The 57,671-nt window shown below is 54.9% G+C and carries 49 protein-coding genes; 20 read left to right on the forward strand and 29 right to left on the reverse strand.

Annotated features, from left to right (window positions below):
- Window positions 1-147: 147 nt before the first annotated feature.
- Window positions 148-1,776, reverse strand: a complete 1,629-nt coding sequence (locus J3353_RS06535) for an MFS transporter (protein WP_207684461.1) — start codon at window positions 1,774-1,776, stop codon at window positions 148-150.
- A 428-nt stretch (window positions 1,777-2,204) separates the two neighbouring features.
- Between J3353_RS06535 and J3353_RS06540 the strand changes: the two genes are divergently transcribed.
- Both J3353_RS06540 and J3353_RS06545 read left to right on the forward strand, forming a co-directional pair.
- Window positions 2,205-4,448: a glycoside hydrolase family 3 N-terminal domain-containing protein gene (locus J3353_RS06540; protein WP_156066716.1), complete on the forward strand. Its 2,244-nt coding sequence runs from the start codon at window positions 2,205-2,207 to the stop codon at window positions 4,446-4,448.
- Window positions 4,449-4,492: 44 nt separating this feature from the next.
- Entirely contained in the window at window positions 4,493-5,869 is a 1,377-nt protein-coding gene (locus J3353_RS06545) for an MATE family efflux transporter (protein ID WP_098923903.1), read from the forward strand.
- 91 nt (window positions 5,870-5,960) lie between these two features.
- Here the strand turns inward: J3353_RS06545 and argF are convergent, their stop codons facing one another.
- The 16 genes from argF to J3353_RS06625 form a co-directional block, all read right to left on the reverse strand.
- Complete coding sequence (gene argF / locus J3353_RS06550) at window positions 5,961-6,875, reverse strand: ornithine carbamoyltransferase (RefSeq protein WP_207684462.1); 915 nt, start codon at window positions 6,873-6,875, stop codon at window positions 5,961-5,963.
- Complete coding sequence (locus J3353_RS06555; RefSeq protein ID WP_207684463.1) at window positions 6,872-8,077, reverse strand: acetylornithine/succinylornithine family transaminase; 1,206 nt, start codon at window positions 8,075-8,077, stop codon at window positions 6,872-6,874. The genes argF and J3353_RS06555 overlap by 4 nt, the downstream gene beginning before the upstream one ends.
- Window positions 8,078-8,305: 228 nt before the next feature.
- Window positions 8,306-9,160 (reverse strand): acetylglutamate kinase, encoded by an 855-nt coding sequence (gene argB, locus J3353_RS06560; RefSeq protein WP_097773048.1) that lies wholly within the window; start codon window positions 9,158-9,160, stop codon window positions 8,306-8,308.
- Between the two features lie 176 nt (window positions 9,161-9,336).
- A complete protein-coding gene (argJ, locus tag J3353_RS06565; protein WP_207684464.1) occupies window positions 9,337-10,566 on the reverse strand; it encodes a bifunctional glutamate N-acetyltransferase/amino-acid acetyltransferase ArgJ in 1,230 nt (409 codons plus the stop codon).
- A 156-nt stretch (window positions 10,567-10,722) separates the two neighbouring features.
- Window positions 10,723-11,658, reverse strand: coding sequence for an N-acetyl-gamma-glutamyl-phosphate reductase (argC, locus tag J3353_RS06570; RefSeq protein WP_156066295.1), 936 nt, complete (start codon window positions 11,656-11,658; stop codon window positions 10,723-10,725).
- Window positions 11,655-13,055 carry an argininosuccinate lyase gene (argH, locus tag J3353_RS06575; RefSeq protein WP_207684465.1) on the reverse strand — a complete coding sequence of 467 codons (1,401 nt, stop codon included), beginning with the start codon at window positions 13,053-13,055 and terminating at the stop codon, window positions 11,655-11,657. The genes argC and argH overlap by 4 nt, the downstream gene beginning before the upstream one ends.
- A 353-nt stretch (window positions 13,056-13,408) precedes the next feature.
- The gene (locus J3353_RS06580) at window positions 13,409-14,644 is read right to left on the reverse strand and encodes an argininosuccinate synthase (protein WP_005928879.1); all 1,236 of its coding nucleotides are present in this window, start codon (window positions 14,642-14,644) and stop codon (window positions 13,409-13,411) included.
- 270 nt (window positions 14,645-14,914) lie between these two features.
- Window positions 14,915-15,763, reverse strand: coding sequence for a GNAT family N-acetyltransferase (locus J3353_RS06585; protein ID WP_207684466.1), 849 nt, complete (start codon window positions 15,761-15,763; stop codon window positions 14,915-14,917).
- Window position 15,764: 1 nt separating this feature from the next.
- A complete protein-coding gene (locus J3353_RS06590) occupies window positions 15,765-16,592 on the reverse strand; it encodes an MYG1 family protein (RefSeq protein WP_156066706.1) in 828 nt (275 codons plus the stop codon).
- 160 nt (window positions 16,593-16,752) lie between these two features.
- Window positions 16,753-18,186, reverse strand: coding sequence for a glycoside hydrolase family 1 protein (locus J3353_RS06595; protein ID WP_207684467.1), 1,434 nt, complete (start codon window positions 18,184-18,186; stop codon window positions 16,753-16,755).
- Window positions 18,187-18,220: 34 nt separating this feature from the next.
- Window positions 18,221-19,822, reverse strand: a complete 1,602-nt coding sequence (locus J3353_RS06600) for a PTS transporter subunit EIIC (RefSeq protein WP_242699298.1) — start codon at window positions 19,820-19,822, stop codon at window positions 18,221-18,223.
- A 97-nt stretch (window positions 19,823-19,919) separates the two neighbouring features.
- On the reverse strand, window positions 19,920-20,750 hold the full coding sequence (locus J3353_RS06605; RefSeq protein WP_207684468.1) for a PRD domain-containing protein: 831 nt from the start codon (window positions 20,748-20,750) through the stop codon (window positions 19,920-19,922).
- Window positions 20,751-21,036: 286 nt separating this feature from the next.
- Window positions 21,037-22,386: an acetyl-CoA carboxylase biotin carboxylase subunit family protein gene (locus J3353_RS06610; RefSeq protein ID WP_207684469.1), complete on the reverse strand. Its 1,350-nt coding sequence runs from the start codon at window positions 22,384-22,386 to the stop codon at window positions 21,037-21,039.
- A gap of 179 nt (window positions 22,387-22,565) precedes the next feature.
- Complete coding sequence (locus J3353_RS06615; RefSeq protein ID WP_207684470.1) at window positions 22,566-23,318, reverse strand: esterase family protein; 753 nt, start codon at window positions 23,316-23,318, stop codon at window positions 22,566-22,568.
- An 88-nt stretch (window positions 23,319-23,406) separates the two neighbouring features.
- On the reverse strand, window positions 23,407-24,174 hold the full coding sequence (locus J3353_RS06620; RefSeq protein ID WP_207684471.1) for an alpha/beta hydrolase: 768 nt from the start codon (window positions 24,172-24,174) through the stop codon (window positions 23,407-23,409).
- 162 nt (window positions 24,175-24,336) lie between these two features.
- Window positions 24,337-25,416, reverse strand: a complete 1,080-nt coding sequence (locus tag J3353_RS06625) for a branched-chain amino acid aminotransferase (protein ID WP_005928914.1) — start codon at window positions 25,414-25,416, stop codon at window positions 24,337-24,339.
- A gap of 484 nt (window positions 25,417-25,900) precedes the next feature.
- Between J3353_RS06625 and J3353_RS06630 the strand changes: the two genes are divergently transcribed.
- On the forward strand, window positions 25,901-26,554 hold the full coding sequence (locus tag J3353_RS06630) for an HAD family phosphatase (protein WP_117505625.1): 654 nt from the start codon (window positions 25,901-25,903) through the stop codon (window positions 26,552-26,554).
- A gap of 97 nt (window positions 26,555-26,651) precedes the next feature.
- Window positions 26,652-27,047, forward strand: a complete 396-nt coding sequence (locus tag J3353_RS06635; protein WP_207684472.1) for a NifB/NifX family molybdenum-iron cluster-binding protein — start codon at window positions 26,652-26,654, stop codon at window positions 27,045-27,047.
- Window positions 27,048-27,173: 126 nt separating this feature from the next.
- Here the strand turns inward: J3353_RS06635 and J3353_RS06640 are convergent, their stop codons facing one another.
- From J3353_RS06640 to J3353_RS06655, 4 genes are all read right to left on the reverse strand, one after another.
- Window positions 27,174-28,118 carry a LysR family transcriptional regulator gene (locus tag J3353_RS06640; protein ID WP_207684473.1) on the reverse strand — a complete coding sequence of 315 codons (945 nt, stop codon included), beginning with the start codon at window positions 28,116-28,118 and terminating at the stop codon, window positions 27,174-27,176.
- A 262-nt stretch (window positions 28,119-28,380) separates the two neighbouring features.
- On the reverse strand, window positions 28,381-30,003 hold the full coding sequence (locus J3353_RS06645) for a recombinase family protein (RefSeq protein WP_242700881.1): 1,623 nt from the start codon (window positions 30,001-30,003) through the stop codon (window positions 28,381-28,383).
- A 144-nt stretch (window positions 30,004-30,147) separates the two neighbouring features.
- Complete coding sequence (locus J3353_RS06650; protein ID WP_015536709.1) at window positions 30,148-30,711, reverse strand: chromate transporter; 564 nt, start codon at window positions 30,709-30,711, stop codon at window positions 30,148-30,150.
- Window positions 30,708-31,295 carry a chromate transporter gene (locus J3353_RS06655; RefSeq protein ID WP_005941143.1) on the reverse strand — a complete coding sequence of 196 codons (588 nt, stop codon included), beginning with the start codon at window positions 31,293-31,295 and terminating at the stop codon, window positions 30,708-30,710. Before J3353_RS06655 ends, J3353_RS06650 begins: the two co-directional genes overlap by 4 nt.
- Before the next feature lie 147 nt (window positions 31,296-31,442).
- Here J3353_RS06655 and J3353_RS06660 point away from each other — a divergent pair, with 147 nt between their 5' ends.
- Window positions 31,443-32,552 carry an anaerobic sulfatase maturase gene (locus J3353_RS06660; RefSeq protein ID WP_015536708.1) on the forward strand — a complete coding sequence of 370 codons (1,110 nt, stop codon included), beginning with the start codon at window positions 31,443-31,445 and terminating at the stop codon, window positions 32,550-32,552.
- Window positions 32,553-32,593: 41 nt separating this feature from the next.
- Here the strand turns inward: J3353_RS06660 and J3353_RS06665 are convergent, their stop codons facing one another.
- The 5 genes from J3353_RS06665 to J3353_RS06685 form a co-directional block, all read right to left on the reverse strand.
- Window positions 32,594-33,712: a GntR family transcriptional regulator gene (locus J3353_RS06665; protein ID WP_207684474.1), complete on the reverse strand. Its 1,119-nt coding sequence runs from the start codon at window positions 33,710-33,712 to the stop codon at window positions 32,594-32,596.
- A 16-nt stretch (window positions 33,713-33,728) separates the two neighbouring features.
- Window positions 33,729-35,084 carry a sulfatase-like hydrolase/transferase gene (locus tag J3353_RS06670; protein ID WP_097776425.1) on the reverse strand — a complete coding sequence of 452 codons (1,356 nt, stop codon included), beginning with the start codon at window positions 35,082-35,084 and terminating at the stop codon, window positions 33,729-33,731.
- A gap of 15 nt (window positions 35,085-35,099) precedes the next feature.
- Window positions 35,100-36,608 (reverse strand): tripartite tricarboxylate transporter permease, encoded by a 1,509-nt coding sequence (locus J3353_RS06675; RefSeq protein WP_015536705.1) that lies wholly within the window; start codon window positions 36,606-36,608, stop codon window positions 35,100-35,102.
- 11 nt (window positions 36,609-36,619) lie between these two features.
- Window positions 36,620-37,135, reverse strand: a complete 516-nt coding sequence (locus J3353_RS06680; protein WP_197037036.1) for a tripartite tricarboxylate transporter TctB family protein — start codon at window positions 37,133-37,135, stop codon at window positions 36,620-36,622.
- A 91-nt stretch (window positions 37,136-37,226) separates the two neighbouring features.
- Entirely contained in the window at window positions 37,227-38,192 is a 966-nt protein-coding gene (locus tag J3353_RS06685; protein WP_044953587.1) for a tripartite tricarboxylate transporter substrate-binding protein, read from the reverse strand.
- Window positions 38,193-39,151: 959 nt separating this feature from the next.
- Between J3353_RS06685 and J3353_RS06690 the strand changes: the two genes are divergently transcribed.
- The 6 genes from J3353_RS06690 to J3353_RS06715 all read left to right on the forward strand — a co-directional run bounded on the left by J3353_RS06690 (window position 39,152) and on the right by J3353_RS06715 (window position 44,561).
- On the forward strand, window positions 39,152-39,586 hold the full coding sequence (locus J3353_RS06690; protein ID WP_207684475.1) for a plasmid mobilization relaxosome protein MobC: 435 nt from the start codon (window positions 39,152-39,154) through the stop codon (window positions 39,584-39,586).
- The gene (locus J3353_RS06695; RefSeq protein WP_207684476.1) at window positions 39,558-41,093 is read left to right on the forward strand and encodes a relaxase/mobilization nuclease domain-containing protein; all 1,536 of its coding nucleotides are present in this window, start codon (window positions 39,558-39,560) and stop codon (window positions 41,091-41,093) included. The genes J3353_RS06690 and J3353_RS06695 overlap by 29 nt, the downstream gene beginning before the upstream one ends.
- A 12-nt stretch (window positions 41,094-41,105) precedes the next feature.
- Window positions 41,106-42,071, forward strand: a complete 966-nt coding sequence (locus J3353_RS06700) for a hypothetical protein (protein ID WP_097781462.1) — start codon at window positions 41,106-41,108, stop codon at window positions 42,069-42,071.
- A gap of 138 nt (window positions 42,072-42,209) precedes the next feature.
- Window positions 42,210-42,599 carry a transposase gene (locus J3353_RS16310; RefSeq protein ID WP_370569175.1) on the forward strand — a complete coding sequence of 130 codons (390 nt, stop codon included), beginning with the start codon at window positions 42,210-42,212 and terminating at the stop codon, window positions 42,597-42,599.
- A gap of 173 nt (window positions 42,600-42,772) precedes the next feature.
- Entirely contained in the window at window positions 42,773-43,228 is a 456-nt protein-coding gene (locus tag J3353_RS06710) for a MarR family winged helix-turn-helix transcriptional regulator (RefSeq protein WP_055190626.1), read from the forward strand.
- A complete protein-coding gene (locus J3353_RS06715; protein WP_207684477.1) occupies window positions 43,215-44,561 on the forward strand; it encodes an MATE family efflux transporter in 1,347 nt (448 codons plus the stop codon). Before J3353_RS06710 ends, J3353_RS06715 begins: the two co-directional genes overlap by 14 nt.
- A gap of 163 nt (window positions 44,562-44,724) precedes the next feature.
- On the opposite strand, the gene J3353_RS06720 is transcribed toward J3353_RS06715, so the two are convergent.
- The gene (locus J3353_RS06720) at window positions 44,725-44,991 is read right to left on the reverse strand and encodes a DUF6061 family protein (protein WP_097778407.1); all 267 of its coding nucleotides are present in this window, start codon (window positions 44,989-44,991) and stop codon (window positions 44,725-44,727) included.
- Window positions 44,992-45,630: 639 nt separating this feature from the next.
- Here J3353_RS06720 and J3353_RS06725 point away from each other — a divergent pair.
- Entirely contained in the window at window positions 45,631-45,825 is a 195-nt protein-coding gene (locus J3353_RS06725; protein WP_097793638.1) for a hypothetical protein, read from the forward strand.
- On the opposite strand, the gene J3353_RS06730 is transcribed toward J3353_RS06725, so the two are convergent.
- Window positions 45,822-46,739 (reverse strand): helix-turn-helix transcriptional regulator, encoded by a 918-nt coding sequence (locus tag J3353_RS06730; RefSeq protein ID WP_097793639.1) that lies wholly within the window; start codon window positions 46,737-46,739, stop codon window positions 45,822-45,824. The genes J3353_RS06725 and J3353_RS06730 overlap by 4 nt on opposite strands.
- A 372-nt stretch (window positions 46,740-47,111) precedes the next feature.
- Between J3353_RS06730 and J3353_RS06735 the strand changes: the two genes are divergently transcribed.
- From J3353_RS06735 to J3353_RS06745, 3 genes are read left to right on the forward strand one after another with little or no spacing between them, the layout of a single operon-like run.
- A complete protein-coding gene (locus tag J3353_RS06735) occupies window positions 47,112-48,527 on the forward strand; it encodes a radical SAM protein (protein WP_097793640.1) in 1,416 nt (471 codons plus the stop codon).
- Complete coding sequence (locus J3353_RS06740; protein WP_097778984.1) at window positions 48,496-49,692, forward strand: MFS transporter; 1,197 nt, start codon at window positions 48,496-48,498, stop codon at window positions 49,690-49,692. Before J3353_RS06735 ends, J3353_RS06740 begins: the two co-directional genes overlap by 32 nt.
- 31 nt (window positions 49,693-49,723) lie before the next feature.
- Window positions 49,724-50,608, forward strand: a complete 885-nt coding sequence (locus tag J3353_RS06745; protein ID WP_097778983.1) for a radical SAM protein — start codon at window positions 49,724-49,726, stop codon at window positions 50,606-50,608.
- Between the two features lie 453 nt (window positions 50,609-51,061).
- Here J3353_RS06745 and J3353_RS06750 read toward each other — a convergent pair whose 3' ends face one another.
- Window positions 51,062-51,877 carry a helix-turn-helix domain-containing protein gene (locus J3353_RS06750; RefSeq protein ID WP_117535565.1) on the reverse strand — a complete coding sequence of 272 codons (816 nt, stop codon included), beginning with the start codon at window positions 51,875-51,877 and terminating at the stop codon, window positions 51,062-51,064.
- A 451-nt stretch (window positions 51,878-52,328) separates the two neighbouring features.
- On the opposite strand from J3353_RS06750, the gene J3353_RS06755 reads away from it, so the two are divergent.
- The 5 genes from J3353_RS06755 (at window position 52,329) to xerC (ending at window position 57,208) form a co-directional block, all read left to right on the forward strand.
- Window positions 52,329-52,931, forward strand: coding sequence for a CHC2 zinc finger domain-containing protein (locus J3353_RS06755; RefSeq protein WP_242700883.1), 603 nt, complete (start codon window positions 52,329-52,331; stop codon window positions 52,929-52,931).
- A gap of 73 nt (window positions 52,932-53,004) precedes the next feature.
- Window positions 53,005-54,321 (forward strand): phage/plasmid primase, P4 family, encoded by a 1,317-nt coding sequence (locus J3353_RS06760; protein WP_207684478.1) that lies wholly within the window; start codon window positions 53,005-53,007, stop codon window positions 54,319-54,321.
- A gap of 190 nt (window positions 54,322-54,511) precedes the next feature.
- Window positions 54,512-55,486, forward strand: a complete 975-nt coding sequence (gene mobV, locus J3353_RS06765; RefSeq protein WP_207684479.1) for a MobV family relaxase — start codon at window positions 54,512-54,514, stop codon at window positions 55,484-55,486.
- Between the two features lie 24 nt (window positions 55,487-55,510).
- Entirely contained in the window at window positions 55,511-55,804 is a 294-nt protein-coding gene (locus tag J3353_RS06770) for a helix-turn-helix domain-containing protein (protein WP_207684491.1), read from the forward strand.
- A gap of 15 nt (window positions 55,805-55,819) precedes the next feature.
- Window positions 55,820-57,208, forward strand: coding sequence for a tyrosine recombinase XerC (xerC, locus tag J3353_RS06775; protein ID WP_207684482.1), 1,389 nt, complete (start codon window positions 55,820-55,822; stop codon window positions 57,206-57,208).
- Window positions 57,209-57,671: the final 463 nt, after the last annotated feature.

Below are 57,671 nucleotides of genomic sequence, written 5' to 3' on the forward strand. Positions count from 1 at the left end.
TCTTCTGCCATAGTGGTATTCCTTCCGGGTCTCAGGGTATCAGAAAGTCCTGCGGCAGAGGATGGCCCGCCGCAGGACATTTCCGGTTACGATGCAGGACAGCGGCGCTGTCCCGGATTCAAAATTTCCGCAGGGAGATGGTTGGCATTAAGCCTGCTTTGCAGCAGCCTCAGCCTTGATGCGGCCGATCTCAGCCTGGATCTCTTCCATCTTCTCCTTGGTCAGGGGATAGAAGTGCATGGCAACAACGTTGCACAGCCAGCCAACGATGGGCAGCAGGACGAAGCAGCCGATGGTTGCCCAGAAGATGCCGTCAGAGTACGGAGTCATGGTGTCGGGCAGAGCGTCCTTGAAGCCGACCATGGAGTAGAACAGAGCCACAACGGTAGCAGCCAAAGAGGAGACCAGCTTATCCACGAAGCTGAACAGGGTGCCCATCAGGCCGGGAACGTACTTACCGGTACGGTAGACCTCGTAGTCAGCGCAGTCAGCGGTCATGGTGATAACGATGGAGGAGGACAGTGCCTGCACGCCGGACCATGCGATGACCAGCAGCACGAAGATCAAAGCGGTGGTGGTCCAGCCGGTGAACAGGGTGCCCCAGGTGTCAGGACGGATCAGGCGGAATGCGGGCAGAGAGAACTTGGAAGCATCGCCCTTGGGGTTGAAGAAGAACAGGAACAGGGTGATGGCGATGGAGCCGATGATGCCGCCCCAGGTACCCACCAGCATGGATGCCTTCTGGCCCATCTGACGTGCGATCTTGTTCATCAGCAGGATGGAGATCAGGCAGATGGGGATAGAGGTGATCTGAGAGTAGCTGGAGTATGCGGCATAGTTGCCGAAGATGATGCCGAACAGGCAGATCATAACGGTAGCGTTGCTCTTGGTGGACATGAACAGCTTATCGGTAGATGCGGAGACCACCAGCATCTGGATGGCACGGTTGTGAGCCAGGGTGTCAACGTAATCCTTGATGCCGACCTTCTGGGTGGTGCCCAGACCGAAGTACTTCGGATTGTCCTTACGCCACAGGGCGATGATGGCGCAGACTGCAAAGACAGCGGACAGGCCGCCGAACATCAGCTGCATGGTGGTGAACAGGCCGGGGTTGTAGAAAGCGGACAGGCTGCCGCCGGACTTCTCCACGATGCCTGCCAGAGCAGGGTTCTGTGCCACCAGAGAAGCGATCTCGGCAGCGTTGGCCTCGGCAGTCAGGGTGAACTTGGGCACCAGGACATCGGTGACAATGATGGGGAACATGATGTTCATCAGAACAATGTTATACACAGTATCGCACATTGCGAAGATGGGGCGCTGCTTGGGATCGTTGGTCAGGCAGGTCTGAGCAGACTTGGTGACAACGCACTGGCAGGTGTAGCCAATGATGTAGATCATGTAGATGATGATGAACGCAATAAAGCGGACACCAGTGCCCATCTTGGGGATGAAGTTGAACATCACGAAGGTGGTGGCGAACATGATGATCTGACCGATGGCAATGAACGGACGGTTTTTGCCGAACTTGCCGTTGGTCTTATCGACCATCATACCAACGAACGGGTCGGTGACACCGTCCCAGACACGCATGATGGTAACAATAGAACCGGCCAGCACGGATGCCAGACCGACGATACCGATCAGGAAGTAGCTGATGTAACCGACCACGACCATGTAGGTGTTGGTGGAGGTGTTGTTCAGAGCGTACATCATGATCTCCCACATTTTCGCTCTGTGGATGCCGTTTTCTTCAAGCGGCTGTTTGACCTTTGCCATAGAGAAGCTCTCCTTTCAATTCTGCGGCCGGTGTGCTGCCACTCACTCCGGCCTTTCATTCGGTCCCCCGTGGGCTGCGGCTGCCACATCGCGAACCGGGGGATTTTTATGTATACATTATGAACTATCCATCAAATTTCTGTTAGTAAAATTTTGAGGTAAAACAGGACAATTTTACTCTCCTTGGGCGAAATCAACAGTTTTAAAAAACAGCGTTCGTCATTTTGCACATGATTGCAAGATACTAGTACAGCACATTCCACAAAACAGACTTGTATTCCAACCGCGCGCAAAAAAGAATACAAGGAAAGTGCGGAAATATCCAAAAAATTTTCTAGTTGTTCCGCACGGCGGCCTATTATAATAGGTATAGCATCTGCGGCTCTGTGGCATGGGCCGCTGCGTTCAAAAGAAAAGGAGAAAACACTATGGCAGTGAAAGCATCCGAGCGCGTAAAGCGCTACCAGAACCCCAACGGCCCCACCATCAGCACCGTGGAGCGCAAGGTCATCGAGCAGGACGGCCTGTATTTCAAGGACATCGACGGCACCGGCACCGTCAGCGCAGTCAACGACTGGCGCTTGACCCCGGCTGAGCGCGCCGAGGCCTATGTCAAGGTTCTGACCACCAGCGAGAAGATCGGCCAGATCTTCACCTCCGACTGGCGCATGGGCCCCAAGTATCCTTCCCCCCGTCTGGCAGCCAACGGCCACAAGCCCGTGGCGGACGAAAGCGGCCTGCTGGATGAGGCACCCGTGAACGTCTCCGACAGCATCTTCGGCTCCCAGTCCCTGCCCAGCACCTCTGACATGGTCAAGAAGAGCTTCAACCGCCACGTCATCCTGCGCGAGAGCCCCACGCCCGAGGATCTGGCAGATTACCTGAACCAGCTGCAGTACCTGACCGAGACCTGTGATCACTTTGTTCCCATGCAGGTCATGTCCAACAGCCGCAACGAGAACGGTGAGGTCGTGTTCGGCATGAACGATGCCACCGGCGTGTTTGCCACCTATCCCGGCACCCTGGGCATTGCTGCTGCCGTCAAGGGCACTGCACGCATCGACATCATCGACAAGTTCGCCGACACCATCCGCCGCGAGTGGAATGCCTGCGGCCTGAAGAAGGGCTACATGTACATGGCCGACTGCGTCACCGACCCCCGTTGGCAGCGCACCTTCGGCACCTTTGGCGAGGACCCGGAGCTCATTGAGGAGATCTTCGACCACCTGATCCCCGGCATCCAGGGCGGCAGCAACGGCGTTACCCCCGAGGGTGTTTCCATGACCGTGAAGCACTTCCCCGGCGGCGGTGCCCGTGAGAACGGCTTTGACCCCCACTATGCAGCAGGCCAGTGGAACATCTACGCCACCCCCGGCTCCCTGCAGAAGTACCACATCCCGGCATTCCGCGCAGCCATCCGCCACAATGCCGAGTCCATCATGCCCTACTACTCCAAGCCCAGCGCCGAGAAGAGCGCTCCGCAGGAGGACTTCAACGGCAACCCCATCGAGCTCCAGCCCTACGGCTTTGCCTACAACAAGGTGTTCATCGACGGCCTGCTGCGCGGCCAGATGGGCTTCAAGGGCTACATCAACTCCGACACCGGCATCGTCCACAACATGTGCTGGGGCGTTGACATGCTGGACGAGCCCGAGCGCATCGGCTATGCTGTTACCCAGAGCGGCGTGGACCTGATCTCCGGCCTGCTGGACAACGAGCTGGGCGAGGAGAGCTACGCCCGCGGCACCAACGACTACTACGACACCCACGCGGTGCCCGCCGGCTTCAAGAAGGAAGATCTGGTGCTGACCGATGCCAGCCTGAACCGTGCTGTCAGCCGCACCCTGACCGAGCTGTTCCGTCAGGGCATGTTCGAGGACACCTACGCCGACCCCAGGAAGGCCGCCGAGGTCGTTGCCACCAAGGCCGACTGGGAGGAAGCTTCCCGCGTGCACCGCGAGTCCGTTGTCCTGCTGAAGAACGACGGCACCCTGCCCCTGAAGGACGGCACCAAGGTCTACGCTGAGGCCTTTGGCAAGAGCGCCGAGGCCGGTGAGGCCGCCACCAAGGCCCTGCGGGAGATGCTGGGCAATGTCACTCTGGTGGACACCCCCGATGAGGCCCAGGTGGCCCTGCTGATGGTCAGCCCCCAGTCCGGTGCATACTTCAACGCCACCCCGGGCTACCTGGAGCTGGATATCTGCGAGGACAAGACTGTCTGCAACGTGGATGAGAGCGGCAAGCCCACCACCGAGACCCACAAGGAGACCACTCTGGTGGGCGCAAACCGTCTGGCCGGTATCGCTGCTGCGGTCCACGCCCACGGCGGCAAGGTCGTTTCCAACATCAACTGCCCGCTGGCCTGGGAGGTCGGCAATGTGGAGAAGGTCTCCGACGCTCTGACCGTCGGCTTTGACACCTACCCCTCCGCAACGCTGGATGTGATGTTCGGCCGCTTTGCTCCCGTTGGCAAACTGCCCCTGACCCTGCCCAAGGGCGACGAGGTGCTGGCTGTGAACGCGGACGGTGTCTGCATCAGCCCCAACGACGTGCCCGGCTTTGCAAAGGATGCCTACATGCCCGACAGCATGAAGGACGAGAACGGCAAGGCTTACGCCTACCGTGATGCCGCAGGCAACTACTACGAGATGAACTTCGGCCTGACGTTCTGAGGGCAGCCCTCTCCGTCTCGCTCAAACCAAAGGAGACACTTTCCATGGCACAAACGCAGAAAAAACAGCAGGATATGGGCACGGGTGACGTGAAAAAGCTCCTGCTCCAGCTGATGATCCCCGCCGTTGTGGCGCAGGTGGTCAACCTGCTGTACAACATCGTGGACCGCATCTACATCGGCCACATCTCGGGGATCGGCGCGGCGGCTCTGACCGGCGTGGGCCTGTTTACCCCCATCCTGATGCTCCTGAACGCCTTTGCCATGCTCATCGGCTCCGGCGGCGCGCCCCGCACCGCCATCGCCATGGGCCAGGGCGACAAGAAGCAGGCAGAAAAGATCGTCAGCAACAGCTTTACCATGCTGCTGCTCTTCTCGGTCGTCCTGACCATCGTCTTTTACGCCGCCGCACCCACCCTGCTGCGGCTGTTTGGTGCCAGTGACACCACCCTGCCCTACGCTCTGGCTTACAGCCGCATCTACATTCTGGGCACCATCTGCGTGCTGATCGTGCTTGGCATGAACACCTTCATCACTGCGCAGGGCTTTGCCAAGATCAGTATGCTGACCACCGTTATCGGCGCGGTCATCAACATCGTGCTGGACCCCATCCTCATCTTTGGGCTGGGCATGGGCGTAAAGGGTGCTGCCATTGCCACCGTGCTGAGCCAGGCAGTGGGTGCCATCTGGGTCATCCGCTTTCTCACCGGCCCCAAAACCATCCTCAAGATCCGCAAAGAGGACATGAAGCTGGAAGGGAAGATCATCATGCCCGTGCTGGCACTGGGCATTTCCACCTTCGTCATGCTCTCCACCGAGAGCCTGCTGTCCATCAGCTTCAGCTCCAGCCTGGCCCGCTACGGCGGTGACGTGGCCGTGGGTGCCATGACCGTAATCACCAGCGCCTCCCAGCTGTGCACCATGCCCATCTCGGGCATCTGCCAGGGCGGCCAGCCGGTGATGAGCTTCAACTTCGGCGCAGGCAAGAAAGACCGCGTCAAGCAGGCATTCCGCTTCCAGCTGACCCTCTGCCTGAGCTACACCACCATCTTCTGGCTGCTGATGATGCTGGTTCCCGGTGCAGTGGCTGGCATCTTCACCTCGGATGCCTCCCTGATCGATTACACCACCTGGGCCATGCGCATCTACATGGCGGGCATCTTCTCCACCGGTGTCCAGATCGCCTGCCAGCAGAGCTTTATGGCGCTGGGTCAGGCCAAGGTCAGCCTGCTGCTGGCCTGCCTGCGCAAGCTCATCCTGCTCATCCCTCTCATCTTCATCCTGCCCCATGTGGTCGCAAACCCCGTGTTCGGCGTGTTCCTTGCCGAGCCCGTCAGTGACATCATCGCCGCTGCCGTGACCGCCACCACCTTCTTCCTCCAGTTCAATAAGATCCTGGACAAGGGCGCTGGCAGGGTCTGATGAGGGCCCCGGCCTGAGCCGCAGATCCTGAGAGAAACAATAAGAGCCCTGGGGCTGCAATTTTCTGCAGCCCCAGGGCTCTTTCTCGTTTTTACAGACCAGCCAACAGGATGGCCAGCACGGCTTTCTGCACATGGAGACGGTTCTCGGCCTCGTCAAAGATCTCGTCGGCGTGCTCTTCAAAGACAGCGGTGGAGATCTCCTCGCCCCGGTGCGCAGGCAGGCAGTGGAGGAGCATGGCATCAGGCTTTGCCCCCTCCATCAGCCTGCTGGTCACCTGAAAGCCCGCGAAGTCCCGCAGGCGGCGCTCACTTTCGGGGGTACCGGGGGCCGTATTCCATGCGGCGGTCACCACCACATCGGCATCCTTCACACCCTCGGCGGGGTCGGTGAGCAGGTGAAACTTTTCGCCATACTTGTGGGCGAACATCAGCACGTCGGCGGCAGGGCGGTAGCCCTCTGGGCAGACGCAGGTCACACGCATCCCTGCCAGCAGGCCGCCTACGATGAGGCTGTTTGCCATGCTGCAGCCATCGCCAATAAAGCAGAGCTTCTGGTCCTCCAGCGTGCCCCGGCGCTCCCGGATGGTCATCAGGTCGGCCAGCACCTGGCAGGGATGGGCGTAGTCGGTCAGGCCATTGATCACGGGCACACCGGCCAGCTCGGCAAACTCTTCCAGATCGCACTGACGGTAAGTGCGCCAGACCACACAGTCGTAGTAGCGGCCCAGCACCCGGGCGGTATCTTTGAGGGGCTCGCCCCGGCCGGACTGCAGCTCGGTGGCGGCGTTCATGTAATTGCCAAGGCCCCCCAGCTGGTAGACACCCACCTCAAAGCTGGTGCGGGTGCGGGTGGAATTTTTGGAGAACATCAGCGCCACGCTCCTGCCCTTGAGCAGCGCCGGGGTCGTCCCGGCCTTCTGCTCTGCCTTGAGCTTCTCCGCCACATCAAGGATGTGGTGGAGCTCAGCGGGGGAGAGGTCGCTCATTTTCAGCAGATGTTTCATGCCTGCTCCTTTGGAGCCTTCTGCTCCATCTCGGTCAGCACCTCGTTCAGGATGCCCAGAGCCTTTTCCACATCGTGGGCGGTCAGGGTCAGCGGGGGCAGCAGGCGCAGGCGGCTCTTGGCCGTAAGCACCAGCAGGCCCTTTTCGCGGCAGGCGGCCAGCACATCCGCGGCCTGGATGCCGCCAAAGAACTCAATGCCCACCATCAGGCCAATGCCGGAAAGGTTCTTGACCATGGGCAGTTTGGCCAGACCGGCACGCAGCTGGACGGCCCGCTCGCTGACATTGGCCAGGAAGCTCTGATCCATCCGATCCACCACCACATTGGCACCGGCGCAGACCACCGGGTTGCCGCCAAAGGTGGACCCGTGGCTGCCGGGGCCCATGCCCTCGGCGGTCTTTTCGTTCAGCAGCACGGCACCGATGGGCAGGCCGCCGCCCAGGCCCTTGGCCAGCGTGACGATATCGGGCTTGAGGTTGTAGTGCTCACAGCACAGGAAGGTGCCGGTGCGGCCCACGCCGGTCTGCACCTCGTCCACAATGAGGACAAGGTCCTTTTCATCACAGAGGGCGCGCACAGCCTGCACATACTCAGGGTCCAGCGCCATCACGCCGCCCTCGCCCTGGATCAGCTCCAGCATAATGGCGCAGGTATGGCGGTCCACCAGTTCCCGGAGGCCTTCGATGTCACCGGCGGTGGTATAGACAAAGCCCTCGTTGAAGGGGCCAAAGTAGTTGTGGAACACCTCCTGACCGGTGGCGGTCAGGGTAGCAATGGTGCGGCCATGGAAGCTGTTGACCAGCGTGATCACAACATCGCGGCCCTTGCCGTAGTGGTCAAAGCTGTACTTGCGGGCGGCCTTGATGGCACCCTCGTTGGCCTCGGCACCGGAATTTCCAAAGAACACCTTGTTCATGCCGGTGCGCTTGCACAGCTTTTTGGCCAGCTTGCCGCAGGGGGCAGTGTAATAGAGGTTGGAGGTGTGCTGCAGCTTGTGGGCCTGCTCGGAGACGGCCTCGGCCCAGGTCAGGTCGCAGTAGCCCAGGCTGTTCACGCCGATGCCGCTGGTGAAATCCAGATACTTCTGGCCCTCGGGGCCTTCGGCATACAGGCCGTGGCCCTTTTCCAGTGCAATGGGGTTGCGGTTATAGGTGTGCAGGACATATTCGCTGTCCCGCTTGATGACTTTTTCGGAATCCATAGATATACCCTCCTTGGTTAGCGTCCTCGCCCTCTCAGTCTCGCATTCGCTCGCCAGCCCAGGTTGTGGCTCCCAGCAGCTGCTTCGTGCAATTGCACTCGCACCTTGCTGGCCACTGCCCCAACAACTCCTCCCTCAATCCGCCACTGGCGGCGGTCGTCGTCGTTGCCCCCAAAGGGGGAGCCTATTCATCTTTATTATATCGCCCGATATAATTTTCAGCAAGCCTTATTCCTGATGGCTGCGGCGGTAGAACCGGGTGCCGGAACCGCGGTTGGAGAACAGCTCCAGCAGGATGGAGTGGGGCACGCGGCCATCGATGATGACCGCCTCGTGGACTCCCTGATAGATGGCATCGGCCATGCCGCCGATCTTGGGGATCATGCCGCCCGCAATGATGCCGGCAGCCTTGTAGCCCTCGATCTCGCTGACCTCCACCTCGGGGATAAGGGTGGTCTCATCGTCCTTATCCCGCAGCAGGCCGGCGATATCGGTCATGGAAACCAGCTTCTCGGCCTTGAGGGCAATGGCGATCTGTGCGGCGGCGGTGTCGGCGTTGACATTATAGGCCTGGCCCAAATCGTCCATGCCCACCGTTGCGATCACAGGGATATAGCCGCCGTCCAGCAGGGTAGAGATCAGGGTGGGGTCCACATGGATGATCTCGCCCACATGGCCCAGCGCGGGGTCCAGCTCGGTGCAGCGGAGCATCTGGCCGTCCATGCCGCACAGGCCCACGCCGCGGCCGCGCAGCTTTGCCACAAGGTCCTTGTTCACCTTACCGGCCAGCACCTGCTGAACGATCTCCATGGTAGCGTCATCGGTCACACGCAGACCGTTGTTGAAATGGCTCTCCACGCCGACTTTTTTCAGCATCTCGTTGATGGCCGGGCCGCCGCCGTGCACCAGCACCACCCGCACCCCCAGCAGGGTCAGGGTGACAAGGTCGTTCATCACGGCGTTTTTCAGCGTCTCGTTAATCATGGCGTTGCCGCCGTATTTGATGACCATGGTCTTGCCATGGTATTTCTGGATGTAAGGGGTCGCCTCCGAAAACAGGAGGGCCATTTCTTCGTTTTTCATATCTTTCCTCTGAACCCTCTCAGTCAATGCCTTGCGGCATTGCCAGCTCCCCCGAAAGGGGGAGCTTTTGTCGAATGGGTCACTTGCTCCATAAAATTAAAATCTGCTGCTTGTCGTTCGTTCCTAAAGCTCCCCCTTCGGGGGGGCTGTCGCCGCAGGCGACTGGAGGAGTTCCATTAAGTTCTATAATCCCCGTTGATCTTCACATAATCATAAGTCAGATCACAGCCCCATGCCTTGGCGCTGGCATCGCCGGTACCCATATCCACCTTGACAAGGATATCATGCTCCGCCAGAACTTTGGCAGCCTCGTCCTCGCTGTAGGGGTGGTAGGCGGCGTTCTCGCAGACATAGACCTCACCTGCGGCACTGCTCAGCCAGACACAGACCTTGTCGATGGAGAAATCGCCGGGGGTGTAGCCGATGGCGCAGAGGATGCGGCCCCAGTTGGCATCGCGGCCAAAGACAGCAGCCTTGAACAGGTTGGAGCAGACCACGCTGCGGCTGACGGCACGGGCCGTTTTCAGGTCGGGGGCGTGGGTCACCTCGCAGGTGATGAGGTGGGTGGCACCCTCGCCGTCACCGGCGTGCTCGGCGCACATGTGCTCAGCAATGGCGGTCAGGGCCGCCACAAAGGCATCGTAGTCGGCGTTCTCTTCGCGGATCTCGGGGTTTCCGGCCAGACCGGAAGCCATGATGATCAGGGTATCGTTGGTGGAGGTATCCAGATCCACACTCATCTGGTTGTAGGTGCCGGGCACCACGGTCTTGAGGGCCTTTTCCAGCAGAGCGGGGGAAACGGCGGCATCGGTGGTGTAGAAGGCCAGCATGGTGGCCATGTTGGGGGCGATCATGCCGCTGCCCTTGCCAATGGCACCCACGGTGCAGGTCTTGCCGCCCAGCTCAAACTGGATGGCGTACTCCTTTTTGTGGGTATCGGTGGTCATAATGGCAGTGGCAGCATCGGTGCTGCCCTGCGCAGTGGCTGCCAGCTTTGCGGCGGCGGCGGGGATTCCCCGGGCAAAGGGGTCAATGACCATGGGCTGGCCAATGACACCAGTGGAGGCAGGCAGCACATCCTCTGCGGGGATGTGCAGCGCCTCGCCCACCAGCGCACAGCACTCCTCGGCCAGAGCCACGCCGTTGGCGGCGCAGGTGTTGGCGTTGCCGCTGTTCACAAGGATGGCCTGTGCACAGCCGTCCTTCAGGTGGGCACGGTCCACCTTGATGGGCGCGCCGCAGACCTTATTGGTGGTGTAGACACCGGCGGCGGCACAGCGCACCTCCGCCTTGATGAGTGCCAGATCGTATTTTTCATTATGATTTGCGCGGATGCCGCAATGCACGCCAGCCGCTGCAAAGCCCTTGGGGGCACAAATGCCGCCCGCAACTTCTTGATACTGCATAACGATTTTCCTTTCCCACAAAGAAATACTCCCTCAGTCACGGCATTCGCCGTGCCAGCTCCCTCATAGAGGGAGCCTTTGCGTAACCGTCAGCTGCAAAAGCCTCCCTCTTCGAGGGAGGTGGATGCGAACACCGTGAGCAGACGAAGGGAGTTTTTATTCCAACCCCTGGGTCTCCGGCAGCCCCAGCATCAGATTCATACACTGGACTGCCGCGCCGGACGAGCCCTTGCCCAGATTATCAAACAGGGAGACCAGCATCATCTGATCCCCGGCGGCGTTCACGGTGCTGTACAACTCCATGCGGTCGGTACCGGCCATGGCGTTGGAATACAGGCCGTTCTCGGGCAGCGGCTCGTTCAGGGCGTGTACCTTGATGGTGGCGGCATCCCTGTAATACTCCGCCAGCCCTGCGGCCACCTTTTCGGCACCGCCCCAGACCGGCTGGAAGGGCACCAGCACCTGCATCCCGCTGTAATAATCGCAGACCACAGGCACAAAGGCGGGCGGGTTTGCCAGCCCGCTGATCTTCTGCATCTCGGGCAGATGCTTATGGGCAAGGCTCAGACCGTAGCTCTTGGGTGCATCCAGCTTGCTGTGGGCCGGACGGTCGGGGCTTTCGTAGTCCGCGATCATCTTTTTTCCGCCGCCGGAATAGCCGGAAATACCGGTGCAGCTGTAAAAATCACCCGCTCCGGCAAGGCCCAGCTCCACCAGAGGCCGCATGATGCTGATAAACCCGCTGGCATAGCAGCCGGGCACCGCCACGCGGCAGGCGTTTTTGATCTTTTCCTTCTGGCCCCTGAGTTCCGGGAAGCCGTAGACCCAGTTGGGATCCGTGCGGAAAGCCGTGGAAGTATCCAGCACCTTGACATCCGGACGGAGCAGGGGCATGACCTCTCTGGAAGCGGCATCCGGCAGGCAGAGGAAGGCGAGGTCAGCCGAATTGATGACCTTTGCCCGCTCGTTCACGTCCTTGCGGCCCTCCTCGGAGATGGAGAGCAGTTCAATTTCAGGCCGGGCGGCCAGACGGTCGGCAATGCGCAGACCCGTGGTGCCTGCGGAGCCGTCGATAAAGACCTTTACGCTCATGCGTTGTTCGCCTCCCATGCGGCCAGCTGGTCCATGGCCAGCCGGATCTGGTTGTTGACGCTTGCCTCGCTGGGGCCGCCGTAGCTGGTGCGGCCCTCACAGCACTTGATGAGGTCGATGGCATCATAGATATCGTTCTCGAACAGGGCGCTGTAGCCTTTGAACTCGTCAAGGGTCAGTTCCTCCAGGGTCTTATCCTTTGCGATGCAGTCGGAGACCATGCATCCGGTCAGCTTGTAGGCATCCCGGAAGGGCATTCCCTTCTTGGTCAGGTAGTCGGCGCAGTCGGTGGCGTTGATAAAGCCCTTGGCGGCAGCGCGGCGCATGTTGGCAGGCAGGGTCTTCATGGTGTCCAGCATGGGGGTGACGGTCTTGAGGCACAGCTCCAGCGTATCCACCGCATCAAAGATGGCTTCCTTGTCCTCCTGCATATCCTTGTTATAAGCCAGAGGAATGCCCTTCATCATCACCAGCAGGGTGTTCAGGTCGCCGTAGACGCGGCCGGTCTTGCCGCGGATCAGCTCGGTGACATCGGGGTTCTTCTTCTGGGGCATGATGGAGGAGCCGGTGGTAAAGGCATCGTCCAGCTCGATGAACTTGAACTCCCAGCTGCACCAGAGGATGATCTCCTCGGAAAGGCGGGACAGATGCATCATGCAGATGGAGATGGCGTTGGCCAGCTCAATGCAGAAGTCACGGTCAGAAACGCCGTCCAGGCTGTTGGCACAGGGTGCGGCAAAGCCCAGCTTTTCGGCGGTGAACTGACGATCCAGCGGGTAGGTGGTACCGGCCAGAGCGCCGGAGCCCAGCGGGCACTGGGCATCCATGCGGGCAGTGGCATCCTCAAAGCGCTGCAGGTCACGCAGGAGCATGGAGGCGTAGGCCATCAGCGCATGACCAAAGGTGATGGGCTGGGCGCGCTGCAGGTGGGTGTAGCCGGGCATGACAGCGGTGGTATTCTCCGTGGCCTTCCTGCAGATGACCTTGATGAGCTCCACGATGTAAGCCTGCAGGGTGTGGCTGTAGTCCCGCAGGGTCAGGCGGATATCCAGCGCCACCTGATCGTTGCGGCTGCGGCCGGTGTGCAGGCGCTTGCCTGCATCGCCGATGCGGGCGGTCAGGGTCTGCTCCACAAAGGTATGCACATCCTCGGCGTTGGGGTCGATCTCCAGCGCACCGCTTGCCAGATCGTCGGCAATGGAGACCAGCCCGCTGAGGATATCCTCGCAGTCCTTTTCGGAGATGATGCCCTGCTTGGCCAGCATGGCGGCGTGGACCCCGCTGCCGCGCATATCCTGCGCGATCATCCGCTGGTCAAAGCGGATGGAGGAGTTGAAATCATTGACGCGCGAATCGACCGCCTTGGAGAAGCGGCCCTTCCATAATTGTTCTGCCATAATATTCTTCCTTTTCTGATAGGCGGCTCGCCCTCTCCGTCATTGCTTGCGCAATGCCACCTCTCCCAAAGGGAGAGGCTCTGGCGCAACCGAGAACTTCACGGCTTGACCGGAAACTTTGCCGCTATGCCAAGGGCTCTCCCTTTGGGAGAGCTGTCACCGTAGGTGACTGAGAGGGCGAGGATGTTTATCTTGTAAATAAAAACAGCTAAAAACGGCAAAGCCGCCGCAGGGGAAAACGCTCCTGCGGCGGTGCCGCCGGCAACTATGCCGGTTTTGGAACTCCGTTGTGAAAGTGTAGAAAACACACCGGAGAGAAAGTTGGCTTTGTGTGATCCCGGTGGATCAGCCGCTTAGTCCTCGATCTTCGGCCAGCTCTTGGACAGCTTTGCGCGCTCCTTGATGGACAGGCCAAACAGGTTGATGAAGCCTGCTGCGTCTGCCTGGTTGTAATCCTCGTCCTCACCAAAGGAAGCGGTCTGCTCATCGTACAGGGTGAACGGAGAGGTGACACCTGCGTTGATCATGTTGCCCTTGTACAGCTTCAGCTTCACGTCACCGGTCACGGTCTTTGCCAGGCTGTTGGCAAAAGCATCCAGAGCCTCACGCAGCGGGGTGAACCACTGGCCGTTGTAGACGATGTCGGCATACTTCTGTGCCAGCTGCTCCTTGAGGTGTGCGCTCTCCTTGTCCAGGGTGATGGTCTCCAGAACATTGATGGCCTTGTACAGGATGGCACCGCCGGGGGTCTCATACACGCCGCGGCTCTTCATGCCCACCAGACGGTTCTCCACGATATCCAGCAGGCCGATGCCGTTCTCGCCGCCCAGCTTGTTCAGGTACTCCACCAGCTCCACAGCGCCCATCTCCTTGCCATCAACGGCAGTGGGAACGCCCTTTTCAAAGTGGATGGTCACATAGGTCGGGGTGTCGGGAGCCTGCTCGGGGCTGACACCCAGCTCCAGGAAACCGGGGTGGTTGTACTGGGGCTCGTTGGCGGGGCTCTCCAGATCCAGGCCCTCGTGGCTCAGATGCCACAGGTTCTTGTCCTTGGAGTAGTTGGTTTCGCGGTTGATCTTCAGGGGGATGTGGTGAGCCTCGGCGTAGTCGATCTCCTCGTCACGGCTCTTGATGTCCCACTCACGCCAGGGAGCAATGATGGCCATATCGGGGCACAGGGCCTTGAGGGTCAGCTCAAAACGCACCTGATCGTTGCCCTTGCCGGTGCAGCCGTGGCAGATGGCATCTGCGCCTTCCTTGATGGCGATATCGGCCAGCGCCTTGGCAATGCAGGGGCGTGCAAAGCTGGTGCCCAGCAGGTAGTCCTCGTATTTTGCACCAAACTTCAGGGTGGGGAAGATGTAGTTCTCCACAAAGTCCTTCTTCAGATCCAGAACGTACAGCTTGGAAGCGCCGGTAGCCTTGGCCTTTTCCTCCAGGCCGTCCAGCTCGGTGCCCTGGCCCACGTCACCGGAAACGGCGACGACTTCGCAGTTGTTGTAGTTTTCCTTCAGCCAGGGAATGATGATGGAGGTATCCAGACCACCGGAGTAGGCCAGAACGACTTTTTTGATGTTTTCCTTTTTCATAATAAACGCGCTCCTTTTAATAAAAATACACTTTTGTACCCTGATGCGTACTTTCCCTTCGCATCCTCTGTCTTTGATTCGCGGTTGATGCTTTTATTATACGCCACGCGGCTTTTTCGTCAATGCTGAAAACTGCCAAACATGCCGCGCATTTGCAGCAGGATTTGTTACACTTTGTATGTTTATGCAGTATTATTTGTTTATATTCAAATTTTATGCAGTTAAAATGTATATATGAAATGCAAAAAAGCGCCCCGAAGGACGCTTTCTTTATGCTTGATATCTTCCCAGGATCTTCTCCACCTGTTCCTGTGTCAGCGGGTGGGTTGGCTCCGGCTTTTCATTGCCCCTGCGCAGGGGCAGCCACCAGGTGGACAAGCCCAGCCAGCCGAACTTATAGGCGGTGTGGGGCTCACGGCCCACGCAGGTGAAGCCCAGGCGGGCATGGATACGCTCACTGGCGGGGGTGGGGTCTGCCACAAGGGCGTAGACATTCCAGTAACCCATCCCGTCCAGAATATCCAGCAGGGCGCGGTAGAGGGTATCCCCCACACCAAAGCCCCGGGCATCGGGGGCACAGTAGATGGTGCTCTCCACAGCCCAGTCGTAGGCCTCCCGGGGGTGGTAGCGGTGGGCGCAGGCGTAGCCCAGCAGTTTCCCGTCCCCATCCCGGGCCAGCAGCAGAGGGATCAGCGCACGGGTGCTGTCCACCCAGTCCTCATACTCCGGCAGGGAAGAGGGCGTTACCTGAAAGGTGGCGGTATGATGCAGGACATACCAGTTGTAGATGTCCAGGATCTCCGCCGCATCGGCCCGGGTGGCCAGCGAGAGCCGGGGCAGGTTCTTCTCAGCCCATTCGGCGCACAGGGCTTCCTTCTGCGCCTTGGTCAGCTTTTTCAGGGCTGCTTCCCGGCGCAGGGCGGCAGATTTGTCTGTGCACCGTTCCAGATACGCGAACCGCTGTGCCCCCAGCGCACGGGTGCACTTGGCTCCCTTCCCGCTCTTGTGGGCGTGCAGGCGGCTGGCCGGGTCATTTGTCCAGCCCGTGTAGAGTTGGCCGCCTGCGCAGCGCACCATATAGACATAGGCCCGCTCCGTCTTCTCCGCTTCCCCGCTCATATCACAGTCTCCCGTTGTTTTTCAGCACCTGACGGCAGGCGGCCAGCGCCGTCTCCTTATCCTTTGCGGTGATGAGGAAGCGGCTGGCGTGGCAGAAACTGATGCCCTCGATGCCGCTCTTCTGCTCAATGATCTCCTGCGGCTGGCCTGCCCAGCTCTGGGGGAAGGGCAGCTTCGGCTTTTTGGTCTTGTGGTCGGTCACGCACTGGGCGCTCCACCCGCCGCGCTGGCTGGGGTAGATGACGAAGAGGGCATCGGTCTTGTACAGGCCATTCTTCCAGGGCAGGTAGCAGGGCAGGATCACGATGCCGTCCCGGGAATTCTTATAGGCCTGCTGCACTTTCTCGTCGGCGCGGTTCACGGCGTTCGCACTCTCGATCTGGTTTTCCAGGATCTGCTTTGCCACAGCCACCGCCTTGAAGAAGCAGGTGTCCTGATCCTCCTTGGAATCCCACACCGGGTTGAAGAAGCCGATGGCATCGCACAGGCTGTTCTGCTCGCCGGTGTTGTCGTTCAGGTCAAGGGGCTGGATAAAGTTTTCATCGATGAGCCGGGCCTGACGCTCCCCCACCAGCCCCGGGCCCAGCACCCGCCACAGCAGGCCGAAGGCCGCATAGGGGATGCCGTTGGCGCGGTACTCGCGGGGCTCCTGATGGTGATCGAACATGCCAAAGCCGATATCATACACGATGCCGTCGAAATCGTCCGGTACCACAAAGCCTCGGGTGATCCTGATGTCCGGCCGGATGATCTGCAGCAGCGCCGTTGCAAATACGTCGTCCGCATGGAACTTGCCGGCGTGGGTGAAGCCATTTGCAGGAATTTTCATAACAGCAATACCTCGTTCTCTTTCTTTGGGAACAGTATATCACATTCTGAAGCAGGGGACAAATTTTTGTGCACAACAAAGACCCGCCGGGCAGCATACGCCACACAGCGGGTCTGAAAGGAGGAAGTGCCGTTTCAGGGCACCTTATGAGAAGCATGTGTTACAGGACGATGGGTTTGTCCGGGTCGAGCTCCAGGTTTTCGCCGTTGGATTCGATCACGCGGCGGTACCACTCGTAGCTCTTTTTCTTGTAACGTTCCAGCGTACCGGAGCCGTCGCTGTTCAGGTCCACATAGATCATACCGTAGCGCTTTTTGATCTCCGCCGTGGAGCAGGAGATCAGGTCAATGCAGCCCCAGCTGGTATAGCCCATCACGTCCACGCCGTCGTGCAGCGCTTCGCTGACCTGCACCAGGTGGTCGTTCATGTAGCGGATGCGGTAATCATCCTCCACCGTAAAGCTGCCGTGGCCGTCCGGCACCAGGGTGTCGTTGGCACCCAGGCCGTTTTCGGCAATGAACAGGGGCTTGTGGTAGCGGCTGTACAGCCGGTTCAGGGTGTAGCGCAGGCCCTTAGGGTCGATCTGCCAGCCCCACTCGCTGACCTTGGAATACGGATTGCGCTTGAGGGTGGGGACCATGTTGCTGCCGGTGGGCTCGCCCAGCGAGTGGTCAGCGGCGGCGCAGTTGCTGGAATAGTAGCTAAACGAAACAAAGTCCACAGTGTGGGTCAGGGCTTCGCGGTCCTCATCGCTGATCTCCAGTTGCACGCCCTTTTCCTCAAACACGCGCTTGGCATAGTAGGGATAGGCACCCAGGGCCTGCACGTCCGAGAACAGGTACACCTCGTTGTCCAGCTCCATCACCTCGATGATGTCATCGGGGTTCGGGGTGAGCGGGTAGATGGTAACGGCCAGGATCATGCTGCCCACCTTGTACTCCGGGTCGATGCTGTGGGCCAGCTGCACAGCCTTGGCGCTGGCCACCAGCTCGTAGTGGATGGCCTGATACAGCTGCTGGTTGCTCAGCTGGGCCTTGGGGGTCAGGATGGCACCGCTGACAAAGGGCTGGTGCAAAATGGAGTTGATCTCGTTGAACGTGATCCAGTACTTCACCTTGCCCTTGTACCGCTCAAACAGGACCTGGCAGTATTTCAGGTACAGGTCGATCATGATGCGGTTGCTCCAGCCGTTGTACTTGCGGGCCAGGGCCAGGGGCGTTTCGTAGTGGGAAATGGTGATGAGCGGCTCGATGCCGTACTTGTGGCACTCGTCAATGACATCATCGTAGAACTTCAGGCCCGCCTCGTTGGGCTGTGCTTCCTCGCCGGTGGGGAAAATGCGGCTCCACGCAATGGAAAAGCGGTAGACCTTGAACCCCATGCCCGCAAAGAGCTTGATGTCCTCTTTGTAGCGGTGGTAGTAATCAATGCCTTTCAGCTTGAGGTTGTCGGGGGTCGGCTCCTCGGTGATGACCTTGAAGCCCTTAGGCAGCACATCCTGGATGGACAGGCCCTTGCCATCTTCCAGATAGGCACCCTCGCACTGATTTGCGGCCGTTGCGCCGCCCCAGAGGAAATTTCTCGGGAAATACATACAGGTTCCTCCCTAATGTTGCAGCGTCCGGGGATCAGTTCTTTTTCTCGTCACGGAACAGGACGAACGAGACGATAAAGGCCACCACAAAGGCAATGGCTGCACCGGCGCAGGCATAGTAGAAGTTGGCCATGGGGGTATCCAGGCCAATGTAGCTGGGCAGGGTCAGCAGACCGGGAGAGCCGCCGGAGTAGTTCTTGGTGTTCATCAGGCCCATAAAGAAGCCGCCCACGCCGCCGCCAGCCATGGCTGCGATCATGTTGGTGCGGATCTTCATGGTAACGCCGAACAGAACCGGCTCGGTGATGCCGCAGACGGCGGTGATACCGGTGGCGGAGGTCAGCTGCTTGAGTTCGGGGTCCTTGGTCTTGATGGAAACGGCCAGAGCAGCAGCGCCCTGTGCCACGTTGGAGGCCAGCTGGCCCGGATAGATGATGGTGTCAAAGCCGATGGTCATACGGTTGTTGATACCAATGGGGGTCAGGGCGTGGTGGGTACCTGTCATGACCAGGAACGGCAGGAACACGCCGACGATGGTGGGCACCAGCCAGGGTGCCAGGGTGCTCAGGCCATTGATCACAGCGGCCAGGGCGTTGGAGACCACATAGCCCACCGGGCCCAGCACACACAGGGTGGCAATGCCGCAGATGAACATGGTCAGCAGCGGAGCGGTAAAGAAGCGGATGGCTTTGGGGGAGATGCGGGTAGCCCAGGGCTCCACCTTGGACATCAGCAGCACGCCTAGGATGATGGGGATCACGGACGAAGAATAGGAGGCGTTATAGATGGGCAGCATGAAGATGGTGATGGCCTCGCCGCTTTCCTTGGAGGCAGCCACCAGGTTCACAAAGCTGGGGTGGATCAGGATGCCACCCAGCATCATGGCCAGGTAGGGGTTGCAGCCCAGCTTTTTCGCCGCCGAGTTAGCCAGCAGGATGGGCAGGAAATAGAACGTGGCATCGCCCATGAAGTTGATGACCTGGTAGGTGCTGGACGTATTGCTGACCAGCTTGAACGCCACCAGGATGGCCAGCACGGCCTTGATCATGCCTGCTGCGGTCAGCGGGGGCAGGATGGGGGTAAAGATGCCGGTCAGGGTGTCGATGACACGGTCGTACCACTTGCCCTTGGGGGCGGGGGCTGCGGCGGCAGGGGCGGTGCCCAGCATCCCGCTGAGCTTCTCGTACACCTGCGTGACCTCGGCACCAATAATCACCTGATACTGGCCGTTTGCCTGGGCAACGCCCACAACACCGGCCAGGCCCTTGATGGCATCGGTATCGGCTTTTGATTCATCTTTCAGGTTAAAGCGCAGACGGGTGGCACAATGGGTGGCGTTGCTCACGTTTTCGGCACCGCCCACCAGGCTGAGGATCTGTTTTGCCAATGCGCCGTAATCTTCTTTTTTTGCCATTTGCAATTCCTCCATGATGGTTTGATCCGGGGTGATCCGGAGCCTGCTGCGCAGAAGCTCTGCGTCAGCCACACCGGGCAGCCCGCGGATCGCGTTGAGGTCGATCACACTGCGGTCCTTTACGGTAACGGACAGACAGCCGCTGCGGAAATCACACAGGCCTATGTTTTCTTTTCCGCCGGCCGGAGCAGCCAGCTGCTCCAGGAACTGTTTACGATCCATGGCAGAGGACCTCCCTCTCGGTCAATATCTTCTGAACCGCCCAACGCGCGCCATTGGGTGGATTCATGCAAAAAGGTGGGCAGGGAAGCGGGCCGGTTCAGGCCTCGTTCTTCTCCTGCAGGCGGGTGATGTGCAGCATGAGGTACACGATCTCCTCATCGTTGCACTGCCAGTTCCAGGCGGCCCGGAAATAGTCCGCGATGGCGCGGGCACATTGATACGCCTGCGGATAGTCCCGCCGCATCTGGGCCAGCATCCCGCTGATCCGCTCCTCCACCTGCCTGCCGGAGGCAAGCCGCTGGATGAGGTAGCGCAGATGCATGGAAAACCGGGAATACGAAAAGCTCTCTTTGTTGAGCGTAATAGCAAGCCGTTTCTCCACGATGCCGTCCACGTCCGAAAGGGCCTTGAGCGTCATCATCATGGAGTGCATATCGCCCGCTTCCGCCTCGGCGTTGATGAGGTGGAGGGCAATGTTCACCACCTCGCTGTCTGGCAGCTTCAGCCCGGCTTCCCGCGCCAGCAGCTCCCGTGCCTGTTTGGCCAGCTCTGTCTCCTTGGGGTACAGGTGGCGCACATCGTAAGCCAGCGGGGTCGAGATCTCGATGCCCTTGCGCAGCCGCTCCGCCGCAAAGTTCAGGTGGTCGGCCAGGGTAAAGGGCAGGTTTGGGTTCAGCGCACAGTCCAGCTCGATCTCAGCCCGCTCCGTGATCTCGGCGCAGGCCAGCACCAGCGGGCGGGGCAGATCGGCCGCCATGCCAAAATATTTGGGGTTCACGTCGTAAAACGTTCGCTCGATGCGGGAAAGATCCGTCAGCTCGTAAGGCATTTTGGGGAACCCGACCCCCCGGCCCAGCACCACCAGCTCCTTGCCGTTTCCGTCCAGTGCCAGGGCGGCATTGTTGTTGATCTGTCGGATGATTTTCATACCGTTCTACTCCCTGCATCGAATTTTCGGACAAAAAGAAAAACCCCGAATGCAGCAGCTCACACTACTCCCCTTGTTTTAGAAAGGGAATTCGATGCAAGTAGCGCCTCCGAGGAGTAACGTCTTGTTTTTACGAATTTATAATACCAAAGGTTCTTTGCTGTGTCTATTCGCACGATACCCAAAAAAGCGTATTGTTTTTTGTGCACCGTGAAAAAAGTGTAGCAAAAAGCCGCCGGGCAGAAAAATGCCCGACAGCCATTGGTTCAAGCTAAATTCTATGCACTTACTTTTTCCGGCTGCGCGTCTTGGTCACAGCCGTGGTAGGCTTCACGGCGGGGGAGAGGTTCGGCTTTTCGGTGAGGGCGGTGGTGGTGGGCTCGCCCAGTGCCAGCACCTCGGCCAGCTCCTTCTGCACCTTGGCGTTGACAGGGTCATTCACAGCCAGCACATCGGAGTAGAACTGCTCCATCTCTTCGCGGGTGGAGAAGGTTGCAACGTACATCTGGTTGCCCATGGCACCGGACAGAGCCTCGGGGATGCGGTCCACCATCCGCATATTCTTCTGGTACTTCTGCATGATCTGCTCATGGCTATACACAAAGTTTTTGCCATCGCGGCGGCCTGCAAAGGGGCAGTAGTAGTGCTCGCCCACCGGCATATCCGTGCCGCCGAAGGCGATCATATCTGCCCAGATCTTGTACACGTTGGTGGAGCGGGCAAAGTTGATCATATCCGGGGTAAAGCCGCCGCAAGGGCGCATATTGACCTCCAGCGCCACGAGCTGGCCCTTTTTGCCCATGCTGGCCTGATCCTCGGTCATGCGGAAGAACTCAAAGTGGACGAACCGGCTCTTCACGCCAAAGCTCTTGACGGCGGCACGTCCGGCGGCGCGGGTATCCTCGGGCAGGTCCTTGATGATATAGTAGATGGAGTTATCATTGTCGTTGACGATGTCCATGATGGACACCGGGCTGACGTTGCCCGCCTCAAAGATGGGGTTGCCGCTGCCGTCGATGATGGCATCGTAGCTGTTGACCTCGGCGTGGACGAACTCCTCCATGATGTAGGAGAGGTCGGGGTGATAGGTGCTCTTGTAGAGCAGGAAGCTCTTCAGCTCCTCATCGCTGGACAGCTTATGGGTATCGGAGGCACCCACACCGTTGTCCGGCTTGACCACCACCGGATAGCCCACCTCGTTGATGAACTTCCTGCAGCCCTCCAGGTCGTCCACCATGTGGTAACGGGCGGTGGCGATGCCAGCCTTCTGGTAATACTCCTTCATCTTGCTCTTGTACTTGATGCGGGGCATATCCTCGGTCTGGAAGCCAGACTTGATGTTGAAGTCCGTGCGCAGGGCCGCATCCCGCTCCAGCCAGTACTCATTGTTGGATTCCAGCCAGTCGATGCGGCCATACTTGAAGGCGAAGAACGCCACCGCCCGGTAGACCTCGTCATAATTCTCCAGACTGCCGACCTTGTAGTATTCATTCAGGCTGTCTTTCAGCTCCGGCTTCAGCTCATCATAGGGCTGGTCACCGATGCCCAGCACGTTCATGCCGTTATTTTTCAGCTCCCGGCAGAACTGCCAGTAGTTGGTGGGGAAATTGGGGGAGATAAAGATAAAGTTCTGCATAGCTTGATGATTCCTCTTTCTTGTTCACGTCCTCGCCCTCTCCGTCATTGCTTCGCAATGCCACCTCCCCCAAAGTGGGAGGCCTTGGCAGTCCCTGCAAAGTTCACGGTTTTGCCAAAGGCTCGCCCTTTGGGAGAGCTGGCAAAGCCGCAAGGCTTTGACTGAGAGGGTGAGCCGCCTTATCCTAGAATATAAGGCATATAATACACGACCTGCTGATACCACCAATTCCAGTCGTGCTTGACATCATAGCCCCACAGGTCCACCCAGACAGGGATGCCTTTCTGCTCAAAGATCTGCTTGAGCTGCCGGGTGGTATCGGGCTGCTCCCAAGCGCCCTGACCGCAGCAGATGACCGCCTTCCTGCTGCGGTAGAGGTCCATATAGGGGTGATCGGTGGGGAAGTTGGCCATGTAATCCACGGGGGAGTTCTGGTAGACCACCTCGTCCATGTAATCGCCAAAGCCGTATTTTGCGGTGTAGATGCCGCTGAGGGCCAGACAACCATCGAAAAGATAGGGGAACCGCAGGTAGAGGTTGACGGCATAGGTCGCGCCCAGGCTGCAGCCAAAGGCGATCACGCCGGGGAGGCTGTCCCAGCCGTTGCGCTCCTTGGCGATATACTGGATCTTGGGCACAACTTCCTCCACGATGTAGCGGATCCACTGCTCATAGCGGCGGATCCGCCAGTAGGGGTCGCCGTTGGTGTCGGACCAGGTCTCCTGATCGATGGTGTCGATGGAGATGACCATGATCTGCCCGGATTCGATCCACGGAGCCAGCGTACCGGCCATGTGGAAGTCCTCAAAGTCGAAGAAACGGCCATCCTGACAGGGGACAAAGAGCATGGGGCGGCCTGCGTGGCCGTAGACCTTGCATTCCATCTCCCGGCCCAGTGCGGGGCTGTAATCCTTGAAGTATTGTGTTTCCATGTAGTTCCCTCCTCTATAAAAAAACTCTCAGGCGCTCCGCGCCTCTCCTACCAGGAGAGGTGGCATCCCGAAGGGATGACGGAGAGGTTCAGTCCAGTTCATACATCAGTGTATGGAACACGAACGGCAGCTGCTTTTCCCAGCTGGCTTCGCTGTGGGTGCCGCCGGGCACCAGGCGGCTGGTCAGGTGGATGCCCCGGACCAGGATCTTGCTGCACATCTCAGCAAATTCCCTGCGCATCCCCTCGTGGCTGCCCATCTCCTGGGAACCGTAGTCCATGTAGAGCACCGTGCCGGGCTCCAGCTTTGCGCGGCCCACCAGACCGCTGAGCTTTTCAGGAGACACCCAGATCGACGGCGACAGGGCTGCCGCGCGGCTGAAGGTATCGTTATACTGCAGCAGAGCATACAGGCTCATCAGGCCGCCCATGGAGCTGCCGCCAATGAACGTGTGCTCCCGGTCCGGCAGGGTGCGGAAATTGTGGTCAATGAAGGGCTTGAACCGGTGGATGAACCAGCTCATGGTCGCCTGCCCCTTGCCGTCAAAGTGGCCATAGGTCGGGTCATCGAAGCGGTAGGGCGAATACTCCACAAGGCGCTCGTTGTTGGGGCCTGCATTGCACTCCACTGCCGCCACGATGAGCGGGGTATCGGTGTAGTCCAGATAATCCGCCACGCCCCAGCTCTTGCCGTAGGTGGCATCCGCATCAAAGAACACATTCTGGCCGTCGAACATATACAGCACCGGATACCGGCGCTCCGGGTCGGCTTCGTACATGGTGGGCAGGTAGACATACACCCGGCGCTGCTCCACACCGTTCACCGCAGGATAGCTGACGCTCCATTTTTTGACCATATTCCAGTTCCCTCTCGTTTCTGTTTTTCTGCACATAGTCTAGCACTGTGCAGGCGGAAAAGCAATCGGGGAACAAAACCATGATACGGCAAACGCCGCCCGGCGGTATTCCCACCCGGCGGCGTTTGCAAAAATTCTGAACAAAGAGAAGCGCGGGAAGGATCAGTACTTTTTCTCAACCGGAACGATCCAACCCTTGGTATCGGGGATCTTGCCCCACTGCATCCCGGTCATGGTATCGTACAGCTTCTGGGTCACAGGGCCGATCTTGCCATCGCCAATATAGGCGTGCTCACCCTTCCAGACCAGCTCCTTGACAGGGGAGACGACTGCGGCGGTACCAGTGCCGAAGACCTCCTCCAGCTTACCCTCGCGGGCGGCCTGCATGATGTCCGCAATGGCCAGCTTGCCCTCGATGACATCATAGCCCCAATCCTTCAGCAGCTCGATGCAGCTGCGGCGGGTAACGCCGGGCAGAACGGTGCCGACGGTTGCAGCGGTGTAGACCTTGCCGTCGATCTTGAACATGATGTTCATGCTGCCGACTTCCTCAACGTACTTCTTCTCCACGCCGTCCAGCCACAGCACCTGTGCATAGCCCTGCTCCTCGGCCAGCTCACCGGCCTTGATGGAAGCAGCATAGTTGCCGCCGCACTTGGTGAAGCCGGTCAGGCCGGGGGCGGCACGGATGTACTCATCCTCAACGTAGATGCGGACGGGGTTGATGCCCTCGGCGTAGTAAGCACCGGAGGGAGCACAGATGATGCAGAAGATATAGTGCTTGGAAGCGTGCACGCCCAGACCCACATCATTTGCAAAAATGAAGGGACGGATGTACAGGGAAGCACCATCGGTGTGGGGCACCCAGTCGCGCTCCACATCCACCAGAGCCTCAACAGCCTGCACAAAATCCTCTTCCGGGATCTTGGGGATGCACAGACGGTCGGCGGAATCCTGGAAACGCTTTGCGTTGCAATCAGGGCGGAACAGCTGAATGGTGTCATCCGCGGTGCGGTAAGCCTTCATGCCCTCAAAGATCTCCTGCGCATAGTGGAACACCACCGTGGCCGGGTCCAGCGGGAAGGGTGCATAGGGGACGATGCGGGCATCGTGCCAGCCCTCGCCCTCGGTATAATCCATCACAAACATGTGGTCGGTAAATTTCTTGCCGAAGCCCAGCTTGGTCTCGTCCTGAGGCTTCTCCTTGGGAGAAGTGGTACGAGTGATCTTGATATCCAACATGATATATTTCCCTCTTTTCTGATCTCACGCAGCAGATTTTGCGCGGCACGCGCCCGCACCTGAAATGCCGAATGTTGTTTTCTATTATAGTAGTATGAGCCGGATTTGCAAGGAAACGCAAAATCTTTCATGTTTGGGGGCTGTAAGTTGTCGCAAATTGTGATATTATTGCTGTAAGCAGGGCTTCTCCCCACAGCGGCCCCTGCTGTTAAACCTCTCCGTCAAAACCTATCGGTTTTGCCACCTCCCCTAGTAGGGGAGGCCTTGGCAGTCCGGGCAGGTTTCCAGTTTTGCCAAAGGCTCCCCTATTAGGAGCAACAGCAACAACCGCCGCCAGTGGCGGATAAAGGGCATTGCTGTTGGGGCCGCGGCCAGCAAGACATAAAATTGGATGCCGGGAGCCGCAACCCGGGCCTGCCGAGCGATAGCGACGGCTGAGAGGTTAAACAAAGTATTATCTCATCAAGAAGGGAACCAATCCATTATGATCAACGGCGTAATTTTTGATATGGACGGCCTGATGTTCGACACCGAGCGGATGTGGGCCACTTTCTGGGAACCGGCGCTGGCGGCGCTGGGTCTGGAGTACAAGGAAGGCCTTGCCGAGGCTGAACGCGGCACGGCGGGCGAAACTTCCCGTAACATCGTGCGGCAGTTCTACGGAGAGGACTGCGATGCCAACGCCATCATCGACAGCCTGCACCGGGTGGCCGATGAGGAGTTCCAGAAACCGGTGCCCAAAAAGCCGGGGCTGGACGAGCTGCTGGCCTGGCTGGATGCCAACCACATCCCCATGGCGGTGGCCTCCTCCAGCCGGGTCCATGTCATCGAGGGCAACCTGAACAACTGGGGGCTGACCCACTACTTCAAGGCGCTGGTATCCGGCCAGCAGGTCAAACATTCCAAGCCCGACCCGGAGATCTTCCTGCTGGCGGCGGAAAAGCTGGGCACCGACCCCGCCCACACGCTGGTGCTGGAGGACAGCTACAACGGTGTCCGCGCCGGTGCCGCCGGGGGCTTTGTCACCGTCATGGTGCCCGATCTGCTCCCCGCCGACGATGAGATGCGCGGCCTGTATACCATGGAATGCACCAGCCTGAACGAGGTGCTGGACAAACTGAAAACGGGAGAACTGTAATTGAGGGAAAGCTCCGCAAAATCGCCCCGTGTTCCGGGGTTTTATTGTCTCCTGTGTTATGTTATAATAAAAGAAAAGAAAAAAGGAGACATCCCCCATGAAGATCGCAATTCCTTATGAAAACGGTATGGTATTCCAGCACTTCGGCCACACGGCAGAGTTCAAGTTCTACGAGGTCGAAAACGGACAGGTGACGGCCAGCGAGGTCGTTTCCACCAACGGGCAGGGCCACGGCGCACTGGTGGGTTTTCTGGCCCAGCACAATGCCAATGTGGTGTTCTGCGGCGGCATCGGCCCCGGGGCACAGAACGCCCTTACACAGGCAGGCATCCAGCTGTTCGGCGGGATCAGCGGCCCGGCAGACGCGGCAGTAGCAGATTATCTGGCCGGAAAGCTCCGCTTTGACCCCAACGCCCATTGTGACCACCACGACCACGGCGAGGGCCACCATTGCGGTGAGCATCATTGCGGCGGGCACTCCTGCGGCCAGTAACCCACAACATCACAAAACCCCGGAGCGATGTATCACAGCAAACGCTCCGGGGTTATTTTATGCCTTAGAAGAACCGGCAGAAGCCAGGGCAGTGCCGCGAACACTCTGCCTCATCTCGACAGCATTTTATTGGGACACAAAAGAGATGCTCTCGGTCTGCTTCGATGCGGCCGGGCGGGGCGGGTCTGCCTTGGTCAGCATCTGCTGGAATTTCCGCGCCGCCGTGTTCAGCGGGCGGTGGCGGTCGTAAACAAGGCAGATCGAACGGGTCGGGATGATCTCCTGCAGGTGGAGCTGCACCAGCTCGCCCCGCTCCAGGCTATCCCTCGCCATGGGTTCCGGCACAAAGGCAAGGCCCAGCTCGCTTTTGACCAGCGTGAGCATCTGGTCGGTGGTGGCAGCTTCCGTATCCGGCTTGAGGACCGCGCCGTGATCCAGGAAGAACTGCCGGTATAAGCTGCGGGTCACGCTCTCGTCGCTGAGGGAGATGAGGGGATAGCTGCGCAGCTCTTTCAAGGTCAGGCTCTGACTTGCCAGCGCGGTGAAGGTCCTGCCACCCACCAGCACCTCGTAAAACGGCTTCAGCTCCACCATTTTCAACCCCGACTCGATCTCCGCCGGGGTGCTCACAATGGCAAAATCCACCTCACCGTTCTTCACAGCCTGCACCGCCTGCGGCGTGGAGTGGTTCGAGATGCGCAGCCGGATGCCGGGATATTCGGTGTGGAAATCCCGCAGCTTTTTGGAAAAATAAATGTTGAGCGCCGTCTCGGTGGCGCTGATGCTGATGGTTCCGTGCTCCAGCGTGGCACTGGCGCTCAGCTCCTCCTCGGCATCCTGGATCTGCACCGCCGCCGAAGCGATGCGGGAGTAGAGCATCTCGCCTTCCGGTGTCAGGGTCACACCCCGGTTGGAGCGGATGAACAGCACGCAGTTCAGCTGGCTTTCCAGTCGATTCATCGAGTGGGTGATGTTGGGCTGATTGTTACCCAGAACCCGCGCAGCCTTGGTAAAGTTCTGATACTTCGCCACATAATAGAAGATCTTGTAATACTCCCAATCCACATACATGATGCGTCTGCTCCCTTCATGTAAAAATCGCATTGCAGCCTTGTGCAGGATACTTTTTACACATTCTTTCCCTGCCCGTATCATAACAACTGCAATCGAAAATTGCAAGAGGAAATTGAAAAATAGTACACCTATCAGGACGAGCACGGCAAGAGCTGCGACAAATGGGAGAGCTTTCCCACCAACGAGGAGGCGGTAAAACGTCAGAGGCAGATCGAACATGCCGACCCGGAAATGAAGGCAAAGCTGCGCCTGGCACTGCTCACCTGATGCAAAAAAGGGCACTGATTGCAATGCAATACAGCGCCCTACATAATCGGACATGGATAACACCGACCGTGCAAAAACCGTGCAGCCATGGTTTACAAAACAAAAAAGCCATGAAATCTTTCGATTTCACGGCATTTTCTGGTGCAGTAAAGCAATCCAAATCCGAACCATTTCCCTCGGATGCAACTTCTGTCGCTTCTCCAAAGGTGACGGTCTGTGTTCCTTCTTTATAATTAAAAGTTATCAAAACCTTATCATCATACAGATAAATCGCATTGATAAACGTATCCACCAGCGCCTGCCGCTGGTCTTTCAGGCTCATGTCCAGCTTGCGAAACCGCAGCAGCCAGAACCGAATGAATTCTTCGGTCACTTTCGGCTTCGCCAGCTTTTCTTCCGCAATGCGGGCTTCAAGCTCACGCTTGGTTTCTTCCAGCTGCTCCAGCCGCTCCTTGGTGGAACTGGTCAGGATTCCAGCTTGAATCGCGTTCAGCATATTCTGGATACCAGATTCCGCATCCCGAAGCTGCTTCTCATAGAGTGGAATGTTGGTGTTCTCCTTATTTTGCAGTTCCATCACCTTGGCGATGATGGATTCCATAGCGGCATCGTCTTTCACAAGCTGCATGGTCTGGTTGACTACCAAATCTTCCAGCCACTGTTTGCGGACGGTCTTTTTCTTGCAGCCCTTGTGCTTTTTGGCAGTGGCACATTTATAGTAGCGGTGGACTTCACCCGTCCGGCTTGTGCCGCTTTCGCCAAACATCAACGCCCCACAGTAGCCGCAGAACAGCTTGGTGGTGAGCAGATAGTCATCCTCTGCCTTTCTACGGGCAGGGGCTTTTTTGTTTTTGGCGATTTTCTTCTGCACATCCTCAAACAGTTCCAGTGGAATGATGGGCGGGATAGCATCCGGCACGACCACATCCCGGAATTTCAGTTCTCCGATGTACCGCCGGTTCTTGAGCATATGTTCAACGCTGTTATAAGTAAATGCACCGCCCACCGGGTTCTTGATGCCGTTTTCGTTCAGCCAGTCCCGAATCTCCTTCATAGTGGAGCCTTCATTGTACTTCTTGAACGATTCAAGCACAAAAGGCGAGGTGAGAGGGTCGATGTGGAATTTCCGCTCGGAATCCAGCGTATATCCAAAGGTTCCACGGCCACCGTTGCAGCGGCCTTTCAGGATGTTCTCGGTCTGTCCACGCACGACCTTCTCGGCAAGGTCAGCGGAATAATACTCGGCATAACCTTCCAGCACAGATTCCAGAATAATGCCCTCCGGCCCCTCGGAGATGATCTCGGTGGCAGACATGAGCTTGACGCCGTTCTTCTTCAGTTGGGTCTTATACCGGGCACTGTCGTAGCGGTTCCGAGCAAAACGGTCCAGCTTCCAGACCAGCACAATGTCAAACAGCTTCTTGTCGCTGTCCTTAATCATCTGCTGGAACTCCGGGCGGTTGTCCGTCTTGGCGGAGATAGCACGGTCAATATAGTGCTTGACGATGGTGATGCCGTTTTTCTCGGCATAAGCCGTGCATTCCCGGATCTGGCCTTCGATGGATTCTTCGCGCTGGTTGTCCGAGGAATAGCGGGCATAGATCACGGCGGTCATGGCAGGCACCTCACTTTACACATCATTGAACGGTGGAACGTTCATCTTAAGCAATGTTTCGTATAATGTATATACCACAGTTCTGCCCTGATTGCAAGCCCAATGATTTATTTTCATGATTCCAACAGACAAATTGTCTTAAGATTATATTCCGAGCAAAATGTGAAGTCCAAGCCCGGCCACGCCGCACAGGCACATGGTCAGGATGGGATTCCACTTGAGCTTCCGTAGGACAAAAAATGCCGATGCAAAACTGCCGATGCCGATCCAGTCTACGTTGGCGAGCGTCTTTGCACTCTCTCCGAACACCACCATAGACAGTATAGAAAGACCTGCACCAAAGATAAGCGCTACAATGACCGGACGCAGGCAGGCCAGAACACTTTGCAGCAGAGAAATATCCTTGTATTTACGATAGATGTAGGATAGAAGTGAAACAAAGAACAGCGCCGGTGTAATGCAACCTAGTGTTGCAATGATGGCTCCGGGTACCTGCGCGATACGCAAACCAACAAAAGTTGCCGAGTTGACCGCAATGGGACCAGGGGTCATTTCTGCAATCGTGATGAGGTCAGTAAACTCCTGCATCGTCAGCCAGCCATGTTGTTCCACCACTTGGCTCTGGATCAGCGGCATGGCCGCATAGCCGCCGCCTACGCTGAACATACCCACCTGCAAAAAGCTGAGAAAAAGCTGTAAGTAGATCATTTTGCACCACCTTTTTTCCACTGGACCAGAGCCAGCACCACGCCGAATACTGCAGCGGCAAGGATGACCACCACCACATTGACATCAAACACCGTATTTGCGACAAACGCTGCGACCATCAGGGCAATATACACCCATGAGCGGGTCTTCAGCACCTTGCCGCCGAGGTCGAATACAACATCCAGAATGACCGCCGCCACACCAGCCTGCATTCCCTTGAGTAACAACGCGATATAGCGATTGGTGGCAAAAGCATTGTAGAACACAGAAATGACTGAAAGAATGACCATAGGTGGGATGATGGTGCCCAACACTGCCACGATCATTCCAATCAAGCCTTCTACCTGCCAGCCTACCAGAATTGCAGCATTGACCGCGATTGCGCCCGGAGAGGACTGCGCCAACGCTGTCATATCCAGCATTTCCTGTTCATCGATCCAGTGCAGCTCATCTACAAATTTTTTCTTCATAAAGGTCACGATGACAAAGCCGCCGCCGAAGGTAAAGCTGCTAATGTACAGCGTACTCAAAAACAGCTTCCAAAGCCGTGCTAACCGTGTACCGTATGTTTTATTTTCATCCATACAAGTTTTCTTCTCCTTTTTTTGATTTTCGGACAACTATATTCGTTTTCTTACTATTTCAAACAGCTTTTAACTGTTACTGCTTGCGAAAGCCCGTATTTTCCGGTATCCTTGTTTTAAGAACTGCGAAGCACGGAGGGAATCTCTATGAAACATAATACATTTCTCGTCAAGCCAGCGTCCAGCCTGTGCAATCTGCGTTGCCGGTACTGCTTTTATGACGATGTTTCCAACAGCCGAGCCTGCAAAAATATGGGACTGCTTTCCCATGAAATGGCAGGAGAACTGGTTGAAAAGGCTTTTGCAGCCACAGAGGAAGGCGGCAGCGTCCATTTTCTGTTTCAGGGCGGCGAACCGACTCTTGCCGGGTTGGATTTCTTCCGGTTCTTTCTGGAAACGGAGCGTTCCATGCAGCGCAATATCTCTGTGTTCCACAGCATCCAGACCAATGGCATTTGTCTGGATGAAGAGTGGGCTTCCTTTTTCAAAGCCAACTCTTTCCTCGTAGGCCTCTCTCTGGACGGCACACAGGAGAACCATGATCTCTATCGGCTGGACGCAGCTGGGCAGGGCACATGGGATAAAGTAACTCATGCGCTTGCGCTGCTGGATGCCTACAGGGTCGAAACGAATCTGCTCTGTGTTGTGACCGGACAGCTGGCCAGAAAGCCGCAGCGAGCCTTCAAAAGCCTCTGCGAGTTGGGACAGCACAATCTGCAATTCATCCCATGTCTTGACCCACTTGATACGATTGGAGGGCAGGCATATTCTCTAACGCCGGAACTTTATGGTCGTTTTCTGTGCGGCGTCTTTGATACTTGGTATCAGCAGCTGCAACGAGGCAATTATATCAGCGTTCGCAATTTTGAGGACTATCTGCGTATCCTGCTGGGAATGCCGCCTACCTCCTGCGCTTCCTCCGGTTCCTGTGGACATTATCTTACCGTAGAAGGTGACGGAAGCCTTTATCCCTGTGACTTTTATGTTCTGGATGAGTGGAAGCTGGGAAATCTGAGCCACTGTACCGTTGAAGATGCGCTTGATTCTCCCACAAGCCAGACATTTCTGGCACAGGGCCGCAAACGCCCGGCGGAATGCGCAGCATGTGCTTATCAGCTGCTCTGCCGGGGCGGATGCAAGCGAGATTGGGATGCCTCTGGAAGCAACCGCTTTTGCGCAGCGTATAAGCAGTTCTTTGCCTATGTGCTTCCGCGCCTGCATACTGCTGCACATTTTCTGGCACAACAAAACCGATAAAGAGATTCTCCCGGAGAGCAGTACTGCCTCCGGGAGAATCTTTATTTTACCTTTTTGATCTTCCGGATGGAATGGCCATCGTAGAGGATGGGCTTCATGACATAAGTGTAGTTCCGGTCATCGCATTCGCCGGTGGAAATCATCTCCATAAGCCGCAGCGCAAGCTGACGTCCCATCTCGAAGCCTTGCTCCACGGAGCAGGTAACATCCTCCTGCCGATAAGTTTCTTCGGAATAATCAAAACAGACCAGCGAATAATCTTCGGGTACAGTCTTCCCCATTTTCTGCAGGGTTTTCATGACCAGCCGATAGATGATGTAGTTGCAGCAGACGATAGCGGTGCATTTAGGGATGCTCTTCAGAAATCTTTCAATGGAACGGACATAGCTTTCGTTGTGGGCTTCGTCCGAAATACACCACTTGATGTAATCATCGTTCAGTTCCAAACCACGATTTCGCATCGCTTCCGCCATGCCTTGAAACTTTTCTACGCTCTGGTAGTTGTCGTACACGAAGATGCCTGCAATGTGGCTGTGTCCGGCATCCATCAGGCGCCCTATCAACTGATGCGCACATTCAATATCATTGATGGTCACACGCGGACAGCGCAGATTCCGATAAAAATTGTTGTAGAATATCACCGGAATTTTGCGCCGATAAAGTTCCTTGTAGCAGTCAAGATTCGGGCTGAGGATACTCGACTTAACACCGTCCACGATAAAGCCATGAAAATTCTGATGCACCACTGTTTCCAGACAGCGGCGTTCGTTGCAGAACTTGTTATCGGTCAGAAATACGTGCAGATCCACCCGTTCCTGTGTCAGAACGCTGCGCACACCCTCAATCAGCCCCGAATTTGCACTCGTATCCTGACCTTGCAAAACAAGGCCGATCTTATAAAGTGCATCCTCGGTGTTCAAATCGCGCGTCATCACCTTTTCCCGGTGGAAATAGGTGCCGCTCCCTTTGACTTTGTACACGATTCCTTCATTCACCAATCGGTCAATGGCAACTCGAATCGTTTCCCGGCTGACGCCCAGCTTTCGGCAGAGTGCATTTTCCGAGGGCAGTCGTTGATTTCCAGAAAACTTGTTTTCGTCGATATAAGCCAGAAGCCAACGATATACCTGAGCAGATTTTTTCTCAGCAGCCGAGAGCATGGGCAAACGCTCCTTTTCAGTCGGTGATGGTGGGGCGGGTGCCTTCTGCGTGCTGTATCCAGTTCAGCAAGCGCTCACGAAGCTCCGCTTTGACGTCGGCGTATGCAGGATCTGCGACAACATTGTTCAGCTGCCACGGGTCTTTCTGCATATCATAGAGGAAGTCGTCCGCATACACATCAGATGCCGCAGCCTCGCCGCCATTGACACCGGGGGCATAGACAGAGTACATATAATCTGCCGTGCGGATGCAGCGGCCGCAGCGGCTCTCCGAGATTTGGGCGTAGACCTCATTAGCTCTATTATGATTTTTCTTTTCCACAACGTCAAGCAGATTTTCGCCGATCATCTTGTCGCCGACATCCACGCCTGCCAAAGCCAACAGAGTCTTGGGGATGCTCTCGGTGCTGACCAGCTCGGTGACTTCCTTGCCGCCCTTGAACGGGCCGCCGCAGATGACCAGCGGCACATGCAGGCAGCCGTCGTGGCACGAGCGCTTATAGTCATCGTATCCGTTCAGATGGGCGTCGCGGTTGCGGGTCTTGAAATGAGAGCCATGGTCGGAAGCGTAAAGGATAACAGTATTCTCATACAGACCCTTTTCTTTCAGTTTTTCCACCAGCTTGCCGAGGTTCTCGTCGAGGCTTGCGCACTGTCCCAGATAATCCGGATACTCTTCTGCTGCATTGCCGCCCAGAGCCTTCAAGTCTTCGGGGAGGACAAAATCCGCAAATCGCTGCTTCGAGCCGTTGGGGCCTTCGTAGTGGTTGTGGTCATTCTGATGGTGCGGCTCAATTTGGGATACGGTCATGAAGAAGGGCTTTTCGCCGGTGTACTGGTCGAGGTAGTCCAGCGCGAACTGGTTGATGCAGTCAGCACGGTAGCCCTTAAAATCGATGCGGTTGTTGTTCTCGTCGAACACATAGCCGTCGTAGCCGTGGGAGGTAAATTCCAGCACATCGGCTGCACGCCAGTAGCCGGTGTAGCCGCCGCGCAACTCCAACGGAACGGCTGTAATGGTATGGTCAATGGTCGGCTTCTTTTCCAGCTCGCCATCCGAGGCCAGATGCCACTTGCCGACATAGGCAGTTTCGTAGCCGGCATCTTTTTCCATATACTCGCCCAGAGTCTTGATATTCGAGGGCAGCATCAGGTTATTGCGGAAACAGCCTGTCTCAGTGGGGTATTTTCCGGTCTGGAATAGGGCGCGGCAAGGGCCGCACACCGGCTGGGGAGAGAAAGCATTGTCAAATTTTACGCCCTCCTCTGCCAGCTTGTCCAGATTGGGTGTGACGTTGAGCGGCTGGCCGAAGCAGCCGCAGGTATCCCAGCGCTGCTGGTCACTGAAGTAGAAAATAATGTTATATGCCACGGTCTTTACCTCCTTTTACTGTTCCACTTTCGCGTTCTTCGTTTCCTTCATCTTGCCGCGCAGGATGCCGATGATAACCACCACGATTAGCGCGATAAAAATCCAGCAATACACACTGCTGAAGAAGATTTTGGGACTTCCATCCGAGATGAGCAGGGCGCGGCGGAAGTTCGTCTCGGTCATATTGCCCAGCACCATGCCCAGCAGCACAGGGACAGCGGGCAGCTCCAGCTTGCGCATGAACCACGCCATCACGCCGAACACCAGCGCAACGCTCAAATCAAAATAGCTGCTGTTCACCGAGTAAGCACCGGCGAAACAGAAAATCACGATGATGGGGGTCAAGATCTGCTGAGGGATGGAGACGACCTTTGCAAACAGGCTAGTCAGGTATTTGCCCTGCAGGAACATGAAGATGTTCACGAGGATAAGGCCCAGCATGATGGCATACATGATAGCGCCGTCGGTGGTGAACAGCGAGAGACCGGGGTTCAGGCCATTTATCATCAGGGCCGACAACATGATGGCCACGCAGCCGTCGCCGGGGATGCCCAGCGTCAGCAAGGGAATCAGGGTCGCGCCACAGACGGCATTGTTGGCAGACTCAGCAGCCGCAACGCCCTCCACAGAACCGTGGCCGAATTCCTCGGGATGCTTGGACAGGTTCTTCGCAGTGTTGTAGGAGAACCACGAGGCCTCCGACGCACCCGTGCCAGGTACGATACCAACACAGGAACCGATGATAGAACCCATCAGCACTGGTCGGAACATCCGCTTATATTCATCTTTTGTGATTTTGCCGTCATCATTGCCGATTTTTCCGGCGTGAAGGTTCAACTCATTCCGCTTCAGCTCTGCCTTGCCAATGATTTCCACCAGTGCGAACAAACCGATGAGGGTAACGGCAAGGTCAAGACCCAGATACAGACGGGGAATACCAAATGTAAAGCGGTCATAGCTGGTCATGGGGTCTGCGCCCACACAGGAAATAAGCAAACCAAGGCAGGCGGCGATGATGCCCTTGACAAGGCTCTTACCAGAAACGCCTGCAATAATCGTCATGCCGAACAGGCAGACCATAAAGTACTCCGCCGTGCCGAGCTGTGCCGAAATTTTTGCGACCTGAGGGCCGAGGAAGAGCAGCACCAACGCAGAGAAGATACCGCCAAAGGTAGATGCATAAAGTGCAATTTTCAACGCCGCCTTAGTGCGGCCCATTTTGGACAGCGGATAGCCGTCCAGCATAGTAGCCGCCGCGTGGGGCGTACCCGGCGTGTTGATAAGGATAGCCGATACCGAGCCACCATAGCCACCTGCGCAGTAAATGCCCAACAGGAACATCATGCCGGGAATCGCACGCATGGTATAAGTGACAGGCAGGAATAGGATGATGCAGAGGATAACACTTAATCCCGGGATGGCCGCGAACACGCAGCCAATAAAGACGCCGAGGTTTATCCAGATGATATTTTCGAGGGTGAAAAGCAGCCCGGAGGCCGGGCCGATAAAGTCAAACAAACCCATATTCTGCCTCCTCAGAAACTAACATTCAGCACAAAGTGGAATACGACCCAAATCAACACAGCCATTGAAACTGTGATGGCATAGTAAAGGGGTTTCTTGCAGCGGAAAAAGACCAGAAATGCCAGTGCGCAGAATACAGCGCCCACAACAAACAGATCCGTGACCTCTGCCAGCAGATAAGTGACCACCAGAATGAGGACGATGACGAGTGCTTTTGTTTCCACCAAAAGATTCAGCGTTTTAGTTTTGGTCGGGCGGTGCATCACCATGTTGTATGCCTCGCGGCCCACCAGAAGGGCGCTCATGGCCAGCATGAGCCAAATCAGCATCGTCGGGAAAGCGCGGCCATTCACAACGTCTTTTTCCGAGATCTGCACCTGCTGCGGCATGATGAGCAGCAGCACGATGCCAATGACCAGAAACAGAATGCCGCAAATCAGGTCTACCGGGTACTCGATGTTCTTCTGTTCGAGCTTTGCGCCCCATTCATCCAGTCTTGCTTCGATGCGTTCTATCAGATTTTTCACCTGTTTCCACTCCTTTTTAAATATAAAAGCAGGGGGACGGGGTCATCCCCTTCCCCCTGCTTCAGCTTTTTGTCGCTATGAGGGCTTTTTATCAGCCTGCCACGATGTCCTTATACTGCTCGACGATGCTCTTGACGTTCTCAATGTGAGCCTTCACATCGTCCTCGGTCATGGTATCGACTTCCAGCAGCATGGTGTCGTTCAGCCACTCGACCATCTCATCATCGGCGAGGATCTTATCATACAGCTCTTTCAGCTCGGCAACCTTTGCGGCGTCAGTACCTTTGCGAGCCATGACGAAGCAGCGGTTGCGGAAGTAGGGGTAGCCCTTGGAGCCAACGCCCTCAACGCCTGCGAAGGGGCCGTTTTCGATAGCCTTGTCATCGAATGCGCAAACCACATCAACGCCGCCCTGCTGGTAGGTCTCAAGAATCTGAGACTGGTGAGAGACCGCGAAGTTCGTTTCACCCTTAGCTACAGCCTGTGCAGCCTCCGCAGCGGACTGGTACGGAGTCAGTTTCAGCTGGTCGCCGGCACCCATAGAGCCGAACAGAGCCGCTGCCAGGAAAGCCTCGGAGCCGGTAGCGCCGTTAACGGCCACGGATACGGGGTTGCCTGCCTTGACATAGGCCTCCAGATCGTCCAGATTCTTGAGGTTCAGTGAAGAATCAGCGGACAGGACGAAGACGGAGGAGTACAAGTTCTCCACGAACTCGAAATCGTCGTAGCTGAACTGCAGCTTGGCCGGATCCAGAGTCTCGGTAATGGCGAACAGACCCTCACCGGCGAAGACCAGTTCCTTATCATTTGCCTTAGTACTGGACACCCAAGTGTTGACAGTAGCAGCATCGCCCTTGACGGCTTCAGCAACCAGTGTGATTTTATTATCAGAATAATCAGGGGACTTGGCAGCAGCCTTTTGGCTGACCATCGCTGCTACACCAGACGGTGCCCACGGGCAGGTAACTTTCCAGCTCTCCTGTTTGCTTCCGCAGCCGGTAAGCATCGACAAAGCAAGGACACCGGCGGTGACCAACGCCGCAATACGCTTTTTCATCATTTTACTCTCCTTTTTTGTTTTGCCTTTTCGTGTGGTAGCAAGCACTTCACCGTGCTTTTGTTACCAACAAGATAACATTTCAAGCAATTTCAAGTCAACAAATTTTTTTATTTTACAAAAAAAGTTGTCTGGTAAAAGAGCTAAATGACCACATCTGTATTTTGCTGTAGAAAACTTATTGTGCATATTGCACATCCGCTTGAATCATCTTTGTGCAGCTTAAATTCTTTCATGATGTAAAGTGTATCATATTCATAATAGAAGTCTTACTATTGTCTCCATTCATAAATAATTTCTTCGGAATCATCTTGATGTACCCTACGAACCATGATATTCTCTATCACAAATCCCACTGAACTTGTAGATTGATTGCAAATCTTCTGCAAAAGTGGTTGGTTATCACCGTGAGCCCCACCACTTCAGTGAGGAAAAATCCACGAAAGAAGCTACCGCCCCGCAACACACCCGATTCATTTTGCCGCCGATTCACCCGACAAAATCATCGCTGCGCTGCGTGGGCGGTATTTTTCTTTTACGGGAGCTGCACATTGAAAATTTCATGAGCCGACCGGACGTGATACCGACTTTTTGTCAACGCCGCTGCACAAACAGGGGCAGGAACTTCGTTCGGAGCAAACGGTGACTCCCATACATGAGCAGAACCCCCTCTACTTATTTTTTGCGTCTTAACAATTCGGAAACATTTGTTAAAAATACGTTTTGAGCGCAGCGGTAGAGGGCAAGAACCGTCCCGTGGCCACAAATTTTCAATTCTTGAAAATGTTGTGCTCCACTGGGACTTCACTTCTGCAATGCGTCTGCATTTCCGAAGTGATCTTGTTGGGGCGTGCCTGCCCCAAACCCTGCTCATCATTCGTGCCTTGCGGCACGAATGGAACGGCGTGTCGTGCTTTACATAACTTCACCGAGGAGTTATCGAACAGACAGGAGGTACAATGACCAAAACGAATGTTCAACCGACCCCTAGCAATTCCCAGCACCACGACACGCCGAACAACAAAACGCACGTCATCAAGTTCCGTGTGACAGCGGAGGAAAAAGCGTCACTGGAACTCACTTGCAAACTCCTGAATCTCTCCCTCTCCACTTTTATCCGCCGTGCCATCCACAACGTCAAGATCGAGAAAACGGTCATCGTTGCAGGCGGCGGAGAAGAAACTCTGAATGCTGTTTCTACTCTGCTTGCCCAGTGCAGCAGGGTGGGCGGCAACCTGAACCAACTCGCACGACACTTCAACTCCGGCGGCGCAGACACCGAACAACTGCGGGCGAAACTCCTTGACGAACTTGCAGACCTGACCGCATTTCGGCTGAACGCCGAGAAAGTTCTGGGTGAACTGTATGGCAACGCTGAAGCATATCGCCTCTAAAAATTCGGACTACTCTGCTGCCGAAACCTATCTGATTTACCAGCACGATGAATTTTCCGGCAAGAAGATTCTGGACGAACAGGGCAGACCCAAGCTGCGGGAATCGTACATTCTGGACACCCTTGAATGCGGCGAAGCCTCGTTTGCAACGGCCTGTCTGCTGGCAAATCGGAAGTACGACAAGAACAACAACCCGGATGATATCAAGAGCCACCAGTATATCATCAGCTTCGACCCACGGGATGCAGCCGACAACGGCTTGACCATGGAAAAGGCACAGGCACTTGGCCTGAAATTCTGCGAAGAAAACTTCCCCGGTCATCCTGCCATCGTCTGCACTCACCCCGATGGGCACAACCATTCGGGAAACATCCATGTCCACATCGTGATCGGCAGCATCCGAACACGAGAAGTGGAGCGTAAGCCCTATATGCAGAAGCCCCGCGATTGGCGCGAGGGCATGAAGCACTCCAGCACCGCCCAGACCATGCGGCACCTCCGTGTCGAGGTCATGGAGCTGTGCGAAAGTGCCGGACTGTACCAGATCGACCTGCTCAACGGATCAAAGGAGCGTGTCAGCGAAGCCGAGTATTGGGCACGCAGGCGCAGTCAGATGAAACTTGACCGCGAGAACGCAGCCCTTACCGCAACTGGACAGCAGCCCCGGCAGAAGAAGTTTGAAACCGTAAAAGATACCCTGCGGAAACAGATTTCTTCGGTGCTGTACCGTGCCACCAGCTTTGAAGATTTTTCTGACAGGCTCATGCAGCAGTATGGTATTGCCGTCAAGGAAAGCCGTGGGTGTCTGAGCTATCTGCCCGCTGGCAGAACAAAGTTTATCCGAGCGAAACATCTCGGTGACAAGTTCGATAAGGCGGCAGTGTTTGTCACGTTGCAGGCAAACGCCGAATGCAAACCCAAGGCGCAGTTCAAGCAGGATACCATCGGGAAACTGATCGACATCCAGTCGAGGATGACCGAGGGCAAGGGCATCGGCTATAAGCGTTGGCTCACGAAACACAATCTCAAAGTTATGGCACAGACCGTGAAGCTTCTGCAGGAAAAGGACTTGACCGACGAGGACGCCCTGAACCAGCGCATCGCTGAACTGGAAACCAAGTATCACGATGCACTGGCGGTGGTGAAAGACCTCGAAGGTCGCGTGAAAGCCAACAATGAGCTGCGCTATCATGTCGCAGCCTACGCCAGCACCAAGAGCGTCGCACAGCAGTTAAAAGCTGCAAAACGACCCGCAGCCTTTGAAGAACAGCACCGTGCAGAGCTGACAGCGCACCGGGCGGCAGCAGCCTATTTCAAGGCAAATGATATCACCAAGCTGCCCAGCCCGAAGAAACTGGAAGCCGAGTATGCGCAGCTGGCATCCGAAAAGGCACAGTTCTACGAGCAGTACAAGGAAGCCAAGAACGAGCTGCTCAAGCTGAAAACCGCAAAGCAGAATGTTGCGTCCTTTTTCCGGGAGGAAGAACCGGCGCAGCAGGAGAGATAAAGGAGTGTGCGTATGATCAACCTGAAAATCGACCCGGAGTTCCAGTCTCAGATTCCTCCTCTGACCGATGATGAATTTAAGCAGCTTGAAGAAAACATCCTCAAGGAAGGCAAGCTGCTCTCTCCTTTGATCGTTTGGAACAATACCCTTGTTGACGGCCACAACCGTTATGCCATTCTCCAGAAGCATCCTGAGATTTATTTTTCCACTACGCCGCTCCAATTTGAGAACCGCGAAGAAACCATTGCGTGGATTTGCCGGAATCAGTTGGGACGGCGAAACCTGAGCCCCGAACAGAAACGCTATCTGCTTGGGAAACAGTATGAAGCTGAAAAGAAAGCTGCAAAAATCTTTCGGGGTAATCAGTACACTTTAGCAAAGAAAAGTGGTGGTGATCACGGTGATAACCACCACTCTGGAAAGAAAACCTGTGACCGGATCGCAGAGGAAAACGGTGTCAGCCGCGCCTCCGTTCTCCGCGCCAGCCACTATACACGAGGCATCGACATCGCAGACAACCTCTCTCCCGGCATCAAGCAGAAAGTCTTTTCCGGCGAAGTGAAGTTTACCAACGAAGAAATGTCCAAACTCGTGCAGGTAAGTGCCGAGCATCGTTCAGATGTCCTTGCTCAAATCCTGCATCCAGAGGCATTGGAAGTGTTGGAATCTGCCAGTGCAGAATTTGAACCTGAAAAAGCAGAACCCGTTCCCATGCCCACACCACAAACAGAAGAATTCCGGTGCTATCATGTACCGGACGAGTTTATGAAGGTTTACAAATCCTTGAGCCGTGCGACCGAAATGATGAAAAACTCATGGAAGAAAACGCTCAAAAACAATCCCAGCTATTTCACTGACCCGGAAAAGCAAAAGGTTCTCCGCTTCGCAATGCAGAGACCTGCTAACTACCTGACTGAAATCGAAACCTATCTGGAAAAGGCTCTTGCAGAAGCCCTTGAAGAAGAAAAGACCGCATAACAGCAGACACCTGTAAGCCATCAACGAGCCCCCAGCCGCAAGTGCAGGGCGGAAAGCATCCGCGCCCTTGCGCCTGATAAAAATTGGAACTTTGATTTTCTCGCCCGAATTTGCCACGTTGGGGACGATCAAAGGAGCGTGCGTTTGAACAAAAAGAAAAAGTCCACCAACACTTCCCCTTACCCCGATGAAGTCATCGACCGTCTGGCACGGGCATTCTACCCGGCCATCCTTGCCTGCTGGAACAGCGAGGAAGGCCAGCGGGAGTTTGCTGCGTGGCAGGCAGAGCAGGCTCATCATGCAAACAACGAAAAACAGGAAGTTCCCTCCGGTGGGGAACTCCCTGCTGTACATATCGCTGTTATCTGTGGCTTTAATCGCAAGTTTTACAAGCAGAGCAATTCTCAACGACCTGTTTGCGATATGCAATTCACGGTTGTTGCCAACGAATCAAATCGTGAATTACGCTGGCAGGGTGCGTCCTATTCAGGGACGCACCCTGTTTTTGTTTTGTATTTGATCTTCTAATCCATGGTTCAGACTGTATTCGCTCAAACACCCTCTAGAATGGTATGCCGGAAGCAGATGCCTCAAAGCTGCCGACATCTCCGATTTTTCAAAAAGACTTGACATTCCCGGGTAGTTCTATATAATTATCAATGTTAATTACCTTCGATAATCGTTTGGAGAGGAATTTCATTATGACCATCGAACTGATCAAGCAGCTGCTGGATGCCTGCTATCTGGCAAAGCGGGCACGGGAGATGCTGCCTGCCCTGCCGGAGGGTGTGACATCCTCCTATATCCAGTGTCTGGATGTTATTCAGAAATTGCAGACCCGTGGCATCTGGCCGAAGATCTCTGATCTCAGCGATGCGCTGAATCTGCCCCGCCCCGGTGTGACCCGTACCGTAAAAGAGATGGAGCACAAAGGGTATCTGAGAAAACAGGTGTCCGCTGAAGATGGCCGCGTGACCTATCTGTTCCTCACCGAGAGCGGGCAAGCGCTTTCCCAGAAGTACAATACGGACTACTTCTCGCAACTGCTCCCGTATCTGGACGGCATTTCCGAGGAGGATGCAGCGTGCACCATCCAAACGCTGGAAAAATTCTATGCTATTATGTGCGAAAGGAAAGATTCTCTTGAAAAACGATAAGACCGATTTTACCCAAGGCCGCATTTTGCCAAAGCTCGCTTTTTTCATGCTGCCCATTCTGGGTGCGCTGGTGCTGCAGGCCGCTTACGGCGCAGTAGATCTTCTGGTAGTGGGGCGCTTTGGCTCCACTTCAGGCTTGTCTGCGGTTTCCACCGGTAGTCAGGTACTCAACCTCGTCACCTTTGTTGTCACCCAGCTTGCCATGGGTGTCACAGTGCTCATTGCCCGCTATCTGGGCGAAAAACGACCGCGGTACATCGGGCAAGTCATTGGCGGGGCAGCTGTTGTGTTCACCCTTCTGGCAGCTGCACTGTTCGTGGTGCTGGTGTTTTTTGCACGGCTTATTTCCAGTCTGATGCAGGCTCCTGCCGAAGCCCTGGACCTGACCGCCAGCTATGTGCGCATTTGCGGCAGCGGCATCTTCTTTATTGTAGCCTATAATATGCTCTCGGCTCTTTTCCGCGGTCTGGGCGACAGCCGCTCTCCGCTGATCTTTGTGCTGGTGGCGTGCATTGTGAATGTTATTGGCGATCTGGTGCTGGTGGCTGGTTTTCATCTGGATGCTGCCGGTGCCGCCATTGCTACGGTAGCAGCACAAGCCGTCAGCGTAATCTGTGCAATCGCAATGCTGCTGAAGAAGGAGCTGCCCTTCAAAATCCATCGCTCTGATTTCAAGCCGAACCCCCAGTGCAAAAAATTTCTGGGCATCGGTCTGCCGCTGGCTTTGCAGGAGTTTTTGACCCAGCTTTCCTTTCTGGCGCTCTGCGCCTTCGTCAACCGGTTGGGGCTGGAGGCATCTTCCGGCTACGGTGTGGCGTGCAAGATCGTTAATTTTGCCATGCTGATCCCCAGTTCTCTGATGCAGTCCATGGCATCCTTTGTGTCCCAGAACGTGGGTGCTGGCAATAAAAAACGCGCCGAGCAGTCCATGCTCACCGGCATTGGCATCGGTCTGGTGTTCGGCTGCGTCGTATTTGCACTGGTGTGGTGCAAGGGTGACGTTCTCTCCGGTCTGTTTACGGCAGATGCCGCGGTTATTGCCAACGGCTACGCCTACCTCAAGGGCTTTGCGCCCGAGACCATCGCCACTGCCATCCTGTTCAGCATGGTAGGTTACTTCAATGGCAACGACAAAACCCTCTGGGTCATGGTACAGGGGCTGGTGCAGACTCTGCTGGTGCGTCTCCCCATGGCGTATATTATGAGTATCCAGCCCAACGCCAGCCTGACGATGATCGGTCTGTCCGCACCCACCTCCACCGCAGTGGGCATCTTATTAAACATCTGCTTTTTCCTCTGGCTTAAACGATACGAAAATCAAACGTCTGCATAAGTTTTGAAGGCTGGAGGCCTGCCGATGGTTGTTACCACCTATAAACATGATACGGTCGTGCTTGAAATTTCAAATTCAATCATGAGTCGATAATAGCAAACAAGCCCACAGGATAGACCGCATAAAAATACGGCAGACCTGTGGGCTTGTTCCTTATATCGAGTTAATCTCTAAACGATAAATCCTCTGATCCATGACCTCCGACCACATTTTTCAAATATTCCTCCGGGTTACCATTCAGAATCAAATCCGCGTAGCTCAGCGGATCATTGTAGATGAGGTAATCCAACTCCGACCTCTGCGCCATGGTCACATCCAACGCATCCTCGACCCCGGTGCAGTCGATGGAAATTTTTCTTCCATCCCGGAGCAGCAGCTCCACGCAGCCGGTGTCCATGTTGAATTTGCAGGTTCTTTCATCGTACTTCATACTCGTGTCCTTTCTACCTTACGGCACCTTTACAGTTGTGACCTTCGTGATACGGTCTTTCTTTTGATAAGGTTTCGGACACACGGCCGTCAGGGAAGAGCCTGAATTTTCATTTCCGAAGAAAACAAAAAATCCGAACCCTTCTCCTATCGAGAAAAGGTTCGGATTTTCATGGTTTGGTGCGATGGAAGGGACTCGAACCCCCGGCCTACTGATTCGTAGCGCAAGTCAGGGGTAATTCCTCCATTATGCCGCCTGCCGTAAAACATAAAATTTTATCGATAATAAGTAATTTATCCGAATTCATGTTTCACGTCCACTGGTAAATTTTGCACCTGTTGTCAACCATTGTACAGGGTGAAACCGTGCAGATTCCGTGCAGAAACCGTGCAGGACAATTTTAGAAACTCGGAAGCAATTCACACACAAATGACTTGACGGCATTGTTTTGGGTGGCCATCCTCTTATTTTAGTACTTGCTGCATCACAAGCCGATTGGAAAGCATCTGATCTTATTCTCAGGAAAACCCATCGTTTTATGTTAGAAAAAAGCAACACGACACGATATGGTCTGTACTGCCTTGTAGTGGTATCCTTTTGCCAACACCAAAACAACATAAAACGAAAGGAAAATAAATTATGAAACGTCTTTTTACTCTGATTACTTCTATTGTTCTGGCCACCAGTCTGCTGGCTGTCCCCTGCTTTGCCGCTGAACCTGAAGACTTGCCCACGCCTCAGACTGGCGTGACCGAAACAGAACAGCCCGAAGACCCGGACGAATCGGGTATGCAGTTATATGACGCGTTTCCGGGGGGCGGTGAAGCTCTTTAAGTTTCAAATTCCATGCCCAGATATTCTTTTGCTTCCTTTTTGGTAATTTCCAATCCTTCCTGGTATTCGATGACCTGGCACAGATAATAGCATTTACGATAGAGATCCGCGCTTTTTTTGTCATCTCCCATGAAATGAGCGCATTCAGCTTGGATTTCAAGACAATGTGGTAAATATTGATAGTGCCCATATTTGAGGCAAGCCTTCCTGCCTTCTTCTGCACATTCTGCGCTATCCTCGTAGCGACCGCACAAATCCAGAACACGGGCATAATTAAAATAAACCATCGGTAAGATACCAACCGAAGTGATTGTTTCTTCAAAATGCTTTCGGACATATTTCAGCAGCTGGTAATAGATATCAGCTGCTTTTTTATTTTGTCCATCATCGGAGTATGCAATTCCAATTTGATTGATGATCTTGATTTCGTCTGTCGAATAAAAAAACCTCTCAATCTCATCCAAATTAAAGCGGGGAACCGTCAGCCGAATTGCTTGCATCAACAGGTCAATCTGTTCTTGTGGTGTATATCGTTGATCCAAACGCCCCAACAACACCTTAGAGCGTAAGATAAACTGCTGCGCGATTTGATCGTCATGGTCTGCAATCTGCTCAAATTTTTTTAAGGTTTCAAAGCCTTCCTCCACGCGATGATTAGCATTGCATGCAACAATCTCCTTTTGAAGGGCTTCCATTTCCAGCTCATTTTTACTCAACAGTGCAAAATAGCGGTCATCCGGCAGGCCCAGCCGCTGCAAAAGGGCATTGATCCGATTGCGGCTGGGAGTCTGTTTGCCATTTTCCAGTCGGGAAAGGGTCATCGGTTCACAGATTCCATCGCAAAGCTGCTCCTGGGTCAGGCCCAGATCCAGCCGCCGCTGTTTGATATATTCTCCAAGAAAAACATTTTTCATTGAAACCACCCCAGATTGAATAAAGAGTTCTTATAATTATAAAGGATATCAAGCTAATTTTCCAGTCGTTGATAGCTGGAAATCAAAAAGGAATAAGTTCATTGGAATCCAACTTATCGTTTTGTGTTATTTGAAAGTAACTTGGTACGATATGTTCAGAAGTGCGTCGTGCTGCTACAATATAGTCACAGCGATGAACCAAACATCCAGAGCTGAAAAAAGAAAGGAGAAACAGAAAATGTATACCGTAACTTTTTCCAATGAAGAGCTGGAAGAGATGAAGGCAAACGACGCGGTTGTTATCGTTAGCTGCGATGATGACAACGGGCACCGCCTCTACTGATCAGTGACGGTTTCCCAAGGAGCAAATGTTTGCTTCTTGGGATTTTTCTGTATAATGGAACCATGTTTTATGAATTGAAAAACGGAACGCTTGTGGAAACCAAAGACGCACAGGGGAATTTTGATCTGACACAGGTCCTTGGAAATAAATATTTAGAAGATGTTGATTCCGAAAAATGTGTTATTGTTGATACGTACAGCAATAGATGTTTCCTCATCTCAAAAGATCTCCTCCACCATGGTGTGAGCGAAGAAGTATACCACAAAATGCTGGATAGCGATGAAACCGACTCAAACAAGTCAAGCGAAGAAGTCACTTTCATCTTAACAATTACGTATAAATGCAACATGCACTGTACTTACTGCTATCAGCAAAACGATAAAACCTTGGAAAAGAAACTTATCAGTGATGAAACTCTGGATAAAATTTTAAGTATCATTGCACAGTATATGGAAGCAAATCCGAACAAGACCGTTCGACTGGGTTTATTTGGTGGCGAACCCTTGCTGATCGAGAATGAGAAAGTAATTGATAAAATTCTCCAATTTTGCAAAGAGCACAAAACCACTGTTCATATCACCACAAACGGAAGTTTCCTTTCGTATTATTTGAAGAAATTTATCATCAATCGTCGCTTCATCAGCGGTATTTATCCCACAATCGACAGTATGGCGTTAAATTATATGACGCGATACGATCTTGATCCGAGCCGGAACAATACAAATGAAACTTTCAAACTCCTGTGCTGTATTAAGACACTTCTGCATTACGGCATCCATGTGGACTTAGGAACCAATATCGATAGGCACAATCATAAAGAAATCTGGAATACACTGGATGACTTGAAGAAGTTACAGCTTTTGCAGGATAAAAACTTTGCGTGGACTATTGGTCGAGTAGATGATCGTTTGTATGAAACAAATTTCCCTGACATCATGATGGAAAGTGAGATTCTCGCTGAGCTTCAAAGCAAGCCTCTCCCGGACAATGTTCACGCGGCATTTTTAAAGACCTGCTATAACTTTGCCGACAAAATGGGCCTAAAGTTGAATTTGCGGGAGCATAAACAAACACATAGTTATTGTTGGAGCACTTCGTCATCCAGTAATGTTTTTTATGTTGATATGAATCTGAAAACATATCGTTGTACTTGCACAGTTGGTAGATCTAGGTACAGCCTTTTTGATTTTTCCTATGAAAATTTAACAAATTATCGGCCCGTCGCTGTAACCTGCAATTCTTATGCGGAGTGTAAGGATTGTAAAATCGGTGGCTTCTGCGGTGGCGGATGTCAGCTGTCCCACCAAATCGATTTCAAAAAGTGCTGTACATATGAAGAAGAAGTTTTTTCTCACTTCATGAAAACACTGTTTATTCCTTATATTAAATCCAAATATAACGAGGTGAATCAAAATGAACGCAAAGCTGAAAACAGATGCACTTGACCTTACCTCTCTGCTCAATGGGCTGGTGTTTTTCTCCCCAGTCTCTCTACTGGTACGAACCACTGCAGGAATCTCTCTCAGCCAATTCTTCATTTTGCAAGCAATTATGGCTACTATGGTCCTCCTCACAGAGATTCCTCTCGGAAAGCTGACCGATCGCATTGGCTATAAATCCACGTTGGTACTATACCAGATCGCGCTGCTCATTTCGAGAACCTGCCTCTTGCTGGCTCATGTAAGCTGCAATTATAGTCTGTTTATTTTACAGGCTATCCTCGAAGGCACAGCGGCTTCCTTTTCTTCTGGGACGCAGAGCGGCTATATTTATATTATGTTTTCAAAGGAACATTACGCTGAAAAATCTGCACATGTCGCCAATTATGGAACTGTCGGATTTTTTGCCAGTACCCTAGCTTATGCGGTCCTGTACACGCTGATTGGCATCAAGGGTCTGCTTCTGGCAACGATTGCCGCAAACCTTGTTGCTGTCTTTACCTCTTTAAAAATCCCCAAGGAAACAGTGCAGCCCAGAAGTGAAACGCGCCAAAAGAAAAACATTCCCTATCCGCAGTTGTTTCAGCAGAAAAAGATATGGATGCTTCTAATGATTTTGGCAGCTTTGAACATTGGCCGCATTCTGATCAATTTCTTCTATGCGGAGAAGCTGCAGTTGTGCGGGATCAATGAAACCTGGCTCGCCGCAATTATTATGGGTTATTCTGCAATTCAGTTGCTGTCCGAACGGATTCTCGCCCGTACCAAGCCTGAACACTATAATCAAATGATGGCACTGTTTTTCATTCTGAGTGGAATAGCCCTTGGTGTGTTGGGCTTGGTCAATGTGCCGGTTTGGACTATCCTATTTATGCTGATCCTTCCGCTTTTTTTGGATATTCCATCCTATCTGCTGGGAGAAGTCCAAAACAGCATTGTAGATGCTGCCGGCAGGGAAGACAATCGCGCCGAGCTGCTTTCCGTCTTCAACATGGGCGTCAATGTTACTGAAATTTTTTATCTGTTTGGCTCATCACTACTGGTGAGCGCCGGGTCAACGGCTTGTTTTGTCATCCTCGGTGCTTTTATGACCGTAGTTGGAATTGGCATCTGTCTTTCTGTGAAGAGCGCATGGTTGCTTTCACTTCAAGAAAAAAAGAACGGCAACTAATTTTAGTCTACAATATCAAGAGGGCTTATATATGATGTCTGGATACATCTCCGATTGCCTAGGAGAAAATTTCAGTTGTATTCAACCCAAGCCAATATTACCTCAAAAATTCAATTGGGATGTCTTCATGGCCACACTGATTCCTACTGAAGGGTGTAATTTTCAGTGTTCATACTGCCACAAAAACCACCCGGCAGCCAGTATGACCCGTGACACACTGGATCAGATCGAAGAGTATATCACTGCGCAGGCCCCACGGCATAAGCAGGTTGTGCTTGCATGGCTTGGAGGCGAACCGATCCTTTGCAAAGACACTGTATTGGAAGTCTCTGAAATGATTCAGAACTTGCAGAAACAGCATGGCTTTCAGTATACTGCCAAGATGACCACCAATGGTTATCTGCTGGACGAAAAGCTGTTCCGTCAGTTTTGTCAGGCAGGAATTACCAGCTACCAAATTACACTTGATGGTTGGAACCATGACAAGACTCGGCCCCATGTATCTGGCAAAGGAACCCTGCGGACCATCATTGACAATCTGGTCGCTCTTTCCAAGTTGCCCCCGGAAGAGTACTCCTTCCATATCACGCTACGCCGTAATCTTCTGGCCGGCGATGAGGACTACAGTTGGTACGATTACCTTTACCGTTTGTTTGGACAGGATAAACGCTTCGATGTACTTGTTTGTGCAGTTGGTGACTGGGGCGGCAAAGGCTCCCACGATCTGTCACCCCTTCACCAGGATACTCAAGAGGTGTTGGTTGCGAAGCATATTGCATATCTGGATAAAATCGGGATGCTGCGTTATAATCAAATGTACTGTGTCTCCCGTCCAAATCGTCTTGTATTCTGGCCCGACGGGAAAATTGGAAAATGTACTGCGGCTCTTAACCGTCCTCAACCCCAGTTAGAATGAAGCCGTTCAAAAAAGACGGTATGATCGATCCAGAAGTTCAGCATCTTTAGATGTCTTCTGCCCTGAAACCTGATTGCTGTGGCAACCAGAATGTTTTGGTGATAAGCGCAAAGCTCAGTTCGATCATGTGTACGAGTTGACGCCCGCATCTGCTATTGCCTGAAGCCGGGAGGCAACGCGATAGCCGGAAGAATCCAAAGAAACCGCGCCGGGGTTTCGTGGCACACGACTTTGGTTACAAAGTCTAGTGTGTTACACCTTGGTTCCGGCTGACGCGGAAAAGGGGCTGCGAGAGGCTCCGGCAAGCACCTGTTCTGTGGCAGAAGGATGCGCGGATGGGCATGGCAGCTAATGGTTTCTGCCCACCCAGCGCAGGCTTGCAGAGGAACCAATGGTGTACGTTCTCCCGTCCTGCCGCAGCAGCGTTTCTCCTATAAGCCGCAAGGCAAATGATCAGCGTCTGTGCTTGCCCCGGTTGCCTGCAAGTGTCCCCGGTTTCAGCATTGCCGTTTTATAAAGAATCTTCTTTATCAGCTTTCTTTCATCTTCTGTCAGCTTATCGTAGTTGATGCCGATTGCCTTCAATGCTGTTCGGATCTTCTTTTCATCCGCAGACCCTTCAAGTTTCTGTGCATCCTCTAGTTCCTTCATCAGGTTGTCGACCATTGCACCATCCGAAGTGGTCTTGTCCTTGCGGTGTTCCGTCTTGATGTTCTTCAGGATAGCCACCAACTCGTCATACAAGACCCGACCAAAGTACTCATCTTCATCGATCTGCCCCAGCTTCAAGGTGCTCATGTACAGATCATTTTCATCTGCTGCATACTTCTTTTTCAACATTTGCCGGGTCGCTTCCAGACCAGCATTGAGGTTTTGAATGTTTGCGCTGACATATCCATCCACATAGATTTCCAGATCGGTCATGAACCGCTGGAAATTCTCATGCACGATCAGCTCGCACAGCAGCCGATGATTGAATTTGCCATTCCTTAATACGTCCACTGCGCCATCGCTCAGATGCAAGTCCGAAAGGACTGCATCTGGGCGTTTTTTGTTTTCCGTCACACCCAGCAGGTAATCCGTGGTCACGCCATAGAACTCAGCCAGCGTTGTCACGGCGTAAATGCTGAGGTCGGTCACGTCGTCGCTCTCGTATTTCGACAGTGCCGATTTGGACAGACCCGTCTGCTCTGCCAGCGTTTCCAACTTCAGATTCCGCTCCACACGCAGGTCTTTGAGCCGTTCTCCCAGTGTCAGCTTGATGTTCATGGTCGCACCTCCGATGTTTTTTGCACAGTATACCACTTCCGGCTGTTCCTGTCCATAAGCGTGGAATTTTGCAGTTTCTGCACCTGTTTTCCGACATTATGGATATACGGCACAGCGGCCATTGCGGTGCTATCCTATAGACAGAAAGAAAACATATTAACTCCCCAGCAGCGAACATATTAAGGGCTTCCCGCGAAAGCCCTCTGAAATATCTTTCATACCAGGACCTTGAAAACCGAATGACCGTCCGAACTGCCCAGACCGCCAAGACCTCCCATCGGGGGAGCGAGCGCCCTGCATGGGGCCGACACAGAGTCCAAAAAGATTTCCTGTCGGGAGGCAGCAAGGGAGACCGGCTTCACCGAAGTTCCCATTTTGGGAACACCGGTGACTTTGAACGTGGCAGGGATCAAATTGATCCGTGCCAGAGCCTTTGAGCAAAGGAGAAATTTTGAGTTTATATCAAAAGATCAAGTCCGCCATCACCGTTCGGCAGGTGGGAGAGATGTACGGCATGGAGCCCGACCGCCATGGCATGGTGTGCTGTCCGTTCCATTCTGACAGCGACCCCAGCATGAAGCTGAACGACACCTATTATTATTGCTTTGGCTGCGGAGCCAACGGCGATGCCATTGACCTCACCGCCAAGCTGTTCGACCTGAACCCCCGGCAAGCCGCCGAGAAGCTCGCAAGTGACTTCGGGCTTGACCCGGATAAGCCGCCCGCCAATGCCATCGCCCTGCCGCCGCCCAAGCGTGGCCTGACGGACGAGCAGTGGGCAGATATCGCCTACTGCCTGCGGGTGCTGACCGATTATCTCGACCTGCTGCACGACTGGCAGGAGCGCTACAAGCCCGCCAGCCCGGAAGAACCGCTGGACGAGCGGTTCGTGGAAGCCCTCCACATGACCGAGACCATCGAGCACCTGACGGACTGCGTTGCATTTGGGACACCCCAGCAGAAGGCCGATGCCGCTGCACGGCTGCTGTCCGGGTCGTTCCTGCTGATGCTGGAGGAGCGCACCGACCGCCTTTCTCTGGCAAAGTGCGCCTGATGATTCATTCACCTGAAGTAGCAGGTCTCACGGTGAGACCTGCTACTTCACTTTTCTAAAGGAGAGCCACCCTATGAAGAAAAACATTTCCCGCAACCCCTTATGGCCGGACTGGTACAACGGCAAGAAGATCGATGAAGTCCAGTTTGGCCGCGCCTTTCTGGAACAGTGGCCGCTGAAATGCGTCAACGGAACGCTGTACACGCTGGACGGCCCGGTAGAGGACGAAAGCGAGATCAAGCAGCGCATCTTGGAGAACATCGAAGAATACGTCACCTCTGGCCTGTCCAAAAAGGTCACCAACATTCTGGAGACCATCAAGCTGCTGGCTTTTTCCGACCCGTTCCCTATCGAACAGGACTGCATCCACCTCCAGAACGGCGTGTACCATCTGCCGAACGGCACCTTTCAGGAGAGCCGCCTGTTCTGCCAGAACCGCCTGCCTGTGAAATATGACCCGAAAGCCCCCACCCCTGATCGCTGGCTGACCTTCCTGCACGAGTTGCTGGACGATGCCGACATCCCCACCTTGCAGGAATATCTGGGCTACTGCCTGATCCCCAGCACCAAAGGTCAGAAGATGATGCTCATTGTCGGCAAGGGCGGCGAGGGCAAGTCTCGCATTGGGCTGGTGCTGAAGCGGCTCATGGGAGATGCCGCCAGCAATGGCAGCGTCCAGAAGGTGGAGAACAACCGCTTTGCCCGTGCCGATCTGGAGCGCCGCCTGCTGATGATCGATGACGACATGGACATGAACGCCCTGCCCAAGACCAACTATATCAAAACGATTGTCACTGCCGAAGCCAAGCTGGACTTGGAGCGCAAGGGCGTCCAGAGCTACCAGCGGGACATTTACGCCCGTTTTCTCTGCTTCGGCAACGGTGCGTTGACCTCGCTGTATGACCATTCGGACGGCTTCTTCCGCCGCCAGCTCATCCTGACCACCAAGGACAAGCCCGCCGACCGCACGGACGACCCATTTCTGGTCGAGAAGATGTGCGCCGAGTTGGAAGGCATCCTGCTCTGGTGTCTGGAAGGGCTGCACCGGCTGGTGCAGAACAACTTCCGCTTCACGGTCAGCGAACGTGCCGCTGCCAACGTGGACACCATCAAGCGCAGCAGCAACAATGTCATCGATTTCATGGAATCCGAGGGCTATTTCCGCTTCAAGGCGGACTACTCCATCAGCTCCAAGGAGTTCTACGACATTTATAAGCAGTGGTGCGAGGACAACGCCTGCCACGGCGTGTCTGCCATCCGTTTCAGCGCAGAGCTGCGCCAGAATGACCGCCGCTATAACCTCGAAGCCACCAACAACATCTACCTGCCCGGTGGCCGCAGGGTGCGTGGCTTTTTGGGCATCGAGCCGCTTGTCCACCCCTGTCCGTAAAAAGTGCATTTTTTTACGGAAGAAGTTCGTACAACCTGTACGGTCTGTACTTGTACGCACCCGTACGGCAAATCGAGACAAATTAAAGCGTGTTATCGTTCATATTTCAGATTTCCGTACACCGTACAGACCGTACAGGTTATTTGAAGTCCGTACAGATTTTTGTACACCCCAAGAAGGAGCGTGGTCTATGAAAGCCCAATATGGCATTTTAAGGTTCAAAAAGTACAAGGGGCCTGCCATCAGCCCCATCGAAGCCCACAACGAGCGCACCAAGGAACAGTACGCCAGCAACCCGGACATCGACACGAGCCGGAGCCGCTACAACCTCCATCTGGTGCAGCCGCAGGGCAGGTACCGGGCAGAAGCCGACCGCATGATAGCTGCCGCTCATTGCCGTGTCCGAAAGGACAGCGTGCGGGTGGTGGAGGCTCTTGTCACCGCCAGCCCGGAGTTTTTCAAGGGCAAGTCGCGCAGCGAGATCAAGGCGTATTTCGAGTACGCCTTGGAGTTCCTGAGAAGCAAGCAGGATTCCCAAACCTTCATCTCGGCTGTTGTCCACATGGACGAGAAAACGCCCCACCTGCACCTCTGTTTTGTGCCGCTGACTGCTGACGGACGGCTGAGCGCCAAGGAGATCATCGGCAACCGCAAAAACCTTGTGAAGTGGCAGGACGAGTTCTGGCAGCACATGGTCAAGCAGTACCCGGAGCTGGAACGTGGTGAAAGCGCCAGCCAGACCGGGCGGGAGCACATCCCGCCCCGCATCTTCAAGGAGATGATCCAACTGACCAAGCAGAAGGAGCAGTTGGATGCCTTGCTGGTGGGCATCAATCCATTCAACGGCAAGAGCCGTGCGGCGGAAATCAGCAAGGTTCTGGACAGCTATATCCCCAACGTGGCACGAATGAAAGACCAGCTGCGAAAGTACAACGTAGCCTTCACCAAGACCGCCGCCGAAAACGAAAAGCTGAAAGAGAAGAACAAGACGCTCTCTGCCTCGCTGGACAAAGCGAAGGAAGGGAGCGTCTTGAAGCGTCTGGAGGATGCCAAGCTGCGGCAGGATTACGAAGCCGCCCTGAAAACGCTGGACAGCATCCCGCCGGAGGTCATTCGATTTTATGAGAACCGCACGCAGGAGCCTGTGGTGCGCCACGATAAGTAAGGAGCAATGCTTATGTGTAATAAAATGTACGAGAATGTGAAATCTTTAGATTATACGAAAAAGTCCTTGCAAATGGACTCGAATACCACTACAATGGAGGTGGTCACTCGAACCAATGCCGTCAAGTCTCCGACCAACAGCCCTGAGACCACAAAGCTGGTGTACACGGTAAAGGAGGTCGCACAGATGCTGGCCATCAGCCAGCGTGCCGCCTACAACCTGTGCAACAGCACCACCGAGTTCCGTGTCCTGCGGGCAGGCGGAAGCATCCGCATCCCGAAAGACAGCTTCGATGCGTGGCTCTACCGGGCAGCTTGATAAGGAGGCAAATCTATGGCATATATCACGAAACGCGGCAGTTCTTACAGTGTCCGCTACACCTATCAGGACGAGCACGGCAAGAGCTGCGACAAATGGGAAAGCTTTCCCACCAAAGAGGAGGCGGTGAAACGCCAGAAGCAGATCGAGCATGAGCTGGCGACCGGCAACTTCCTGATCCCGTCCACGGTGACGGTGGCAGAGTTCCTGATGGACTGGCTGCCCAAGCAGTGCAGCAAGCACAAGTGGGCACCCAAGACCTACCAGTCCAATCTGGCGCTCATCCAGAACCTCATCATCCCCTATATCGGGGAGATGCAGATGCAGAAGCTGCGGCCCTACCACATCGAAGCCCTGTACGACACCCTGAGCAAGACCCCCTGCGGGCAGTATGTGGGCGGCAAGCGGCGAGACCTCTCGCCCAAGCAGCAGAAGCGCACCCTCTCCGGCACCACCCTCCATGAAGTCCACCAGTTGCTGCACAATTCCTTTCTGCTGGCGGTGGAGTGGGGTATCCTCATCAAAAGCCCCGTCCCGGTGGAAGCACCCAAAAAGACCACCCAAGAGCGCAGCATCTGGGAGGTGGAGGAGATGCGGGCAGCACTGGACAGCATAGAGGACCCCATCCTGCATCTGGCGGTGCACCTGACGCTGGTGGGTGCGCTGCGGGAAGGGGAGGTGGCAGGTCTGACCCCGGAGGACATCGACTTTGATGCTGCCAACAGCATGGGCACCTTCACCGTCAACCGTTCCATGCAGCGGGTGCAGAAAGACACGCTGGCACAGGTGGACAAGGGCTGCATCCTCCGCATCTTCCCGGACAAGCTGGAGGGCAGCAAGACCTCCCTCATCCTGAAAGACACCAAGACCGAAGCCTCCTGCCGCACCATCTTTATGACCGCCGCCTTGCGGGAGGAACTGAAGCAGTGGCTGGAACGGCTGAAACGGGAAGAAGCCCTCGACCCGGAGCGATACCGCAACAGCGGGATGCTGCTGCGGCTCCCCAACGGTCTGGCGGTGGAGCCGGTGCTCATCCGCAAAAAGTTCCTCAAATGGCAGGACGCACACCCGGAGTTCCCGCGTATCGTCTTTCATGGGCTACGTCACTCCAGTGCCACCTATCAGTTGATGATCTCCGGCGGCGACATCAAGGCGGTGCAGGGGACCACTGGTCACGCCAGTGCGGATATGCTGGTCAACACCTACGCTCATATCCAGCAGTCCTCCCGTGTGGAGCTGGGCAAGAAGTTTGAAAGCGGCTTCTATGCCAAGCCCGACACCTCCAGCCCGCAGGCTGTTCCCGCCGCAGGCGAACCCACCATCTCCATGACGGCTCTGCTTGAACTGCTCAAGGATGCCGACCCGGAAATGAAGGCAAAGCTGCGCCTGGCCCTGCTCACCTGATGCAAAAAAGGGCACTGATTGCAATGCAATACAGCGCCCTACATCATCGGACATGGAAAACACCGACCGTGCAAAAACCGTGCAGAAACCGTGCACTCATGGCTTACAAAACAAAAAAGCCATGAAATCTTTCGATTTCACGGCATTTTCTGGTGCGATGGAAGGGACTCGAACCCCCGGCCTACTGATTCGTAGGAACCGAATGGCACATTTTGTCCATTTCATCATTTGACGGCAAATCGTCGTTTTAATCGAATTGCCGTTATTTTGCCGTTGTTATTCTATTGCATTCTTTGCATTGCTTGCACGTCTTTGCACCTGTTATCCATCCTTGCGATGTGCAGAAAATGTGCAAAAGTGTGCAGAGCCAAAATCAGCCCGGCAAAACAGGCTGTTTCGCACAGCCCCAAAAGCTGGATTTCAACGGTATTTATCGTGCATAATCTTCCAGTTTTATCCAAAC

The sequence above is a fragment of the Faecalibacterium sp. Marseille-Q4137 genome, assembly GCF_017377535.1.
GTDB classification, from domain to species: Bacteria; Bacillota; Clostridia; order Oscillospirales; family Ruminococcaceae; genus Faecalibacterium; species Faecalibacterium duncaniae.

Bases quoted from the DNA above. Each gene is read 5' to 3' on its own strand.
- J3353_RS06685 (WP_044953587.1), bottom strand. From the start codon at position 38,192: ATGAAAAAGCGTATTGCGGCGTTGGTCACCGCCGGTGTCCTTGCTTTG.
- J3353_RS06540 (WP_156066716.1), top strand. From the start codon at position 2,205: ATGGCAGTGAAAGCATCCGAGCGCGTAAAGCGCTACCAGAACCCCAAC.
- J3353_RS06595 (WP_207684467.1), bottom strand. From the start codon at position 18,186: ATGTATTTCCCGAGAAATTTCCTCTGGGGCGGCGCAACGGCCGCAAAT.
- J3353_RS06610 (WP_207684469.1), bottom strand. From the start codon at position 22,386: ATGCAGAACTTTATCTTTATCTCCCCCAATTTCCCCACCAACTACTGG.
- J3353_RS06645 (WP_242700881.1), bottom strand. From the start codon at position 30,003: ATGACCGCCGTGATCTATGCCCGCTATTCCTCGGACAACCAGCGCGAA.
- J3353_RS06760 (WP_207684478.1), top strand. From the start codon at position 53,005: ATGAAGAAAAACATTTCCCGCAACCCCTTATGGCCGGACTGGTACAAC.
- J3353_RS06555 (WP_207684463.1), bottom strand. From the start codon at position 8,077: ATGGATTCCGAAAAAGTCATCAAGCGGGACAGCGAATATGTCCTGCAC.
- argF (WP_207684462.1), bottom strand. From the start codon at position 6,875: ATGAAACATCTGCTGAAAATGAGCGACCTCTCCCCCGCTGAGCTCCAC.
- J3353_RS06640 (WP_207684473.1), bottom strand. From the start codon at position 28,118: ATGTATGTGGATTGGGAGTATTACAAGATCTTCTATTATGTGGCGAAG.
- J3353_RS06605 (WP_207684468.1), bottom strand. From the start codon at position 20,750: ATGAAAATCATCCGACAGATCAACAACAATGCCGCCCTGGCACTGGAC.
- J3353_RS06580 (WP_005928879.1), bottom strand. From the start codon at position 14,644: ATGAAAAAGGAAAACATCAAAAAAGTCGTTCTGGCCTACTCCGGTGGT.
- J3353_RS06535 (WP_207684461.1), bottom strand. From the start codon at position 1,776: ATGGCAAAGGTCAAACAGCCGCTTGAAGAAAACGGCATCCACAGAGCG.
- J3353_RS06695 (WP_207684476.1), top strand. From the start codon at position 39,558: ATGGCAACGCTGAAGCATATCGCCTCTAAAAATTCGGACTACTCTGCT.
- J3353_RS06725 (WP_097793638.1), top strand. From the start codon at position 45,631: ATGAAACGTCTTTTTACTCTGATTACTTCTATTGTTCTGGCCACCAGT.
- J3353_RS06655 (WP_005941143.1), bottom strand. From the start codon at position 31,295: ATGGATGAAAATAAAACATACGGTACACGGTTAGCACGGCTTTGGAAG.
- J3353_RS06585 (WP_207684466.1), bottom strand. From the start codon at position 15,763: ATGAGCGGGGAAGCGGAGAAGACGGAGCGGGCCTATGTCTATATGGTG.
- J3353_RS06720 (WP_097778407.1), bottom strand. From the start codon at position 44,991: ATGAAGTACGATGAAAGAACCTGCAAATTCAACATGGACACCGGCTGC.
- xerC (WP_207684482.1), top strand. From the start codon at position 55,820: ATGGCATATATCACGAAACGCGGCAGTTCTTACAGTGTCCGCTACACC.
- J3353_RS06730 (WP_097793639.1), bottom strand. From the start codon at position 46,739: ATGAAAAATGTTTTTCTTGGAGAATATATCAAACAGCGGCGGCTGGAT.
- J3353_RS06635 (WP_207684472.1), top strand. From the start codon at position 26,652: ATGAAGATCGCAATTCCTTATGAAAACGGTATGGTATTCCAGCACTTC.
- J3353_RS06590 (WP_156066706.1), bottom strand. From the start codon at position 16,592: ATGAAAATTCCTGCAAATGGCTTCACCCACGCCGGCAAGTTCCATGCG.
- J3353_RS06700 (WP_097781462.1), top strand. From the start codon at position 41,106: ATGATCAACCTGAAAATCGACCCGGAGTTCCAGTCTCAGATTCCTCCT.
- J3353_RS06770 (WP_207684491.1), top strand. From the start codon at position 55,511: ATGTACGAGAATGTGAAATCTTTAGATTATACGAAAAAGTCCTTGCAA.
- J3353_RS06650 (WP_015536709.1), bottom strand. From the start codon at position 30,711: ATGATCTACTTACAGCTTTTTCTCAGCTTTTTGCAGGTGGGTATGTTC.
- J3353_RS06740 (WP_097778984.1), top strand. From the start codon at position 48,496: ATGAACGCAAAGCTGAAAACAGATGCACTTGACCTTACCTCTCTGCTC.
- J3353_RS06660 (WP_015536708.1), top strand. From the start codon at position 31,443: ATGAAACATAATACATTTCTCGTCAAGCCAGCGTCCAGCCTGTGCAAT.
- J3353_RS06665 (WP_207684474.1), bottom strand. From the start codon at position 33,712: ATGCTCTCGGCTGCTGAGAAAAAATCTGCTCAGGTATATCGTTGGCTT.
- J3353_RS06630 (WP_117505625.1), top strand. From the start codon at position 25,901: ATGATCAACGGCGTAATTTTTGATATGGACGGCCTGATGTTCGACACC.
- J3353_RS06690 (WP_207684475.1), top strand. From the start codon at position 39,152: ATGACCAAAACGAATGTTCAACCGACCCCTAGCAATTCCCAGCACCAC.
- J3353_RS06675 (WP_015536705.1), bottom strand. From the start codon at position 36,608: ATGGGTTTGTTTGACTTTATCGGCCCGGCCTCCGGGCTGCTTTTCACC.
- argH (WP_207684465.1), bottom strand. From the start codon at position 13,055: ATGGCAGAACAATTATGGAAGGGCCGCTTCTCCAAGGCGGTCGATTCG.
- argC (WP_156066295.1), bottom strand. From the start codon at position 11,658: ATGAGCGTAAAGGTCTTTATCGACGGCTCCGCAGGCACCACGGGTCTG.
- J3353_RS06750 (WP_117535565.1), bottom strand. From the start codon at position 51,877: ATGAACATCAAGCTGACACTGGGAGAACGGCTCAAAGACCTGCGTGTG.
- argJ (WP_207684464.1), bottom strand. From the start codon at position 10,566: ATGCAGTATCAAGAAGTTGCGGGCGGCATTTGTGCCCCCAAGGGCTTT.
- J3353_RS06545 (WP_098923903.1), top strand. From the start codon at position 4,493: ATGGCACAAACGCAGAAAAAACAGCAGGATATGGGCACGGGTGACGTG.
- argB (WP_097773048.1), bottom strand. From the start codon at position 9,160: ATGAAAAACGAAGAAATGGCCCTCCTGTTTTCGGAGGCGACCCCTTAC.
- J3353_RS06620 (WP_207684471.1), bottom strand. From the start codon at position 24,174: ATGGTCAAAAAATGGAGCGTCAGCTATCCTGCGGTGAACGGTGTGGAG.
- J3353_RS06615 (WP_207684470.1), bottom strand. From the start codon at position 23,318: ATGGAAACACAATACTTCAAGGATTACAGCCCCGCACTGGGCCGGGAG.
- J3353_RS06745 (WP_097778983.1), top strand. From the start codon at position 49,724: ATGATGTCTGGATACATCTCCGATTGCCTAGGAGAAAATTTCAGTTGT.
- mobV (WP_207684479.1), top strand. From the start codon at position 54,512: ATGAAAGCCCAATATGGCATTTTAAGGTTCAAAAAGTACAAGGGGCCT.
- J3353_RS06600 (WP_242699298.1), bottom strand. From the start codon at position 19,822: ATGGATCGTAAACAGTTCCTGGAGCAGCTGGCTGCTCCGGCCGGCGGA.
- J3353_RS06710 (WP_055190626.1), top strand. From the start codon at position 42,773: ATGACCATCGAACTGATCAAGCAGCTGCTGGATGCCTGCTATCTGGCA.
- J3353_RS06625 (WP_005928914.1), bottom strand. From the start codon at position 25,416: ATGTTGGATATCAAGATCACTCGTACCACTTCTCCCAAGGAGAAGCCT.